The following is a 47177-nucleotide window of genomic DNA, read 5'->3' as shown; positions in this document are numbered from 1 at the left end:
CATCTTCTATTCCAAAACCCTTATCCAAACCTGAGGTTAAGTACATGAAACTATCAGACAAAAAACGATTACAAATATTAGATGCGGCACAAGATTTATTTTATCAATACGGACTAGACCAAACCAGTATGGATGCGGTGTCGAGTCATGCTGGGGTATCTAAGCGCACCGTCTATAATCATTTTTCCTCAAAAGAGGTACTGTTTCATGCGATTTTAGACCGCATGCTCGAAAAGGTCGCCAATGTCAGTGCTATAGAATTTGACAGTACTCGTCCGATACAAGCCCAATTAACCGACATTGCCACGCAAGAAGTGGCCTTACTTACTTCAAGCGAATTTTTAAAAATCGGTAAAATTGCCTTTATGCAAATGCTGCAACAGCCTGAACTGGCCAAATCACTCTCAGCTAATTCTATCGGCTGCATGACATATTTTAGTGAGTTTTTAATGCAAGCCTCTGCCGCTGGTGCACTCAAAATCACAGATGCTGACTACGCAGCAAAGCAGTTTGTGTATCAATTAAAGTCATTCACTTTTTATCCACTACTTTACGGCTTTGAAGAGGTCAGTGACATAGCAATGAACCGAGCAATTGAAGAAACGGTGATGATGTTCATTGCACGGTATCAGCCTTAAAAGTAATAAGTAAGCGCTAACTTTAGCCTCTAACAACTCGCTTTTTAATGAATTTTATTACCCGTTAACAACGTAATATAAGTAAAATAATAAGCTAGGCTCGATTTTATTTTTTGACAATAGTGTCAAAAAAGGCATTGATTGACCTGCCAGCAAAGTCAGTGGCAAGCCAAAATAAAAGCGTAATTCAGACCTCGGCTTTAAGCCTGAATTACTACTCAACATTCAATTAAAGTGTATAGCGTCGTTGCATACCAACAAGCAACAATCCAAGTAAATAAAACCAGCTTACCGTGCCGCCGCTACTGTCATTACTGTTACCCGTCGCATCCGTTGAAACTGGCTGAGTGGAAATAGTCACATTGACTTTTTTACTTGCCGTCACCCCTACTGCATCAGATACCATCACAACAAAGCTATCTGTACCTGCGGTGCTGGTGTTAGGTGCATATGTTACAACGCCCAGGCTATCAACATCGGCACTACCTAGCGTAGCTTGATCGGTAATTTCAAAGGTTAACTTATCACCATCGACATCTGCCACATCAAGTGCAACACGCTTAGTTTGGCCTAATCCAACTAACAGAGTGACAGGTTGGTCATTAAATAAAGGTGCATCATTGACGGGCTTTATATTGATTGTTAAGTTAAATTCACTCGCGCCACCGTGAGCATCCGTTACCAGTAGCTTTGCGGTATCGGTACCATTGGCGTTACCTGCTCCTACATAGCTTAAACTGGTATTGTCTTGAATTGTAACAGTACCCTTTGTTGGCTCATCAAGAATACTAAACGTGACACTATCGTTTTCATTATCTGATGGCGAAAGGGCGGTCATCGTTTGACCATCCTCATCTAAATTCAACGTCAAATCACCTTGCTTTGGTGCAAAATTTATGTAAGAGCGCTGTAAACGCCCTGCGCTATTCATAGGTACCGTAAACAAATCATTCTCAAAACCGGCGCCAATCCCATTGGTATTGATCTCTAAATTCTCATCAACCAGCGCTGGCTTTTCAGGTACCGAGATATCGAGTAAAGCACCGTGAGAGCCGATTGCAATCAAGTAATTGCCATCAATGTGTAATGTGGCATCACCTGTACTGCGACCCACTTCAACACTAGGTAATACAACGGGCTCAGCCGGGTTACTTATATTATAAGGCGTGATTGCAAAGCGCCCATTCTCAAGAACTACTGGAATATAAAGATAATTACCTTTAACAGCAACATTGCCATATATATTATTGTTACGCTTAATACGGGTGAGCTCAGTTACGTTTGATAAATCTGACGTATCATACACAATAACCTCACTAGGTAATCCCGTAGATACAAATAGTACATGCTCAGACGCGACCATTCCCAGAGTGTAAAAAGCGCTTATTAACTCTATTTCTATAGTCGAGATTATATTTTTTGACTCATCAATGAAGCTTAACTGACCATGCGCTGCAGCTGCATAGCCATTTTTAAGTTTAATAATCTGGCCATCTCTGCCTTGGCCACCCAAGCTGCCATGACGTGTGCCGACATTGATATTGTTTTTTAAATTTTCAACCAAATGAGACTCTAATTCAGCACTATGATTAATAACCACTTCATCATCCTCCCATACAACGCCTTTTAGGCTATATCCACCATCGTACGTTGCATTGAGCGACGCAGGGTCGGTATCGCCCACGCCCCAAAAATACATACGACCAAAGGCGGCGACCGCAAGTTCATTGCCCTGCATAGCAATGTCTCCTACAACACCTGATTGAGAGAAGTGATGTAAATTGGTTAACGTTGTGTTATCTTCAATTTTTAAAGAAGAAATGCCTTCAAAGCCCTGTGTAATAAATAATGTATCATCAGCAATGTGCATATCACGGTTGAATCCAGAATCTAATATTCTTGATGTGAACCTATGCGAAATCGTTTTGTCATGACCTATTTGAAAAATATCCACGTCTCCATAAGTGTCTAAACCAAAAATTAAGTTACCTTTTACTTCAAGGGCGCTATAATAAGAGCTACTTTCATGCTCAAAGATAACTTGTAACGCATTGCCTTTCAGTTGTGCAACCTGAAAGCCCCACATATGATCAGACAATAGCCACAAATCTCCAGACATTTTAGAAAGGTGATACCTCGACTTTGCGTTTTTAAGTGTCAGCTCGACAGCCGCTTGCAGTGAGCCATCATCTGCCAACGGCAGCTTATAAAGCCCTGCGGGGGTGTCATCTTGATTACTACTTGTAAGGTATAAGGCGTGATTGTCATAAGAGACACTGAAGCTATCAGAGTGATCTGGTTCATTGGGTCTTATATCAAAATTGACTGTGCTGTTGTGTTTTATTACGCCATTATCATCAATGTTAAAGTGGATTACTGACATTCCACCTTTGGGATCCACTGGACTCCAGTCACCACTCACAACATACAAATTACCGCGGTTACCGGAAACAAGCTGAGCCTGACTACTAAAACCATTAGCACTTAACTCATTAACAATAAAAAGGTTTCCATTTTTCAATGTTGCAGAAACGAGATGAATACCGAAGCTATTTCCAGCTAGCATCATCCAATACCCATTGACATAACTTAAGTCGAGAATACTCCGATAAGGGAAGTCTTCTTTTGGACTAATTAATGGCGTTTGACTGATAAGATCAAACCCTTTGTCGCCATACCGCAACACATCAATAGTCCCACTTTTATCGTCGCTACCTGCGCCTGCAAGCCCAGATACGAGCAACACACCATCGTGGTAAGCCATTTTATGGTAAGGATCTGAACCAAAAGCCTCTTTTAGTATTAATGAAGCCGCTTTTTCTTGTGCATTGCCCGCAAACGCGGTTAAAAATAGTGTGGTTATTAAGAACGTATTTCTCATTATTAAAGAAATACTTTTGTATATACTCATGAGTTTTCCATGTATTTATTATCATCGAATCCAATCAGGTATTTCCTAAATTACAACTCAGTAAAGTTTGTAGTCTGTTAGTCATGTATGTTACCTGTGGTAAGAGCGCGAAATTATAATCAATTGCTAACTTTGTTTCAATAATATCAACAAAAATTCAAAGTACGCTCTGATCTCAGATAATAAATATCGCATACCGAACCCGCCCAAAAAAGCAACCAGTAGCTAAAGTAATGCGCTCCTCTTATCAAATAAAAAGTGTCAAATGACCGGTTCAATTACATCTAAATGACTTGTAGCTCACACCAAAAATCTACATTATGTTGCCGCCCATTTGTAATTCTCACTTTAAAGCCATATGGCTGTGTAAAATAACTGTAAAATCACTTTAATCTGGACTATACCAGATTGTCATTTTTATTTATTAACTTGGTTATGCTCTTTTAATAACCAAGTTAATATTATGAACAAGACACTCAAAGCAAGCTTAGCCACTTTATTATTTGTACCGACGCTTCATGCACAACCTGCGTGTGATACGACCCAAAATCAATTTACCTTAATTAACTGGAACGCATGGGAGATGGGTAACAACACTCGCTACCCATTTTCAGCGGTTAGGCAAAATCTGCTTCAATACAATCCAGATGTGATCACACTGCAAGAAATTAAGCATTGCGGTAATGGCTTTTATTCTTTATTTCAACCTAACGTTGATTTTAATTATGCCAATATGTGGTGTGCACAAGCTCAAGCATATCCTGGTACTGGCGCAGGTTCGGCGGGAAGTTATGGTATTGGAATTGCCAGTCATTATTCGAGCCTTTCGGATAAAGTACTCCATGAGATTAATGGTAGAACCATATTAGGTGCAAAGTATCACATTAATGGTAAAGCAATTTGGGTATGGTCGGCGCACACCGCGTTTGTAACAAGCGAAACCGATAAAAAACGACTGCAAAACTTTAATACGATAAGCGCCGTAATTAATGACCATGTGTTACCCAACGAAGCCGTTATATTAACCGGTGATTTTAATGCTAATCTAGACGACCCTTGGGGAAGTAATGACCCTGAGCGAGGTGAAATGCAAGTTTTTTGGGACAATGGTTTTGAAGACCTGTGGCGCGAGCAATACCCTGATATCAACGATAGTTTGGGCTACACATACTACAACATAAGCAGAATTGACTACATTTTAGCGAGAAACCTGCCTGAGCATTGGCATATAGATGCCTTAGAGGTACTCAATAATGTGTGGTGCGATTTAGGCTTAAATAATGAAGGGAAATCGATAAGTTGTGGTGCGGATGGAAGCATAGATCACGACCCCATACTACTGCGATTTGATACCAGTGATCATGCAAACCAAAAAACACGTATCGCATTGCTAAAAAACACAGGAGCAGAACAAGGCACTGCACACTGGAGTGGTGATATAGAGTCGCTCAACAGCAACACATGTGATTCCGTACCCGCAGCACACGGCTCGAAGCTTTTCGCTGTCGGGGGAGTATGTACCAATGAAAGTGCGTTAGGCCACGCATCACAGCATGTTGATTTAAACGATTACGCTGCTGATATCCAGCGGGGTAATACAACCTTATACTGGGGTGGCCTGCTTCGCAATTATAATGGCACAGATGTGCCTAGCATGACTGTTTCATTTCATGATGCACAAGGCAACACCCTTGCCTCTCATCCAGCAAGAGGGTCACTGAGGTCGTCTTGGACTTTACAATCAAATAAAGCGTTAGTACCTGAAACCACCAGTTACGCGGTCATACATTTAACAGGGACTCGTCATGGCGGAACAGATAATGATAGCTATTTCGATGAAGTATTTTTAGACATTGAAGTGGCCAGTGGCTGTGAGTAACCTAGCCAGTTAAGCGTATCTTAGTCAGTTAAGCGTATCTTAGTCAGTAACGCATAAGAAATAAGCGCTTATAAATATTGAAACGATGAGCACATGCTATCAGTGATAACTATACTACGTGCCCGTGTTATTTTATATCTTGTGCGTTTTATTTCTACAACGCTCTATATCTATGTATGTAACCTCAGCTCTGGATAAGCGAATTTGCCCAATAAAGCTATTTTTCTCATTCTCGGCGTTGCTTTCATTTGTAATAGCCCGCTATTACTGCATAAAAGTGCCTTGATATTGAACAAAATATCATCATTGGATTGTAAGTAAGTTGGTTTACAAAATACTTCCTATTCCAAAACCCTTATCCAAACCTGAGGTTAAATAACCTCAGCTCTGGATAAGCAAATTTGCCCAATAAAGCTATTTTTCTCACTCTCGGCGTTGCTTTCATTTGTAATAGCCCGCTATTACTGCATAAAAGCGCCTTGATATTGAAAAAAATACCATCATTGGGTTGTACGTAAGTTGGTTTACAAAATATTTCCTATTCCAAAACCCTTATCCAAACCTGAGGTTATGTAAATTTAAAGTCTTAGGCGTTTAATTATAAGCGCCTAAACAAACAGAACTATCAACTCGGTTGATGCGCCTCATCTCTCACTATCGTTAATTTGTTCTGAAGGTTAACCCAACGCCATAACACTATCCAGAGTGCTATCACATCGTATTCTTTTACATTAAATAAGCTAAGCGGCCACTGTTCTCAAGACCAAAATACAGTCCTGCGCCGCCTCCTATAGCCCCAAAAATAAGGCCTAATAACCCTCCAATATACTGTACTCTTTGCTGGCTTTTAGTGGCCCCCGCACACAGCTTGTGGGTAATCTTGTTAAGATGCAATGTGCTCCAAACGAGCCAACCCACAATGACCATAAAACCCAATACAGGAATTAGCCAACCTTGTGTAAACCCGTAACCTAGGCTCATGACGCCAGCCCCGATACCAACTGCAATAAAATTATGATTTCTTATTTGTGTTACTGCTTGCCTATCGCGTTCATTATCTAACTTATTTGAAACTAAGCGGGAACTCCACCATATCGCAAACATCGCTGCTAGTGCGCCAATACCAGCCCCACCTAACATCATCAACAACTTACTGTACCAAGGTGTTGGCGCAGCAGCTGCACCAATCGACGCCGCAACAGGGGTTGATGATATGCTTATAGCACTAAGACTCGCCAGTTCTATTGGTGCATTGGCTAAAATAACACGGCCATAGTCGTTTAATATTTGCGACTTAATTTTTTCTCGTACTCGTTGTAAACGCTTTCTGACTGTTGCAGGTTCAAGGTCGAGCAAACGCGCTACGGCTTCACAACTTTGTTCTTCGCGATAATACAGTAAAGTAATCTCTCGGGATTCATCTGGAAGCTGCTCAACCAAATGCGCGATGAGTTGTCTCTGCTCTGCTTGCTGCAGTGTCATTTCTAAATCAGCCCCGTCACAGGCTAACTTTGCCAATAGCTTTGCGGCAGTCTCCACATCTAATTCAACATTTACTGTATTACGGCGTAAGCTATTCATGGCAGTATATCGCGTAATTTGACGAACCCAAGATAAAAAGCAGCTCGGTTCTTTAAGTTGATTTATATCTGACCATACCTTGATATACACCTTTTGCATCACATCTTTAGCTGCATCAATATCACGAACAATGCCTATTGCAATACACTCAACAACGTTGCGAGAGTATTTTATTAACAACGTAAAAGCATCAACATTACCCGTTTGTGCCCGTAATACCTGAGTGTTTAATTCGGTCTCTGTAAGCATGTCTGTCATCTATTTTCTCTTATTAAAGTAAGCTTACTAACAAGACACCACCCAAGCACACCGTGTGACCACAATACGCATATTTTTATTTCTATTCATTTACCCTCACTTTAAGCCCATACGTTTCAAGTCCCGTTTTTAGAACCTAAAAATTAAACCCTAATCACGTCAATGCACGACAAGGGTTTAAATTGCGTTCTTATCCCTTTATGGCTCACTGCCATCTTGTCCGGCCCACGTCCAAGATGGGTATAACGTGCCATTTACTGTGGCATTGTTTCCCACTAAAATAGACTGCGGTTTATTTACTTTGACCCAATTACTGGCTGTTGAATGCTCGAGTTCAAACACCACATTACCATACAAAAAATATGGCCCCGTGATAGACGAATTCCGATATGCCGCAAACAACGTTTGCCCCCCCATTTGCAACTGGCCCACTGAGCTTTCGCGATTCACATCAACCGCAGCCTTGCTCCAGATCATCAAAGAATCGATGTGTGTTTTATTATCTGCTAAAAAATAACCATTGCCCGACACTTGCACTGCTAAAAATCGGTTTGCCGTATTTGAACGTGCCATAGAGGTATCTAATACATCGACCATATTGTCTTCATTGTCGGCATCAAATTGTGCAACCGAACTGCCTGATATCGCAAAACCAGACTTTGAGAATTGTGCAATATACGCGGTACTATTATCAGTGATAACAAAAGGATAAAGTACATCGCTGGTAGAAGATTTAGCATTAGACGTGATATTTTGTAACGTAGCAACGCTGTTCTGAGTTACGGTTATGGCACGCGTATTACTGTCGACTTGAATATTGAAGTCTTTCAAAACAACAGTGCTGTTCGCAATTCTTAGTGCTTCTTGTGCCTCGACGCCCGTACCCAGTACAATCGAGCCACTTTGCTCTGCGTCGTTGCTAATTTCGATATTCCGTTGCGCAATAATAACGGGCCCAGAGCACGCGCCGCTCACTGTAAATCTGCGCGGCTGTATCGTCCAACGACTGTAAGATATGGCTTTATTCAGTGCTTGAGGGTCGGTGTTACAGTTTACGCGTGTTGCCCATTGCGGTGAATGAATTAACGCAGCGTCCTGCTGTTGAATTTCACGGTATTGATCATCATTGATGTTATTATGCGCGAGTGCGTGGTTAACAGCGAATAGGCTTGTTATCACCCCAACGCATATTATGATCCGCTTATGATTGGTCATTAAACTATCCTTTTTACATGTTATTGTTTCTTGTCGATTTTTCGTACAAGCTGCAAAGGCTCATCTCAGTCGTAAATAACTGAAAATAATATACGTTTGCAAATACAAACCATAATGTAACTAGGTAGTCGGCGCAATTGATTGTATAAAAAACAAACATGAAAAAACATCAGGTGTAAACCTATTGCCCATGTCAGGTATTAATTTAGTGAATAAAAAACTCTTCAACATCTTCTTTGATATCGGTGTACTCATCGTCACTGAGCTCTAGCGCAATCATCACATCATCTCTAAAGGCGTGCCAATCAGCACAAGAGCGAAAGCTTTTTGCTTCAAAAGCCAAGTTCTCAGCTAATTTCAACGCAGCAAACGTGGCTTTATCAACTTTGTCTTGATCACTATTTAAATAATCACAGTCATGATGGCGTAGAATCATTTGGCATATTGATTTAGGTAGGTGCCATGATGTTGCCAAGAAGTACCCCACAACCGTATGGTTTGTTGGATATACATGCTCTTCATACATCACCAATGTTTTTTCTGGCCGTTCGGCCGCTTTCGTTAGTAGCTGCGCATAATTATCGTATTTCATCGCCATTGCGGGAATGCCTGCATCATGAAATAAGCCAACTAACTGCAAGTTTTCGATGGGGATAGTCGGCTTAACTTGACGACCAATTAACATCGCTATTTGTGAAATATCAGATGCATTATCCCAAAATCGCTCTAATGAAATACTGCAATCATTTTGGCTAAACGCACTTTTTAGCAAATGCCCTGTCACCAACTGCGTTATACAATTTACACCCAAAAACATGACGGCCTGTTTAATATCAGTCACAGTTCTCGACATACCATAAGCAGGTGAATTAATGACTTTCAAAACGGCTGCTGACGTTGCAACATCTTCTAAAATAATTTTTGCGATTGTGCCAAGCTCGGGCTCATCTTGGTTTAATTCTACTTGTAACTTTTGCAATATTTCAGGCTTTGCAGGCAGGCTAAACCCTGAGCGTAAGTCGTCCAATACTTTGTCGTCAATATCAATCATAATACTTAACTACGAAAAAAGGATTTATTGAGTGTAGTTGAACAATAGCGAGCTGTCTTGGCAAAATCACCGTTAAAAATCGGTGCACGCACCGCCAGATATTGTCATTTTACTGACTCCGTATTTTTTATTTTTGAGCTGTGACCTTATCGCAATAAGTGTGTACCGAATACTTTTCAAGGTTTGCTTATTCACGAGCCACTTCGACAGTACACCATTTGGATTGGCATAAGCCACATACTCAATTCTAAGATCACTGCCTTGTTGAGAAAGCTGCCAAGTCGCTTTCACAGGTGCGACACGTATTGCTTTACTGTGTACTTGCCAAAGCTGCGTATCTTTTACTTGTAACTGATAATGCGTGGTGCTCACTTGGGTAAAGCATGAATGGGTGAGCATATCTCTATCTGAAATAGGCCATGGAGCACTGAAATATGTATGTACAATGCGCTCAGACGGTGTAGGGCTTGCAACCAAAGATACTTGCTGACTGGCACCAACCAATTAGGCACATTCTCTGTGTCATGCAGTAAATTAATAAAACGCCTAACGCTCGTATTTACATACAACGCAGACGCTTTAGCATGAATTAAACCTTTCCCTGCGGGCTTATGGTAGATGCTTAACTCCCCTTTCTCATACCACTTATACCATGACTCGGTATACCCTTGCGGTGATACAATACCGATTGCAACCCAAAACGGTAGCAATCGATATGGTGGGGCTATCGCCAATATGGCAACCCATTCACTGAAACGTCTCGACTTTGCTCCATCGCACTGACCAAGAAATCAGCTTTTTTCTCTAGCCAAGTTTGAATATCTCGTAATGCTTCGCTATCTTGCCCCCGACACAACTGCATCAAATATGACAGTGTGTCTAGTTCATAAATACCATAAACAATGTCAATCCAAGGCGTTCTAAATTCCTGGCGCAGTTCTTTATCATACAGTTTACCCAAACAATTGCCGCTCAATAACGTATTTTCCAACTGATGACGTAACCGTAAGTAATCCGTTTTTGTGAGTGCCTTGTTCTTGGGTAATAAAGCTCTTAAATCTTGCCAATCTTTATCGAAAAAACCTTTTGCCACTTCATGAACCGGTTGCTCAGCCGCATTAAGTGCCTTTTGGTCCCAATGTTGACGCCATTCTCTATCAACTAACCAACGGGTCAATGTTAAAATAAGACGGTTGTATCGCGCACAATGAAACAAGTCTTCAATATCTGTCGCTGTAGGCTGCACATCTTTTAAATCACTAATCACTTGAGATAACTCAGGTGCACTATTGATTTTTTTGTAATAGGCATGGCGTTTTGAAGTATAGGTTTTTAAATAAATTGCATTTTCTACCCACACCAGCTCATCAAGTAACCACTTAAACTCCCCCCGTAACTGTTCTGTTGTTTCTTTATCAACAATGTCAGAGAACAACCTAAATGTATGACGAATAAGTGTCACACCATCAATAATGCGTTTCAGTGTTTTTAAGCTTGGCTTGTTGAAATAACATTGTTCATGCTTTTGCACAAACTGAATACCATAATTAATTGAAGCAACGAGCGCCTGCTCTTGGGTGGCTCCAGGCTGCAATGGCACAAAGCCAATAAACTTATTTGGCTCAAGCGGCTTATTATCCGCTAATCGGTATCCTCTGGCCGCTTTAGAATAGAGCCCTAAACGCAACCCTGATAGATTGATTAAGTGATCGGCCAGTAAAAATAAATCATGACGAGTCCCTTCAACCAATTCAATCTCAAGCTCTGAAATTGGCTCTACTTGCCCTTGTGCAACCACTTCTCCTTTATCTAATACCACTTCAATTTTGCTGCCCTGCTCAGTTTCAATTAACCACGTTCTGCGGATGAAATTAGTACTGAAGATCGGGAATAAATTTTCGTTAATACTGCCCACTTGCATACCATGAGGCCAAATTATTGGATCAAAAGCCAGCAAGTCCGGTCGAACCGAATTCAGCGGTAAGTTATATTCAGGCCGTTGATGCAATCCCCCAACAACTTCTCCCGCCAACTTAATTGTTTGTTCACAGTCACTATCACAACAGCGGGTGCGCAGACCAATATCAAGTGCGCGCAATTCTCGGTTAGGCGTGTCGTAATATGCGTTTTTTAAATTCCGAGCGGGTTGGTTTTTGACGGTTTTTGCGAATTGAGTGATGAGTCCTGGTATAAGAGGAACTTCATTGTCTGAAAGTAAAAACTTCAGTTCTATTTCAGTGTCCATTAGGGCAAGTTATTACCTATATAATTATCGAACGCCCAAAATATACAATGCACCTACAGTTTGCAATCTTTTTACCATATGTTCTCGGAAGTTTTAGCTATCTCTTGCTATTGATCAGCTAAATCCATACTATTTGAAAAAATTAATAAATCTTGGGTCTAGGGATGTTAAAACGAATAATATTACCCAGTGTACTTGCGCTTATTTCCCACTTTTCAATTGCAGAAGAAGTTGAGCAAACACAATTAGCAGCAACGTCAGTGGCGGCAGTCGACAATACAACTGCAAACGCTGGATTTATCGTTGATAATCTATTTTTATATGCGCACTCTGGTCCGGGGAAAAACTATCGAATTCTTGGTTCTATAGATGCAGGAACTCAGATCCAAATTATTGCCGAACCGCAAAACGGTTACATTCAAATCATCGATGATAAAGGCCGTGAAGTGTGGGTTGAAGAAAAGTTTATATCCATGCAACCTGGATTAAAGCAGCAATTGAACAAAGCCAGCGAAACACTTAGCACAATGCAAAGCCAATTGGACGATGCACAAGCACAGCTGCCGCTATTACAACAAAGCAATGATAATCTAAATAGTGAAAATGCCTTACTACAAAAAAGTATTTCAGACTTACAAACGCAGTTAGCAACACAAAAACAAGAAAATGCGCTTAAAAAGCAAAGCGAGCAGCATACATTACTCGCTTATGGCGGTGGTATCGCTTTTGCTGGATTATTATTAGGGGTGATTTTAACAATCTTCTTATCGCGCCGTAAACGCTATGATGGATGGGCATAGCACCACAGTGATAATCAACGTTCGGGCCGATAGCGATCTCTCAGCCTGAACGTGATTCATGCTATATAATCGTATTATAAAATGGTCAAGCCACTGTCTGACTTAATATGTTCAATCACCATATAAGTATGGTTCGTACTCACGCCTGGTGTTTCTACAATTTTACCTAATACTTCTCGATATTGTGCCATATCCGCAACACGAATTGTGACAAGGTAATCAAAGCCACCAGCCACCATATCACAACTCACCACTTGCGGTATTTTAACAATATGTTCTCTAAATAGAGAAAACACCGCCTCTGTAGAGCTTTTTAACGTTATTTCTACATGTGCGACCAATGCTTGCCCTAGCTTCGCGGAGTTTAAACGCGCAGAGTAACCTTCTATATACCCTTCAGACTCAAGTTTTTTTACTCTGTCTAAACATGGGCTCGGGCTTAAGTTTACTTCTTTTGCCAAGTTAACATTAGATATTCGACCATTCCTTTGCAATACATCTAATATTGCTAAATCGATACGGTCTAATACACGAGTTCTAATCGAAGTTGTCATGCAGCATTTAATTCTGTTTCTGAGTGAGTTATCCCCTTAATTTACCGTATTTTCCCAAAATAAAACAGCATATACTGCTTATTCTCAGATAGAATGCCTGAAAAATTTGATACTAAACACAATGCATTTAGGCTAAATTTTAAACACGTTTTAAGTGTGATACTGTTTAGTCTCGCGCAATGCATTAATTAACTATGTTGTAATTAATTAGGCGCTGTTTGTGCCACTATGTAGTCTGACCCAACTTACCCCTGTCTGACTTGATATGTGTTAATTACGTGTGTTTTTGACTCCTTTTCTGAGGGTTCCTTATGCTTTACAACGGTGATTTAATTACTAACTGTCCTATTAGACAAAAAATCCGTGACTTCTATCGTATTGATGAAGAGCAAGTTATTGACCATATTTTGCCACTTGCTGAAGTAGGCGTGACGGCTCGAAGCCGTGCATGGGAACGCGCACGCCAAATTGTGGTAAACATTCGTAAAGACCAAGACGGTCAAAATGGCGTGGATGCACTATTAAATGAATTCTCACTTTCTTCAGAAGAAGGGGTGGTATTGATGTGTTTAGCCGAGGCGTTGCTGCGAGTACCTGATAAGGAAACTCAAGATAACCTCATTCGTGACAAATTAGCCAATGGTGATTGGAGTTCGCACCTAGGTAGTAGCGACTCTTTGTTTGTTAACGCATCTAGTTGGGGCTTGCTAGTTACCGGTAAAATGGTGAACTACACAGACAAAAATAAAGATCAACAGTTTGGTGTATTGAAAAAGACCATAGGCCGCTTAGGTGAACCAGTGATCCGTAAGTCTGTAAACTTTGCCATGAAAATCATGGGTAAGCAGTTCGTTATGGGGCAAAATATCGACGAAGCAATTGAACGTGCAGCTGAAAAAGAGCAAAAAGGCTATGTATATTCATACGATATGCTAGGCGAAGGCGCACGTACCATGGAGGATGCCCAGCGCTACTTTAATAGTTACATGAACGCGATTCACTCTATAGGTAAAGCAGCAAATGGCCGTGGCCCAATAAAAAGCCCCGGTATTTCAGTTAAGTTATCGGCAATACACCCGCGTTATGAATTCAGCCATCGTGAACGTGTACTTTCAGAAATCGTGCCAAAGCTAAAAGAGCTAGCATTAGCGGCTAAACACTATGATATTGGCTTTACTGTTGATGCAGAAGAAGCTGACCGACTAGACATCTCTTTAGATGTCATTGAAGCCGTTTTCTCTGATGATGAGCTTGGTGATTGGCAAGGGTTTGGTCTTGCTGTGCAAGCTTATCAAAAGCGTGCGATTTTCGTAGTTGAATGGTTAACAGACTTAGCCCGCCGTGTCGGCCGTAAACTCATGGTCCGTTTAGTCAAAGGCGCTTATTGGGATACAGAAATTAAAACCACACAACAAGATGGTTTAGATCACTTCCCTGTATTTACCCGTAAAGCAACAACAGATGTATCTTACAAAGCATGTGCCATTAAATTACTTGAAGCACGTGATGCGTTATTCCCACAGTTTGCAACACACAATGCTTACACGGCGGCAACTATCTTAGAAGTCGCCAAGGGTAATAACCAAGGCTTTGAATTCCAACGTCTGCATGGTATGGGCGAATCTTTATTCGATCAAATCGTAGAAAAAGACAACGTACAGTGTCGCGTGTATGCACCTGTTGGTCAACATGAAGACTTGTTAGCCTACCTCGTTCGACGTTTACTTGAAAATGGTGCGAATTCATCATTTGTAAATGCCATTGTTGACGTCACGAAACCTGTTGAGTCTTTATTACCTGACCCGGTTGAAACTCTGCAAAGCTTACGCAATAAATTTAATACCCAAATTACCTTACCAATTGAACTGTATGGTAATGAACGTGCCAATTCAAAAGGCATGGACTTAACTGACGTCAATGCTATTTCCCCCCTTAAAGACAATCTAGACAAGTGGTTCGAAGATAACCGGATCAATGAAGCAGATGTGAAAGAAGGCTTCCTAGCAGTACGTAACCCAGCAAATCATACTGAAGTCGTCGGTCAAGTGCCGCTTCATCAAAGTGATAAAATGCACTCGATGCTCGCAAACGCTGATAGTGCATTTGAAAGCTGGTCAGAAACACCGGTATCTGAACGTGCGGAGCTATTACGCCGCATTGCCGATATATTAGAGCGTCACCATGATGAGCTGGTGGCTATCTGTATTAAAGAAGCCGGAAAAATTACCCAAGACAGCATTGATGAAGTACGCGAAGCGGTCGACTTTTGCCGCTATTATGCAGCACGTGCAGAAGAGTTATCAGAAGATGAACGTTTTGAAGCGCGTGGCGTTATCTTATGTATTAGCCCTTGGAACTTCCCTCTGGCTATATTTCTAGGTCAAGTTGCCGCAGCCATAGTAACGGGTAATACCGTTATTGCGAAACCGGCAGAACAAACCAGTATGATTGCACTGCGTTGTATCGAGCTAATGCAAATTGTGGGTTTACCTGAACATGTTGTACAAGCGGTAATCGCGCGAGGCAGTGAAGTCGGTAAACACATAGTACCAGATGAGCGTATTCAAGCAGTGATGTTCACCGGTTCAACTGAAACAGGTACGTTAATCTCACAGATTCTTGCTGAACGGAATGACATTCAAGTGCCTCTTATAGCCGAAACCGGCGGTCAAAACTGTATGATCGTTGATTCAACGGCCTTACCAGAGCAAGTGGTTGATGATGTTATTTCATCGGGCTTCCAAAGTGCAGGTCAACGCTGTTCAGCACTACGGGTTTTATTCTTACAAGAAGATGTAGCCGATGGTATTATTAACATGCTAAAAGGCGCGCTACAAGAATTACACATCGGCGACCCTGCTCAACTAGATACTGATGTCGGCCCAGTTATTGACGAAAAAGCACTCAATACGCTTAGTGCACATGTTGAATACTTAAAAACCAATGGCAAGTTGTTGTTTGAATCGCCAATTCCTGATAATTCAGAAAATGGCGCTTATTTCTTTGCCCCTCGTTTATACGAAATTTCTGATTTATCCGTATTGAAACGTGAAGTATTTGGCCCTGTCGTGCACGTTATTCGTTATAAAGCCAGCGAACTAGACAATGTGATTGACCAAATCAATAACACCGGTTACGGCTTAACAATGGGCGTTCACTCTCGTATAGAAGAGCGTTGCCGCTATTTAGCTAAAATGTCTAGAGCAGGCAATGTTTACGTCAACCGTAATATGATTGGCGCGATTGTTGGAGTGCAACCTTTTGGTGGTCGAGGTTTGTCGGGGACTGGTCCTAAAGCGGGTGGCCCAAACTATTTGTATCGTTTGGTAAAAGAAAAAGCATCACCTGAAAACGTACAAATGACTAACTTAACCGCTGATGAGTTAGACACTCACAACTTTCCAGGTGCAACAGAGCAAGTCGATCGCTTGATGCGTAATTCAATGCGTGATGAAAAGATCTGGCGCGCAACGCCGTTAAACGACCGAGTTTCTGCTGTACGTCAATTGTTAGCCAAAATTGCCACCGTTGAAATTATTGACGACTTAGCAGACGATTTAGCAAAAACACTTGCTGATGCCCGTACTCAGTTGAATCGTTTAGAAAAACGTATGCGTACACATACGACCTTACCTGGACCAACAGGTGAGTCAAACACGCTTCATTTAGAAGCTCGTGGTTGTGTTGTATGTTACGCCGATAAAAGCACCTCATTTAACTTTTGGGCAATTTCTATTATTACTGCATTAGCTGCGGGTAATACAGTTATTACAGTTGCATCTGAGATTTTCTATGATGAAGCCCAAGCGTTTAGAGATAAATTTATCTCGACAGGCATCGCCGAAGGGGTATTCCAGGTTGCAAAACCGAATCAACTACATGCTGTTTTAACGCACCCCCACCTTGCGGGTGCAGTTGTTGCTGCGCGCTCATCACGTTTAGGGTACTTTAGTCAGCAATTGGCCGCGCGTAGTGGTGCCATTTTACCGGTTATCAGTGCTGAGTATTATGATACTTTGATCAGTCGTTTAGTTACGGAAAAAACCATCAGTATAGATACCACCGCATCAGGGGGTAACACTTCTCTAATGACGTTGGTTGAAGATGATGAATAAAGATTAATAATCTCAACGGGCATAAGCCAGCAGCTTATGCCCATTTCATTTTTAATCGCTCGCCAGTAAATTTCCCCCTCTTTAGTACTACCGCTTTTATTAATCTTTGCTAGTCTTATAAGTCTTACTTTATGTTTAGGGCTCAAGATGAAAATAATAAATATCAAGGACTTGAAACCTGGCATGTATGTCGCTGGTGTAATTAAGCAAACGGGTCACATAAAGATAAAAAGTCAAGGCTGGGTAAAAACGCAACAGAGCATTGACAAGTTAGTATCAACGGGTGTACTTGAAGTAGAAATAGACCCAGATAAAACCATCCAGAATGAACAACAACAAGCCCCTCCTCCCATTGCTGAGTCAATCCCTGAAACCGTATTTAATCCATGGCACAAATCCGCTAGTATCGAGTCGGAACTAACGCAAGCCACTAAACTGTATGATGAAGCCAAAACGCTGCAACAAAAAGCTTTTGTAGACTTACAATCGGGTGGGCCAATCAATATTTCCGCTTTTAAAGAAACAGCTCATGGATTGATTGATTCCGTATTTCGAAATCAAGATGCCCTAGCGTGTATTGCACGTATCCGAGAAAAAGACACCTATCTGCTAGAACATTCTATTAATGTCTCAATACTCATAAGTATTTTTGCCAAACATATGGGCATTGAACGCCCTATAATAGAGCAAATGGCGACGGGAGCGCTACTGCACGATATTGGTAAAGTACACATTCCAGATACTATTTTACAAAAACCATCTCAACTAACAAAAGATGAATTTGAAGTAATGAAAAGCCATGCTAAATATAGCTTTGACATCGTACTACAGGCTCAGCTGGGTAAAATCGCTACTGAAATAGCGGGTTATCATCATGAGCGGCTCGATGGGTCGGGATACCCATATGGATATAAAGCGGATGAGCTGTCTCAGTACGTCAAAATGGCAGCCATTGTAGATGTATATGATGCACTGACCGCTGAGCGAATTTACAAAGTCGGCATGACACCGGTCAAAGCATTCAAAATACTTAAAGAAGGCACCCCGCACCACTACGACACCGAGCTCCTAAATATATTCATTAATGCCATTGGGGTTTACCCAGTTGGCACGCTCGTCAAGCTCACTAGCCAAAGAGTCGGTATTGTTTGTGCCAGTAACCCTGAGTCACCTTTGAAGCCGACGGTTAAAGTATTCTATCACGCCAAACATATGCATTATGTTGAAGTGAAAGACATCGATCTATCTAACAAGCGAGTTGATGATAGTTTAGAGGCCGCGATAAAGCCGGAAGAATTTAACTTAGACTTGTTAAAGTTCTTCCGTCATTCAATGCTACCTTAACGCCAACATAACCCATACCACGGTATTAAAGCGGCCAATCTTGCATTGCTTTTAAGGTGAACTCATAACCATCAAAATCAAACAATGCCTGTTCAGGCGTGATTTCTAATAGCTGTAGTACACCTATACTATCCCCTTCATACAGATCGCGATTATTCAACTTTATCCAGCGCTTATCCGCTTCGGTGGCATAAATATGTGCCTGATATCGTAATCGTGGAATACTGTTTTGCAGCTCGATAGGTAAAAGCTCGATGGGCGTCGCCCTTGCAGAGTCTTTACTCGTTGCAATCACTTCGCTCTCTTGGCTGCCTTCAGTATCAGCAACCGCCTGAGCAAAGGCGTCTTTGAGCTCATCTGACACCTTATCTAACTCAGGATCATGATAACTCGCTTGCTCATTCAACGGCTTACCAAGTACGCGATATTGGCTCATATCGATACTTGATGCGTCATGCGTGTTCGGGGTTTGTGCTGCTATAACTGGTTGTCTGGTGTTTTGTTGGGCTAGGATATTGGGCTGCGTCAAACTTTGTAGCCCCGTATTACGTTGAACAAATTGCGGCTGAACGATATGTGCTTGATTAACCATTGCTTGTTGATTAGCGACTGGCACTAAGCGTTGTTCATATACCGCTTGACCAGATACATCAACACCAATTTGCACCGATGCCCATTGATACTGAACACTTGCCTGTATTGGCTTTACCACTGGGTTTACTACCGTTTGTGGTTGCGTTATCTGATTTTGATTTGCAGCTCGACTGACTATCGATTGCTCCACAGAAGTCGAATTAACTTGCGAATCACTTTTCGCCACACCTTCAACCGCTGGTTGTTGCACTTGTTGATTGCTTTTTTGCGTAACAACAGCGTTACTAATCAACTCAACTTGCGCTGGTGATTGCATAAACTTACCAGTTGCATATCCTGCGACAAGTGCACCACCAAACACTAAGACACCGCCTAATCCAAGAGAAAGCCGACGATAAAACTTCAATTGCTTCTCGTGTTGATAAGACAAATGCACCTGCTCTGAGGTTGCTGTGTGTTCTGATTGCTTTAAAGCATTGAATAAATATGACATTTAATTTCACTATACAATATATGACAGGCCAAAGCCTGAGATAAATAACAAGGCACACGTGGCTGTAACCTGCCATTGCAAGCTGATTTTTTGAGCCACTTCTTGCGGAACTAAATCAAGTGGCAATGCTTCTTGTGCAGCTTGTTGTGCAATCGTTTTATTAACGATCATCTTCTGGGCTGAAAAAGCGCCGAGTAAGCACCTATCTGCCAACAAATTTAATAATCTGGGTATTCCCGCCGTTGCTTTGTGCATAAAAGCAATTGCATCATGGTCAAATAACGAAGCCTCACAGCCCGCTTTATTCAAACGATGCTGAATATACGCAAAGACCTGTGCTTCAGTTAACGGCAATAAGTGGTAACGCGCCGTGATCCGCTGTGCTAACTGTCGTAACTCATTCCGCTGTAAAAGTTGTTGTAACTCGGGCTGGCCAACTAATACAATTTGCAATAACTTTTTATGATCTGTCTCTAAATTTGTCAGTAGCCGCAATTGCTCAAGGACTTCAGGCGCTAAATGTTGTGCTTCATCAATGATCAACATGGTATGACCACCCAGTTCATGATTACTGAGCAAGCGGGCTTTGATAATATCAGTTAAACGCTTTAGCGTTGCGTTATCAGCATCATATTCTATGTTTAACTCATCACATATACTGGCCAATAGTTCCATTTCAGACAAAGCTGGGTTCAAAATAAAAGCAACTTGAGTGCTGTCAGGTAATTGAGCGAGCATACTGCGTGTCACAGTCGTTTTACCAGTCCCTACCTCGCCTGTCAGTAATACAAAGCCACCAGCATCACCTAAACCGTATGTTAAGTGTGCGAGCGCTTCTTTATGTCTGTCACTCAAAAACAAGTATTCTGGATTTGGCGCAATTGAAAAGGGTTTTTCATTCAACCCAAAGTAGCGTAAATACACGATGCGTCTCTTTATTGTTATGATGCAGCCTATAATGGCAAAAAAAGCCAACAAGTTAAAACCTTGTTTCTAATTTTGTGAAATTAGTTTATTCCGTTAGACAAGATTTGAGGCCAAAATGAAAATATATTTAGTGGGCGGTGCTGTACGCGATGAATTGTTAGGTCGCCCTATTGTTGAAAGAGATTACGTTGTTGTCGGGGCAACGCCAGCAATAATGATCAAGCAGGGCTATAAACAAGTTGGCAAAGACTTTCCGGTCTTTTTACATCCCGAGACCCATGACGAATATGCGCTCGCGCGTACAGAGCGAAAAAGTGGTCAAGGTTATGGTGGATTTATCTGTGACTTTGAACAAAGTATTACACTCGAGCAAGATTTATTTAGACGAGACCTCACGGTTAATGCAATAGCAAAAGCAAATGATGGTCAATTAATAGACCCGTACCATGGCCAAGATGACTTGAATAACCGTATTTTACGTCACGTAGGACCCGCCTTCAGTGAAGATCCTTTACGTATTCTGCGTGTTGCACGCTTCGCAGCAAGGTATGATCACTTAGGTTTTACCATTGCAGATAGCACAATGACCATGATGGCAAACATGGTTAGTCGAGGTGAATTAAAAACACTGACGCAAGAACGTGTATGGCTAGAAATTGAAAAATGCTTAGCTGACGGTGCGATTGAACACTTTACCACGACTCTGGACCAGCTTGGAGCATTGGCAGATGTTCAACCATTATTGATCGGTTGGAACGTTCAAGAGCGCACTCAACTTAAAAAATTGCTCATGCGTTTACCTCACTCTCATCCACATTATAAAATAATTCAATTTTGTCTGTGGCTATACGATACACCCAGTGATAAATTAAAAGCCCTCGAGCAAACTCTAAAAATTCCTTCTCGCTATGCAGTCGCACTGAGAGACTTTTGTGAACATAAAGCATGTTTTATACCGTCAGTGAGCGCACAGCAGCTGTTAACCCTGTTTGATCGTATCGATTTATGGCGAAGACCTGAGCGGTTTGATTTATTACTCGAGATCATCGCTTTTTCACAGTATAACAATCCTTCTCTCATTGCGCTGATTAAAGAGGCAGCTGCCAACACTCGGGCTATTGACGTACAAGCCATTATTGCCGCCGGTTTCTGTGGGGCCCAAATTAAAACCCAATTAACACAACAACGTTTATCGACTCTAAAAAAAACCTTCAATTAATCATTACTATCAGGTGGGGAGTACCTCACCTGCATAAAAAAGTTCCCTTTTGATATAAAAAAAATCAACCGGCTAAAAAAACGTCGCCAAAATTAAACGTTCGCTAACATCATAACCACATAAAAGCTGCTTAATCATACTAAAACTTTGAATATTCTTTTCCATTTAGAAAAAGCCATTCACATAATCTGCAACATAAAAGTAAATACACACTCACCGTAAAGACTCCGTTACACAAAGCATCCCTCTACAAGCACCAAGAATAAAGGCAGAGTACAAAATGACAAACCATCGTAAACAGAAAATACAAATTAGAAACAAACATTACAACCACCAAACAGCCGCTTGTAACATTTAGATATGCTAAAAATGCGGCATAAATATAACCGCACTTATAAAAGTAAGGGCGGCCCTTAACAACAACTTAAAGAAAGGTCTTATGTTGAAGAAGTTAAATCTATTGACTGTCGGTATTAAAGCTGCGTTATTAACTAGCGCCGTATCAGGTTCAGCTGTCATGGCAAACGAAACTGGAGAAGTTAAAAAAGTTGAGCGTATTCAGGTTACTGGATCAAAAATAAAACGTTTTAACCTAACTTCCCCCACCCCTGTAACGGTTATTGGCGGTGTTGAACTCGAAAACCAAGGTATTACCAATGTAAACGATTTACTTGCGTCAATGCCACAAGCTTCGGTAGGCCTTTCTCCTGAAACAACCACAAACTTAATATTCTCATCAGGATTAAACACCACCGATCTACGCGGCCTAGGTTCTGAGCGTACATTAGTTTTAGTGAATGGTCGCCGTTATGTCCCAGGTTCTGTTGGAGGTACTGCTGTCGATTTAAACAACATTCCAACATCTATGATTGAGCGTATTGAAATTGCCACAGGTGGTGCAGCAGCTGTATACGGCGCTGATGCAGTTGCCGGTGTTGTTAATATCATTACTAAAAAATCAATGGACGGTATTGAGGTTGACGTATCAACCGTTCGACCTGAACAAAGTGGTGGAGAAGAAAACTTTTTCTCAATCACAGGTGGTGTGGAAGGAGACAAACTTTCATTCATCGCTTCATTGAATTACACAGAAAACAAAAGCTACACACAACTCAGTCGTGACTTTGTACGTACCCCAGTTAATAGCTATGGTAACCCTGCAAACACCAGTGGCACTGACGGCATTCCTGATCGCATCGTATTGGGCCACCCAACAGCATTGGCTTACTACTCAGAAGGGGGAGACTTCTTCACTCAAAGTGGCTTTGATGATAATGCTTTCAATAACCACCATTATACATTCGATGCAAATGGTAATGTTCGTGCATTTGACTACGGGCTAGGCCGCTTACCTAACCCTGGAGTTGGTAACGCTTCTCGCAGCTATTTACAAGGTGGAGATCAGCAAGGTGACGGCGTATTTGGTCACGGTTATAAAGAGTTTTTCCAGACGCCTCTTGAACGCATCATCGCGTCTGCTTACGGTACTTATCAACTAAATGATGAACACGCACTCACATTTGATTTTACCTATTCAAATACCGATGCAACAACTGAAGGTGGTCCAGCTTTCTTCCGCCACACAATTCGTCGTGACAATGCATATATGAAAGATGATATGGCTAAGTTACTCGATGATAATGGCTTAACCAAGGTGACATTACGCCAAGCAAATGAACACCTTTGGGGTAACCGTTCATATGGGCAAGAGCGTGAAGTTTTCCGTACCTCAATCGGTGCTGAAGGTTTTTTAAATGATGATTGGGGATACAGCACCTATGTTCAGTACGGCCGTATTGAGCAAGACACAATTTGGGAAGGTGAGGTTTTAACTCAAAACCAAATGAATGCAATCGATGCCGTTGAGTACAATGGTCAAATTGTATGCGCTGACCGCGATGCAAACGGTAATGTCGTTGGTGCCTTAGCTGGCTGTACCCCATTTAATACAATGGGTGCAACATCAGCCACTCCAGAACAATTAGACTACATAGGGACCACTGCAACCCGATTCGCCAAGCATGACCAAGTTGTGTTTGCTTTAACTGTTGATGGCACTTTATTTGAACTACCTGCTGGGTATGTTGCAGCAGCATTTACAGCAGAGCACCGTCGAGAATCTGTAACGACAACCCCGTCAGATAATATGGCCAAAGGGTTAATCTTCGGTAACTCTAGCTTACCTATGAGTGGCGAAATTGAAGTAGATGAACTCTCTGCAGAAATTTCAATCCCCCTTATTGAAGATAAGTTCTTAGTACAAGATTTAACACTTGAAACAGCGTATCGCTATATGGATTACTCTGTTACTGGTGGTGATGATGCATGGAAAGTCGCGTTAAACTGGGGCGTAAGCGATGAACTTCGCGTTCGTATTAACCGCTCTAAATCAGTTCGAGCACCAAGCTTAGGCGACTTATATACTCCTAATTCAAAAACATTTGATTCAGGCCGCGCCGATATTTGCCGTGCTGACAGCATTACAAAATCAGGCAGTGAATTTAAAGACAATGTAATTCGTAACTGTGCAGCTGACAATATGCCGGCGGGTTGGATGCCTACCGATGAATGGTTAGCGGGTGGAAGCTTACCTGGTTATATTCGCGGTAATGAGCACTTAAATAATGAAGTATCAAATGATCATACTATCGGTGTTATTTATACCCCTTCATTCGTTGAAGGTCTAGATTTCACATTAGACTACTGGGCATTTGAAATCGATGACGCGATTGAGTACTTTGATAGAGATACAGTGCAATATTGTTACGAGTCTAGCTCGCTAGATAATCCATTCTGTGAAAATGTGGTACGTAATGAACAAACGCGTGACATCGAGTATTTCATTGATAAACCAATTAATGCAGCTCAGTTTGCAAGAAAAGGATTTGATTTCGAATCAGCATACCGCACTGATATTCTAAATGGCTTTCTTTCACTTAAATTCACAGCAACGTATTTAACTGAAGCGACTGAAAATACAACGGGCCGCTCTGATGAGCTACGCGTTAAATTAGGTGAAATGAAGTCGCCACGCGTTAAAGCTCGCTTTACTGCTTCTTATGCACATGATGACTCTTCATACGTGTTAACCACTAACTATCGCCACTCAACGGTAGAAAGTAATACATGGACAATAGAAAACAACAATTATAATGATATCCCGTCATACACAACGTTCGACTTTATGTACAAAACATACTTGTTAGATGAGCTACAATTACGTGTAGGTGTTAACAACTTACTTGATAAAGCACCACCACGTAACCCATTTGCATTTGATGAGGGTGAGTTCTTTGATGTAAAAGGTCGCCGCCTTTCTTTAGGTGCTAAATACTCATTCTAATTGAGCTATAAGTATCTATACGCACGCGTCGATTGCTAATCGACGCGTTTTTCTCTCTACAATACATCCACAGTAACTCCTAACACCACTTTCCGACGCGTGCCCTAATCTACAAACTCGTTTTCATGTATCTTTACAGTAAGCAACCCACCTATCCTTTGCGAAAAGTTAGTCATTACCACAGACAAATATGGCAGAAGAAAAAACAGTAAGCACAAAAAAAGCGCCCTAAGCGCTTTTTTAAGTCAGATAAGACTTACAATAATAAATAAGCAAATAGTCCCATACCGAGTAAAAGTCGATATATCACAAATGGCATCATGCCCATACGCTCTATTACTTTCAAGAAAAAATAAATACATGCATAAGCTGACATAAACGACAATACAGAACCCAGTACAATAGCCTGCCAATCAATCAATTCATCTGCTGAAATCAACTTATAAATGTAATATGAGCCAGCTGCTGCTATCACGGGTATAGACATTAAAAAAGAAAAACGCGCAGCACTTTGTTTATTTAAACCAATTAATAAACCAACAGTCATGGTGATCCCTGAGCGAGAAGTACCAGGAAATACCATAGCGACCACCTGAGACAATCCGATAAGTAAAGCGCTCATCCAGTTGAGCTGATAAATCGTTTTAATTTGTTTTGCTTTTGCATCGGCATACCAAAGCAATAAACCAAATACGATCGTTGTCGTCGCAATGATATAGGCATTGCGTGAGTAGCTCTCAACAAAGTCTTTAAAAAAGTAACCGATGATCAGTGATGGGATTGTGGCAATTAAAATCCACCAGCCAAGCTGGCTGTCATCTGTTTTTCCCTGTTCTGAAAATGATTTAAACCAAGCGCTTAAAATTGCCACGACTTCTTTACGAAAGTATATAATAACGGCGATTAAAGTGCCGACATGTACCGCTACATCAAATGCAGTTCCTTGATCTTGCCAACCCAAAATCTGTGAAGGTAAAATTAAGTGTGCCGAGCTTGAAATGGGTAAAAACTCCGTTAAACCCTGAACTAAGGCAAGTACAATAATTTCGATAATACTCATAAATATTATAACTCCACTTTCCATAGTTTTTGCTGCGGATTATGATATTCCCGCCAAATTTCATCAATTGTTTTGGCCACCACCGGGTGATAAAAATCTGCGGCAACCTCATGCAATGGCTGTAGCACAAAAGCATTTTTTACAACTTCATCTCGCGGCAGTTGAGCAGGGCTCTCACAAATCACATCGTCATAAAACAATAGGTCTAAATCTAATGTCCGTGGGCTAAACTTTTTATCCTGATGCGTTCGGCCATTATCTAGTTCTATCTCTTTTAGTACTCGACACACATCCGCTAATGACATCGCTGTTTGTGCGCCCAGTACTGAGTTATAAAAATTACGACCTGCAAAACCTACCGCTTCACTTTCATAGACACTTGAATGAATACTATCAGGGAAATGAGTTAACAAGGCTTTTAGCCCTGCTGCTAAGTAATGCTCTTTGTTAACATTTGAGCCTAAGCTAATATAAATTTGTGCCATTGCTAATGTTTTACCCGTGTTATTTCTACACCCACGGTTTTTGCTGCAGGTACTGCCGCTGGTTTGCTAACTCGAAGCATCACTTGTGTCACATTAAACTCATTCAAAATAATCTCGGCTAATTGTTCAACTAAAGTCTCTAATAACTCTACTGGTTGGCCTGTTGTATGCACCGAAACACGTTCGCTCACCTTTGCATAATCCACCGCCAAATGTATATCATCTGACTGAGCTGCGGCCGAAATATCGGTCAACATCTCAATATCAAAGTATAAGCTTTGTTTACTTTCCTTCTCAAAGTCGTAAACTCCTATTATGGTTTCGACATGTAGTTGTGAGATATAAACCTTATCCATTACTGCTCCATTGGTACGTAGCTCAAACTTGAGAGTGTTTTCTCAAAAAAATCTATTACAACGGTCGATCATAGCCCAAAACTTAGTAAGACAAAATAAGGAAACGTGTGTTAGTTAGTTTAATCTGTATATGCGCCTATTTAATTGGCTCAATTTCATCCGCAGTTTTGGTATGTCAAGTATTTGGCTTGCCCGATCCTCGCTTTGCAGGTTCTAACAACCCCGGAGCTACCAATGTACTGAGGTTAGGAGGAAAAGTTCCCGCGGTACTCGTGCTTATCTTTGACATATTAAAGGGCACTATTCCTGTATGGGGGGCATATTTCCTACAAATCGAACCGGTTTGGCTAGGCGCGGTCGCTGTTGCTGCATGTTTAGGCCATATTTACCCCATCTTTTTTCATTTCAATGGTGGAAAGGCGGTCGCCACAGCTTTTGGTGCATTACTGCCTATTGGGTTGTCATTGGGAGGAATGCTCATTGCAACTTGGTTGTGTGTTTTATGGTTAACACGATACGCTTCATTAGCAGCAATTGTGACAGTCACCGCAGCACCGATATATACTTGGCTAATAAAACCAATTTATACCATTCCAGTCAGTTTTTTAACGGCCTTAATTATATTTCGACATCGTTCAAATATAGCTAGGCTCTTGAAAGGGCAAGAGCCTAAAATTGGCAAAAAAAAGTCTTAAAGTGGTTTTAAGCTATCAAGTGGCCAACGCGGTTGTGTTTTCATATCTAGAGGCGCATATTGCTTAGCCTTTAAACGCTGCATACCAGCAAAAGCAATCATCGCTCCATTATCTGTACAAAACTCGGTTCGTGGGTAATATACTTTGCCTTGCATGCCTTGCATCACACGCGCTAACTTACCTCTAAGCTCTGTATTTGCACTCACCCCCCCAGCAATTACCAAGCGTTTTATACCCGTCTGTTTTAATGCTCTTTTGCATTTTATCGCCAAAGTATCGATCACTGCCGTTTGAAAAGCATGGGCAATATCCGCTTTCGTTTGTACATCATCGCCTTCAGTTCGAATCGTGTTAGCTGCTGCCGTTTTTAAACCGCTAAAGCTAAAATCAAGTCCGGGCTTATCTGTCATAGGTCTGGGAAAGACAAACTTCTTTGCAACTCCCTGTTCAGCAAGTTTCGCCAAACGTGGCCCACCAGGATAATCCAATCCTAAAAGTTTAGCTGTCTTATCAAATGCTTCGCCTGCAGCATCATCAACCGATTCTCCAAGCACTTCATATTCACCAATTCCAGTGACTTTTACCATCATGGTATGGCCACCTGATACTAACAACGCAATAAATGGAAAATCAGGCTGCTCATCTTCAAGCATAGGCGCTAATAAATGCCCCTCCATATGATGCACAGCAACAGCTGGTAACCCCCAGCCAAACGCCAAAGAACGTCCTATTGATGTACCAACCAATAATGCGCCAACTAGACCTGGCCCTGCAGTATATGCCACACCATCTAAAGATTCAGGCCCACACCCAGCTTCTTTGAACGCAGCTTCAATCAAGGGAATCGTTTTTCTAACATGATCACGAGAAGCTAGCTCAGGTACCACACCACCATAATCAGCATGTACTTTAACCTGACTATATAACTGATGTGCAAGTAATCCTTGTTCATCATCATAAATAGCAATGCCAGTTTCATCACAGGATGATTCAATACCTAATATGCGCAATTTACCTCTCCCGCCTTACATTAAAAAATATGAAGATTTTACCTTGAGCTGGTTTTACTCAGCAAGAAAAACTAACGCCCACTTTAAATGGCGATACCAATATTCGTTTGCCCATCAGCAACAGCATGTTGCTTTAATGCTTTAACACTGTCACTTGTGATGCGCCCCATCTGTTCAACAAAGTCAATAAGCCCAGCTAACACGTCTATTTCATATTGCATTATTTCATGTTCACGTACTAGTGTATTGTCCGGTTCAATGCCTTCATTTTCCAATACAAATTCAACATAACGTGCAACCGTAGCTTGCGATATTTTCGCAATATCAATGAATTCTTGATCATCTTTGGCCATTAGCCCATGGATCAGTCCTAATAACGCCGTCGCTGTATCAATTGCGGGGTAAGTCCCAAACATATCGAATTGCGATAACTCAGGGACATTCGGTTCTATTTTGTCTACTTGTTTTTCAAGGTTGATTTTACTTTTGGGTAACACGATAATTTCCCAACAGACATTCAACGCACTCTTCATTATTGCCGCATCACCAAACTCTGTTGCTTCACTAAACAACGTATAATTAGGTAACATACGTTCAATAATTGCAGCCGACAACACTGCTTTTTGAAGGTAATTTAAGTCTCTGATACGTTGAAAGTTATTTGCTTTACTCATGTTCTTTCCCACATTGCCAGCAATATTGAAAAGCTGGACCATTTATCTCATTGCATTGCACACAGTACCAATCATCATGCTTCTGCGTTTGTGCGTAGTTTAACAAAATTTGCTCCGCATCGCGTAGCTTTATCTCGTACACATAAACACTTAATTTAGCCTGTTCATTAGGTATCTCTCCTATTGCGCCTTGCAACGCACTTCCTCCTAAATGAGATTGTATTTTGGCTTGCGTTAATAAGCCTTGAATAATATGTGCTTCAATCATATTGTCCGTTGTAAAAGCACACCTCCACTTGAAGCTATTATCTGTCATACTTACTTACCTGTTTAAAACTATCAGTTCGAGGCTTTATGACACTCACGACCCCAGGTTTACTCTTCCCCGCAATATCATTACTGCTGCTAGCGTACACTAATCGATTTCTTGTTCTTGCGCAGCTTATACGTGAACTTAATGCACGAGAAGGCGATACATTACGCCCTCTAGTTAGAGCCCAAATTGATAATCTAAGAAAACGCATTAAACTCATTCGGTTCATGCAAGTTTGGGGGGTGATTGCATTTTTGTTATGTACTCTGTCTATGTTTGCATTATTCATTGATGTCGCACTAACTGGCATTGTTTTGTTTGGAGCAAGTCTTTGTTGCTTAACACTTTCGCTCATTATCTCTTTATATGAAATTCATATCTCTTGTGATGCTATAGAAATAGAATTGCAAAATATCGAAAAAAAGCCATCTTCGTAATTAAGCATAGCCCTTTTTCTACGACTATACTCATTAATGAAAGTAGTCTTAAAAGGGCCTGCGAGTGAATAGTTTTCTTTTTTCCAATGAAACACTAGATGAACCAAGTAACCAAGAGCAAAGGAGCGGGTTTTGGGATATTCTCGTTGTCGATGACGAAGAGGACATACATCAAGTAACAAAACTGGTGCTGTCTGATTTTAAGTTTGAAGATAAAGCCCTGCGTTTTCATCATGCATATTCGGCACAGCAAGCCATGGAGATACTCCAAGGAGAAGATGATATTTCAGTTGGTTTAATCGACGTTGTAATGGAAAGTAATCATGCTGGCCTTGATCTAATCAAGTACATTCGCAACGATATTGCTAATCATGATATTAGATTGATATTGAGAACAGGCCAACCAGGTGAGGCACCAGAAGAATCTGTCATTCGAGATTATGATATTAATGATTACAAAAACAAAACGGAATTAACCGCCGTTAAACTAAAAACTCTGCTTTATTCAGCACTACGCTCCCACCGTGATATTCAAACAATTGAAAGGCATAAGCTTGGTCTAGAGCGTATAATCAACGCATCTTCTTCTTTTTTACAATGTGACAGTGTCAGAGATTTTGCATCAACGATTCTAGCTCATGTGTCTGATGTGTTGGGACTCCAAGACAATGATATTTACTGCGCTGCTGCCGTCAATAACCAAAAGCAATCTGCTACAAAGTTTAAATTACTTGCAGCGTCTGGAGAAGGAGTTGAACCAAACTCAGATGTGATCCCTGAAAGTGTTAAAAACCTATTTATTGAATCTCACAATCGTAAGACATCCTGTAAAACACATCATGAATATATTGGTTATTTTCCATCTCGATGCGGTGGGGAAACAATGCTATATGTGAGCAAAGAGTCTGCTTTACAGCATACTGACTTTCAGTTACTTGAATTCTTTTCAAACAATATTGCTTTAGCATATGACAACTTAAAGTTAAGAGAAACGGTAAAAGAGTCACAAAAAGAACTATCGTATATTTTAGGTGAAGCCGTTGAAAAACGTTCAAAAGAAACTGGTTCACACGTAAGACGAGTAGCACACTATAGTATGCTACTCGCCCAACTTTATGGGTTAGGTGATTACCATTCTGAGATTATTAAGCTGGCTTCCCCACTACATGATATTGGAAAAATTAGTATTCCAGACAATATTTTAAATAAACCAGCGAAGCTCACCGCAGATGAGTGGCAAATAATGAAAACTCATGCTGAAATTGGACACGAAATTTTACAAAATTCTGCCAATGAAATTTTACAATGTGGTGCTACAATTGCTCATCAGCATCACGAAAAATGGGATGGTAGTGGTTACCCTCAAGGTTTAATTGGCGAAAATATTAACATTGTTGGTAGAATTACCGCACTGGCAGACGTATTTGATGCATTAGGTAGTAACAGATGTTACAAAGCAGCCTGGCCTTTGGAAAAGGTATTAGCGTTAATACAATCTGAAAAAGCAAAACAGTTTGATCCTAAGCTTGTTGATTTATTCATGCAAAATATTGACCAGTTTATTGCGATAAGAGATAGTTATCCTGATTGATTTTTGTAAGCAAAATGTAAAAATTTCACTTTAGTTTTCTCTATATTTGTATTAGTATTAGGGAAAATCACACAAATTCTGTGTATTGATGAAATTAAAAGGAATTTCGAATGAGATTTGAACAACTTGAACAGTTTGTTGCGCTCGGTAGTCTTCGTCACTTTAGGCAAGCTGCGGAACAAACACGGATCAGTACTTCGGCACTGACTCGTAGCATCCAAACTTTAGAAGATGAAATTGGCTGTGAATTAGTTAAACGCTCGACTCGCTCTGTGAAATTAACTGAGCAAGGTGAGTTATTTCTAAATTACTGTAAAGCCACACTTTCTGAGTTAGAACTAACTAAGAAAACAATTAAACAGAGTTTATTTGGCCGAGATCAACAAAAGCTAGTTGTTGGTTATACGAATAAAGCGAGTGCGATTGTTCCCATGTCTTGCGGTAAATTTTTAGCTGATTACCCTAATGTTAAAGTAGAAATGCAGCTGCAAGACGAAAATGAGTTAACAAGGAAATTACAATTAGGGGAAATTGATATTAGTGTTTATCTGCAAAGCGCTAGTAACGTAATGAGCGATATACACCTGCCTGATCAGCTTATTTTGTTTGTCGCAAAACATCACCCGTTGGCATCTAAAGATAGTTTGAGGCGTTCGGAATTGTCAGAATACCCGATGTATGGCTGTTTCTCTCAGCTCAAACAAGTTCAAACTATGCTAAATGAAGCGGTTGAAGGCTTAAATAAGTCGACTAGTATGAAAATTGGCAATATAGACCAAGTCATCGAAGGTCTAAAAAGCTCAAACCACTTTGCAATAGCAAGTATTGAGCATTCTAAAACAATTGCACAAGATCCTAATTTAGTATTACTTAAAACTAATAAGGATGTGGACCACGAACAGCTAGTGGTTCAAACGAATCATCACGTAAGTGGAGATAGTCATATTAAGCACTTACTAGAGCTAATAGAACAAACCGCTCAGGCTCAATCTTGCACTACGCAATAATGGCATTGTAATGAACACAAGAGAGCTACATCAGCTCTTGTTGTGTTCATTAATAATATAGATGCATAAATGAAAGGATATCTCAAAATAACCTGAGTAGCATAAAACAACAACTCAAAGTAGGATATTACACTGCCATAGAAATGGCGAGACCAACAAAAATTGCCATGCCTACATAATTATTATTCAAAAACGACTTAAAACATGCAGTACGGTCACGCCCCGTGATTTTTCTTTGCTGATTAACAAGCAAGACGCCCGCCAAGAACAAACCGACCCAATACGCCAAACTCAGCGCTTGTGTATAACCAACATATACCATGATGGCGACATAACAACTATTTAACATTGCGATCCAATGCCTGTCTAACGAACCAAATAGAATAGCTGTTGATTTAACACCTATTTTAACATCGTCATCTCTATCAACCATGGCATACATTGTATCGTAAGCTACTGTCCACACTAAATTAGCAATAAATAGTAACCAAGCTAGCGTCGGTACGACACCGTTAGTCGCCATAAAAGCCATTGGGATTGAGAAGCTATAGGCCGCACCTAATACAACTTGTGGTAAATGCGTGAATCGTTTCATAAACGGGTAACAAGAAGCCAGTGCTAGCGCAACCAGAGACAATGCAACGGTCTTAAGATTCAACTGTATTACCAGTAAAAATGCAATAAATATCAGACCCGCAAATAGAGTAAGCGCCTCCCCCGCTTTTATGGCCTTCCTCGCTAACGGCCGACCTGAAGTTCTTTGCACAGCGCCATCTACTTTTCGGTCCGCAAAATCATTAATAACACAGCCCGCACTGCGCATTACAAACACCCCTAAAGTAAATATAATAAGCAATGGCCACTGTGGTATGCCATTATTTGCCATCCAAAGTGCACACAGTGTTGGCCATAACAATAATAATGTACCAATGGGTTTATCTAACCGCATTAGTTGCTTATATTCCGGTATATTTTTTACTTTGAGTACATTGAATTGCATCTTATTCTCCCGGTAAAAAGATTTCACATACCATTACTTGCGCGTCACTTTTAGTAAATACTCTACGTCGCGCATAAAGTTGCTCTGCCGCCTCATTATGCACTCTTGATAAGGTAGAAAATGTACTTCCACTTTGAAAAGTACAGACATCTAACTGAGACCGTAGCCAGCTATCATCGCAAAAAAGTACTTCACCCAACGGCGTTTCACCTAACCCACTTACGCCCACCTGATAAGCTGCTTGAGTTATCCAGCTTTGTGCATACACTTTCGGCATATCGTCACAATACAATAACACTTCACGACACAATACCTTCTGCACGTCACCGTTAAATATCGCAATATGACTCTTTGTTGCAGGTACCCACTTTTCAGAAAGCACCTTGACACGAAATTGCTGACATTGCTGTTTTAGTAATGAAGTCAACGAACCTTGATCAAATAGCAAGTTTGCGATTGAGGGCGGCACACATTGTAATTCAGCAGCACTTTGCCAAAAATAATCTATGGAAAAAGGATATTCAAACACAATAAATCTTAGCCTAATATACGACGGGCGATATCATACCACTGAGCGCTGAAGCAACAAAGAGAGTTAGTTTTTTAGAGTGATATTTACCACATATCTGTAAATTTCTCTTAAATAAGTATACACTTACACCTCGAAAATAGATTAATTGAACTTCTGGGATTTTAAATCGTTATGAAGATGTATGCTTGTTTCGTTTTTGTGTTCACACTCCTACTTAGCCCAATCAGTGCTAAAGCAGAGTCCACTGTGGGATACTTTGGCTTCGAGCCGGACATAATAACCAATTATATTGGCCAATCAAACAAAAAGCTGGGTTATGTGAGGGTGACCGTCGACCTTATGCTAAACGACGTATCAAATATTGCGATTGTTGAACATCACACACCATTATTGCGAGACGCTATTGTTCAAATATTAAGTAAAGAACCAGAAGAAACTATAAAATCACTCACTGGCCGGGAAGAGATTCGTATGCGTTGCGCTGAAAAGTTAAAAGGCCTGCTGAATGATGAAACAGGGCAAGAAATTGTCAGAGAAGTTTTATTTACTAAATATCTTTATCATTAGTAACTTCATTTTTATTTATATTAAAGAGTATTGCTAATAACATTCCCGTTAACATGCCAAACAAATATGCCCAGTTAGCCATATTAACAAACAATAGTTCTGTAAACCCAAGTGCCATCCAAATAAGCATAAAGCCCACTACAGGCTTTTCGATCAACGCAGCTTGAGAGGGGTTACGTTGGCTATATATCCATGCGTAGCCTAGCAAAGCATAGACAACACCACTTAATCCACCAAAATTCTGATCAACAAACAAATATTGTGCCCAGTTACTTATTATTGCACTCGCTATAGAAATAGAGACTACTTGCAAAGGTCCAACGCGGTTAATCAGCTTATCACCCAGATGCAGCCACCAACCCAAGTTAAATACAAGGTGCACTATACCCATGTGAATTAAGGCAGGAGAAAGCCAAGTCATTGGTGAACAAGGATCAAACTGAAGAAGCTGAAAAACAAAGTGAGTATCAAAAATATGAAAGCTAATAAAAATAGCAATGCAAACTACAAAGACGGATTTTAAACAACAATGTAATTGATGAAAACGTTTAATGAGGTTAAGTGAGCCCCCCTTGTACATGAATTGTGTATCAGTGTCACCTGTATGCCACGATGCTGTGAGGTATTTTTCATCATACGGGTTATCAATAAAGTCTTGCCACAAAGCTTGCGCTTGCTCATTTTGGGCCTTTGGCACCCAAACTTGAACGTACCGACCATCATGGCTTTCTAAAACAACAGCAACCCCCTGGCTTTTAAAGTAATCGGCCGCGCCTTGTACCGCTCGAGGGTTATCTGAACTACCTATTAGAATCATTTTTTAACAATATCTGGGAGATCGGCGGCCCACTGAGTAAAACCACCATCCATGCTATAAACATCTTCAAACCCTTGCTCTACCAAATAGTTGGCAGCTCCTTGAGAGCTCACGCCGTGATAACATACAACAATAATTGGCTGCTCAAATTCTTTCTCTTGCATAAAGTGGCCAATATTTGCGTTAGACAAATGCTCTGATCCTGGTATATGGCCATTCTCATAACTATTTGAGTCCCGAATATCTGCCACAATGACATCATCACGTTTAAGCATTTCGTGGGTTTGCGCAACTGAAATATTTTTAAATGACATACATTACTTCTCTAAACTTAAAAAGACGACCAAAGCCGTCTATAACTCATGGTATGACGTACATCACGTCCAATTTAAAATAACTTTCCCAGACTGACCAGATATCATCGTATCGAAGCCTGTTTGGAATTCATCAATATGAAATTGATGTGTAATAATTGGATTTAAATCTAAGCCAGACTGGATCAGACTGGCCATTTTATACCATGTCTCAAACATTTCTCGGCCATAAATCCCTTTAATTACAAGCCCTTTAAAAATAACTTGATTCCAGTCTACTGCCATATCTGAAGGTGGAATACCCAGCATCGCGATTTTTCCACCATGATTCATATTATTGAGCATGCTGTTAAATGCGATAGGCACACCTGACATTTCTAAGCCAATATCAAATCCTTCTGTCATACCCAGTTCTGACATAACATCTTCTAGCTTTTCTGTGGCGACATTGACTGCTCGGGTTGCGCCCATTTTCCTTGCCAGCTCCAGACGATATTCATTTACATCCGTAATGACCACATGACGAGCACCCACATGCTTAGCAACTGCCGCAGCCATTATCCCAATTGGTCCAGCTCCTGTAATTAATACATCTTCACCCACTAAATCAAACGATAATGCGGTGTGTACTGCATTACCAAATGGGTCGAAAATCGCAGCCAATTCATCCGAAATATTATCAGGGATTTTAAATGCGTTGAAAGCAGGGATCACCAAATACTCAGCAAAAGACCCTTCTCGGTTTACTCCGACGCCCGTTGTATTACGACATAGATGTACTCTACCTGCACGGCAATTACGACAGTGCCCACACGTAATATGCCCTTCACCCGATACGCGGTCACCAACTTGGAAACCACGAACCTCTTGACCCATCTCCACAACTTCGCCAACATACTCATGGCCAACAACCATTGGCGTTGGAATAGTATTTTGAGCCCACTCATCCCATTTATAAATGTGAACATCCGTACCACATATCGCAGTTTTACGGATTTTTATTAATAGGTCGTTATGGCCAACTTCTGGTTTCGGCGCATCTGTCATCCAGATCCCAGGTTCAGCCTTCAATTTCGATAACGCTTTCATACTTTTCACTCGTTAAAGAGGAAGCATTCGCCTCCCCAATAGGTTTAAATAACGTCCAATTCTTTACCAATACGAATAAACGCATTAATTGCGGTGTCTAGCTGCTCTTTAGTATGCGCGGCTGATATTTGCGTACGAATACGTGCCTGACCTTTCGGCACAACTGGGAATGAGAATCCAGTGACATAAATACCCTCATTAAGCAATTTATCGGCCATCGCTGCAGCTATTTTCGCATCCCCCAACATCACAGGGATTATTGCATGATCCTTACCCGCACACGTGAAACCAGCCGCTTCCATTTTCTCACGAAAATAGGCTGCATTGCTCCAAAGTGTATCGCGTAACGCTTTACCATCTTTGAGCATATCTAATACTGCGATAGACGCTGTAACAATCGATGGCGCGAGTGAGTTTGAAAACAAATATGGGCGTGAACGCTGACGTAACCAATCAACCATTTCTTTCTTACCCGCTGTATAACCACCAGAAGCGCCACCAAGTGCCTTCCCTAGTGTTCCGGTTATAATATCAACTCGGTCTAATACTCCGCAATACTCTGGCGTACCACGGCCATTTTCGCCAACAAAACCTACCGCATGTGAATCATCAACCATCACTAACGCGTCATATTTATCCGCTAGGTCACACACCGCCGCTAAATTACAAATAACCCCATCCATTGAGAAAACACCATCTGTTGCAATCAACTTTGTTTTTGCACCAGCCTCGGTAGCTGCAATTAATTGCTCTTCTAGCGCCGCCATATCATTATTAGCATAACGGAAACGTTTTGCTTTACACAAACGAACACCGTCAATAATCGATGCGTGATTAAGTGCATCAGAGATAATTGCGTCCTCTGGACCTAGAATTGTTTCAAACAGTCCTGCATTCGCATCAAAACACGAAGAATACAAAATGGTGTCTTCTGTTTGCAAAAACTCACTGATTTTAGCTTCTAGTGTTTTGTGAATATCTTGTGTTCCACAAATAAAACGCACTGATGCTACACCAAAACCATGGGCATCTAGGCCTTGTTTTGCCGCTTCGATTAGGCTTGAGCTATTTGCTAGGCCCAAGTAGTTGTTCGCACAAAAATTAATGACTGAATCACCTGATGATACAGCTATTTCAGCTTGTTGAGAGGATGTGATCACTCGTTCATTTTTGTATAAACCTTCAGCTTTAACTTCTTCAAGTTGCTGCTCTAACTGGCTATAAAAGGCCGATGCTCTCATTTAGAGTCTCCATTGGTTGCACGGGTTACCCATAATGAATCAACTTGGTGTTTGCTTAATTCACTACAGCTAATATCAAATAGGGATGTATTGTAAAAGTTTCAGAGCGTAATTGCACGAAGTGTGATTATCGTCCACCGCTCAGTAAAGTAAATATTTATGAGATGGAAGACAGAATACTGGGCACTTTATTCAATGATGAACATACAAAGTCAGCTGTTTCCATGGTTGCTTTATCAAATGCTTGACCTGACTCAACCAATATGGCAGTTTTTACTCCAGCGCTGCGAGCAGCTTGTATATCAGAGACTTTATCCCCCACCATAACACTGTTTTCAACCTTAATATCAAACTCATTAATCGCCTGCATCAGCATACCTGCCCGAGGTTTTCTGCATTGACAATCAACCAAGTACTCTGGTTCAGCTTTACTGGGATGATGTGGACAAAAATACACTTTACTGATTGCCACATCACGCTTAGCAAATTCCTCACACATCCACTGGCTTAATACATTAAATTGAGCTTCGGTATAATAACCGCGACCAATCCCTGATTGATTAGTCACAACAACAATAATATAGCCTTGCGCAATGAAATACTGACATGCCTCAAAGACCCCTTCAATAAATTGAAAATCTTCTCTTTTATGTACATACGCATGATCAACATTAATAACACCATCACGATCTAAAAAAATAGCTTTTTGACTCATAACACCCTTATAACCTTTCAGTATTTACAACATGGTCAAACATGGTAACAACCTGTTCAGTGCTGATCTGTGACATTAAGTCAGCGCCTTTAACTCTTGTACCCCATGGCAGTTGCTTCGCAGTTTTCTTTTTTTGCTTAAATAAATTGTTGTGGTAAACCTCAACAACATAGTCTAAATATAAATAAGGCCCAGTACGTTGTGGATTCGAATGTGCGTATAACCCAATCACTGGTGTCTGAACTGTCACCGCCATATGAGCAGGTCCAGTATCTGGCGCCAAAACTAGTTTTGCTTGCTTCAAAACACACAATAATTGCTTTAACTGCGTTTTTCCGACTAAATTAAGAATAGGGCAACATGCTTGGCTGACTATTTTATCTGCCAAAGTCTGCTCTAATGTCGTTGGACCACCAGTGAGTACCACACTAAACCCTTGCTTGTGTGCATGTTCAGCAACTTTCGCGTAACGCTCAGGTAACCAATTTCTTTCTTCTTTACTTGCCGCTGGTGCGATCACAAAAACTTTATCTAACTCGCATAAAAGCTGACTTGCCACACTTTCATCCGCCACCGAGTAAGGCATTTCCCAGCTCGGGATACCGCATTTTGCACCAATTGCTCGAGCAAAGTTCTGAAAGCCCTCTAAAACATGAGGCTCGCTTTGTGCTTGTATTCGTTTATTAATAAATAAGCTGTGTAGCTCTTTGCTACGATGTTTATCAAAGCCAATTTTCTTCTTAGCTGGAATGCACCTGGCTACCAAATTAGCCCGTAGGGCAACTTGCATATGCAGCAATACATCAAATTTTCGGCCTTTAAAACACGCTTTCAACTGGTTATACGCGGCTTTCCCTTGCTTCTTATCAAAAACAACAAACTCGATACCTGGCAAGCCCGATAACAACATGGCTTCAACCTTTCCTATTACCCAAGTAATTTTTGCATGTGGGTGAGCCGCTTGAATGTCTTGAACTGCGGAGACTGCATGGCAAACGTCACCGATAGCCGATAATCTTAAAATACAAATTGAATTATATTGATCTGTCACACTTTTCCCGCAAGATAAACCTCATTTAGAATCCGATCTTAAATTATTCACCTCGCTTTGCAAGTTTATAGCGAGGTAAAAACGCGATACACTACCTCCATCTAAGTTTACTTTACCGCTGATATGCACATTAATGATACAAAACAGGGGTATATATTAAGCCCTAAATACGTTGAGCCCTCTTTCCCTTCTAAATACTTTGATGCGAGTTATTGGCAACAAAAAAACGCGATTGTAGGCACCAAAGAAGGGCGCGCTACCGCTTGGTTTTTTAAGCATAACGACACCGTTAATGTGCTCAAACATTATTGGCGAGGTGGTATCATAGGCAAAATATTATCTGACCAATATATTTATACGGGGTTAAAAAATTCTCGTGTTTATCGCGAATTTTTACTTATGTGTGAACTACAAAAACGTGGTTTAGCCGTTCCTCAACCAATCGCAGCCAGAGTAACAAAATCTCTATTCATATATCGTGGAGATTTAATTACTTCTGCCATACCTGGAGCTATTAGTTTATGCGAGTTGCTACAGAGACAACCGCTTACAGATAAAAAACTTAGTGATGTTGCTTTAACAATCGCTGAGTTTCATAACGCAGGGGTTTACCATGCAGATTTGAATATCAACAATATCCTCTTTGATGATAAGGGAAAGGTGTATCTTATCGATTTTGATCGCGGTGAATTAAGAAAACCAGCTTTAGACTGGCAGAACAGTAATATAAAACGGTTACAGCGCTCTCTACACAAAGAGGCCGGCAAATGGCCGACCTTCTATTTCACTCCTGATAACTGGGTATCGTTTCACACCCATTATATGGATGCCAGACATCCATAAACTCTTATTGAGTTGACTGCGCTTTCTTAATAATATTTGATGTAGAGCAACCATTTAAGAAGTCAAGCACCTCAACTTTTCCTCCGGTACTCAGCACATGATCGGCACCAGCGATTTCAGATACCTTATAATCACCACCTTTGACCAAAACATCAGGGCTGAGTCGTGCAATCAGTTCTGCTGGCGTATCTCCTTGTGTTTCACTGCCAAAAGGGATTACCCAATCAACCGAAGCCAATGCAGATAGTACCATAGCCCGCTCATCTAAAGGGTTTATTGGCCTATCGGAACCTTTAAGACGTGATATAGACTCGTCATTATTCAAACCGACAACTAGCCTATCACCCATAGCTTTAGCTTGTGCCAAATATTTTACATGTCCCGCATGTAATATATCAAAACACCCATTGGTAAACACAATACGCTCACCATTTTTTTGTGCGAGTGCAATATGTTGATGCACATCATCATAAGGAGTTTGATAGTGCTCGCCATTCTCAATTAAGTACTGCCCTAGCTTGCGACTTAACTCTTCCGGCGTTACAGTGGCAGCTCCGAGTTTACTCACTGCAATGCCTGCAGCAATATTTGCAACTTCCACTGCATCTTTCGCAATCATACCGGCCCCCAACATCGTTGTCAGGGTTGCAATTACTGTATCACCGGCACCCGTTACATCACTCACTTCTCTTACTTGAGCTGAGAAATGATGTTTTTCTGAAGCACTAATCAATGACATGCCTTGTTCTGAACGAGTTAGCAACATTGCTTCAATGCCTGCTTCTTGTAGTAGCTTACGAGCGCTCTCAGTTAATGTCTCTTCAGAATCAACAATGCCCCCTGCTAGTTTAAACTCATTAAGATTGGGTGTAATGAAGTCTGCACCGCGATATATAGCAAAATCAGATGACTTAGGGTCAACAAGCACGGTTTTTCCTGCGGATTTTGCAACGGCTATCATTTCTTGAATAGCCGACAGCGCCCCCTTATTATAATCTGAAAATAAAATATAATCATATTCATCAATGACTTCTTTAAGTTTACTCAACAGAAAGCGACTATGTGTATTTGTAAATGTCTCTTCTAAGTCTAACCTTACAACTTGTTGGTGCCGGCTTATGACTCGCATTTTAGCGATCGTTGGTAGCCCATCAATGCTCACTAACTGAGAATGTATATTTTCAAATTGCAAAATACGCTCTAGAGTTTGACCATTGTCATCCTTACCTATCAACCCGAGCAATCCCACTTTTCCATCTAAATGTGCCACATTCTTAGCAACGTTTGCAGCGCCCCCTGCTTTGTCTTCTAGGCGGCTCACTTTAACAACGGGTACCGGTGCTTCAGGGGAAATCCTACCGGTATCTCCTAGCCAATAACGATCAAGCATGACATCCCCAACGACTAGAACACGCGCTTCATTCAGATGTTGTAAGTTGGCTAAATTCATTGTTGCAACTCCGCAACCAACATATCCACAGCTTCACATAACCAATGACCAATAAACATATGAGCTTCTTGAATACGCGCTGTTTCATCATTACGAATTATAATTGGTAACTTCGCAATGCTTTTTACTTCACCACCATCTCGCCCCGTCAATGCCACAGTGAACGCACCTAACTCATTGGCTGCTGCCAGCGCCAAATTAATATTGGCGCTCGTACCGGATGTTGTTAAACCAATCACTAAATCTTCTTTTTTACACAAAGCTTGAACTTGACGCTCAAATACCGTATCGAAGTGGTAGTCATTGCTATGCGCAGTTAAAATAGATGTATCTGTGGTTAGCGCTATGGATGCCAACGGCCCCCGCTCCAGCTTATATCGAACGACAAATTCGGCAGCCAAATGTTGCGCGTCTGCCGCACTACCACCGTTGCCGAACCAAATAACTTTACCACCTCGGGCTAAAGCGCTTTGGCATGCATTCAATAGTTGCATCACTTCTTGATGATAATCAGCCATTGTATTGAAAACATCTTGATGACGTTGCAAAGAAGCTAAATAACTTTGTTCAACATGTTGATTTTTCGACATATCAGTTCCTAAATCACCGCTATTGGGCTTAATTCTGTAAATAATATCCGTGAGCTACCAGTATACATTGACTGATAACCAAGTATAGCTCTGTCCAAATACATCCTTACCCACAGCCAAAGTAGTCTCAACCTGCTTTTTGGCAATGCTACGACTATTGCTAATTTGCAACTCTTGACCCACTTCATAATTCTCCCCCAGTTGACCAAGCTCATTTAAATAACCACTTTTATTTTCAATTCTAGTGTATTTCGCTCGCCACAAAGAAGTGAAGGATTCACTATAAGTAACATCAATAACATGAGCTTGAGATGGTGCGGCATCGCCAAACTTTCGTTGATCACCAATAAAACTCCCCATGACAGCTCCACCAATTGAATTCCCGTAAGTTGGGTATATTTGATTGACATACCAAAGGCTGTGCTGATTTGAATACTCATAACGCAACGTACTTTGAGCTGTTAATTTTGGAAGATAAAAACCAAGGTTGGTCGCGGTGTTACCAAATTGGTAGTTTTTGTGGCCTTTAGTATCCTCTCCTCCATATTCTATATACCACTCAACTGGCAATACTGTCGTTGTCCGTAATGTACTTGTAAAAGTTACCCATTGGTCTCCTAATTCTGCATCCCTACTACCAGTAAGACCCGAATTATCATTTCCTGCTGGGTCAAAATAAGCTTTTAATACATCCTTAACATTAACTTCGCGAGGTCCACCTCCGAATTGCATCATTCGATTTAAGCCAATTTTCCAACCATCTATCGGCTCTAGGCTAAAGTGTGTGCCAGCCAGCTTCGGTCTGCCACTATGGAGTTTTCCTTCGTATAAGATGCCATTTTCTACATGTTCCGACTCAGCGTAAAACAGCTCAAAGTCAAAGTTCCACCAGTTTTTTAGAGGTGCAATTAACCCAATAGATACAGAAGGTAGCGGTTTTGCATTATTAGAGTAGACTTGTGCAAAGCTTTTAAACGGTGAGAACCAATGTTCTTTATATCCTAAATTGAGCTGAAAAGTCTCACCGCCTAACGCGTAAAAGGTATTATACGGGATCAAATCTCCTGCTTCGACTCGGTAATCAATGCCGACTTGTAATAGCGAACTTTCACTACCTCGCCAAATACCTTCCAGTGACAGTTCCGCATATTCACTAGAGGTATTACTTCTCTCATTAGCTAATTTAACTTCTTCTCCAGAATCAACTCTCAATTTGACACCCTGACGGGTAATGTCATCTTTACTTGAGTAGGGCTTCAAACGCTTCTGAATAACATTATATAATGCTCTATCAAGATTATAGAGTTTTCGCAGCGCAGAATGTATTTCGCTTAAACGATATGGTTTTGCCATTGGTGTACCATGTGTTAAAGCAAACATCTGGTCAATTTGATACTCTAAAATGACATCTTTCCCAATTGGTAAATATGCCGTTGGTGCTGAAAATGTATAGGTAGAGAGGAAAAATAATATACCAGCAAAGAAATACGTACTTTTAGACTTCATCTTTTATCAGTGTTTTTTGAAATATACCTATATGGTAACAAAGTTATTTTGTGGGAGCACGACTCTAAAGTGTGTAAATTTGTTATTAGATTTTAATTCTTACACAATTCACAGTAAAATGAGTTTTTATATTTACCATATGTGACTCATGATACGCCTTTTATACAGCTGCTTCCTTTATATACTCAGCCCATTTATAGTCATTTATCTATACCTAATAAGAGGGCATAAAACTCCTACTTATCGGCTGTTTTTTTTAGAGCGCTTTGCTCTTTCTTTGAAGTCTTTACCAAGAAATGCCGTCATTTTCCATTGCGCATCAGTAGGTGAGGTGCTCGCAGCGACGCCATTAATAAAAGCATATATAAAACGCCACCCGAACGACTACATTGTAATTACCTGCAACACGCCTACTGGTCGCCAACAAGCTACTGATAGCCTTGGGCAACATGCAAATATTTGTTATTTGCCATTTGATTTTTGGCATTGTAGTAAACGCTTTATCAAAACCTTACAACCAAAACTACTGATCATATTAGAAACTGAACTTTGGCTAAACCTATTAGCACAAGCTAACAAACAAGCATGCCCGACTGTTATTATCAATGCGCGTTTGTCTGAGAAATCGCTGAAAGGCTATCAAAGAGTCTCTCCCCTCGCCAAACGACTTATGAAAAGCATAGATCACTTAGCATGCCATAATGAGGAAGATGCAAAGCGTTTTATTACTCTGGGCCTAGCTAGGCAGAAAGTAACCGTAACAGGGTCAATAAAGTTTGACATCCAAATAGATTCTGATGTTCAGTTAAATGCTAACGCCTTAAAAGCACAGCTTGCGGACAGACCTGTATGGGTTGCAGGTTCAACTCACCCAAAAGAACATGAAAAAGTACTTTTTGCCCATCAACAATTATTAAAGAAAAACCCAAATGCTTTGTTAATTATTGCACCGCGACACCCAGAACAGTTTCAATTTGTTGCAGACATACTCAATCAACAAGCATTCTCTTTTACTAAACGTAGTGAGGCTTTAGAGCCTACAAAACAGGTTTTGCTGGCCGATACTTTGGGTGAGCTAAAAATGCTCTATGGCTGTGCAGATATTGCTTACATAGGTGGTAGTCTTATTGAAAGAGGTGGGCATAACCCGCTTGAAGCAGCGGCTTTTGCCGTTGGTGTACTTACAGGACCTTCAACTTACAACTTTTCTCACATTTACCCAGACCTACTCTCCAACAAAGGTGCACTACAAATTGATCATGAACAACAGCTTAGTGAAGTTTTAATTAAGCTATTCGATGATTTCGATACTCGAACGTTGCTGGGTAAAAATGCACATGCATGCCTACAGAAAAATCAGGGCGCAATTCCTAAATCTCTTGATTTATTAACTTCATTACGCACATCAGAGGAATTAACATGACCACACCTATTAATGTCATGCAGAACTGGGTTATCTCTGTTATCGTTAAATTCAACTTTTGCCCATTTGCAAGACAAGAAGTTGAGCAGAATAAAATTCACTACCAACCATCGAGCAGTATAAGTCATGATGATGCTGTCATGGATATGCTTGAGCAATGCGTTCAATTAACACAAAATCCAAAAAGAGAAACAACCTTGTTATTTTTTACACAAGGGTTTCAAAACTTTGATGATTTCTTGAATCTAGTCGATTTAGCGAATGCTATGTTATGTGTGCAAGGTTATGAGGGTACTTATCAAATAGCTAACTTCCACCCTAATTATGTATTTGCAGACAGCGAAGATAATGACCCAGCAAACTATACTAATAGGGCTCCCTACCCAACTTTGCACCTAATTCGAGAACTCAGTATGGAACAGGCACTTGATAATTACGATGATCCGGAAAGTATTCCTGAAAACAATATAAAACTCACACGCAGAAAAGGAAAAATCTTCTGGCAGAACTTGCTCGCCGATTGCCATAATAAAAATGTAGACGAGTGACCGTATAGGCTACTTATTACTGCTTGTAGTACAAGGTAATTTGCTTGTACTATCGATTCCCTGTTAAAAAATACTCATGTTTATTGACTTGCTATTCCTGCGATGCTCACTAATTGTAGTGGTCAACTAATTCCGGACAGTAAATAAACTATAGCCTAGCTATAGTAACTGCCATTTCATTGATATGTCTTTCGAGGCGTTCCTCGAATTCAATAGTAAAACCAATCATCGCCTAACGCCAATTTTGAATCGGCATCATCCATTTCTTGCCGTCATATTTTATCGCAAGATAAAGCATTTTTCTCGCTGAATTATCGCTAGGAAATATTTTACGCTTTTTGATTACACTATTGATCGATTCAATCGCGTTGGTTGTGCAGATAGCCCTGCGGATATCTTCAGGGTAGTTAAACAGCGCATTCAGATTTTGCGAATATTGGCTGTCCCAGATGTTGCTGAAGCGCTCCAGTTCAAGTAAGGCTTCGTCCTCTGTAACTGAACGATAAACATGCTTTAAGTCAGCGGTGACTGCTTTGTAATCTTTCCACAAGACATATTTCAACGAATTGCGAACCATATGTACAATACTCAGCTGGATGTTAGTTTGAGGAAAACGGTATTGATAGTATCAGGGAATCCTTTAAGGTCATCAGAAGATGTCTTCCATAACACGCTGTTGAAGTCCTGTCAGAACGT

General features: G+C 40.8%; 41 protein-coding genes and 1 pseudogene. 15 read left to right on the top strand and 27 right to left on the bottom strand.

The window, feature by feature from the left end:
• Positions 1-638, top strand: a 638-nt coding sequence (locus tag J8L98_RS22480; RefSeq protein WP_348771924.1) for a TetR/AcrR family transcriptional regulator, incomplete at its 5' end; no start/stop codon positions are given.
• Positions 639-867: 229 nt separating this feature from the next.
• On the opposite strand, the gene J8L98_RS22475 is transcribed toward J8L98_RS22480, so the two are convergent.
• Positions 868-3549 carry an Ig-like domain-containing protein gene (locus tag J8L98_RS22475; protein WP_210998305.1) on the bottom strand — a complete coding sequence of 894 codons (2682 nt, stop codon included), beginning with the start codon at positions 3547-3549 and terminating at the stop codon, positions 868-870.
• A 463-nt stretch (positions 3550-4012) separates the two neighbouring features.
• On the opposite strand from J8L98_RS22475, the gene J8L98_RS22470 reads away from it, so the two are divergent.
• On the top strand, positions 4013-5428 hold the full coding sequence (locus J8L98_RS22470) for an endonuclease/exonuclease/phosphatase family protein (protein WP_210998304.1): 1416 nt from the start codon (positions 4013-4015) through the stop codon (positions 5426-5428).
• A gap of 726 nt (positions 5429-6154) precedes the next feature.
• On the opposite strand, the gene J8L98_RS22465 is transcribed toward J8L98_RS22470, so the two are convergent.
• The 5 genes from J8L98_RS22465 to J8L98_RS22445 form a co-directional block, all read right to left on the bottom strand.
• Positions 6155-7267 carry a sigma-70 family RNA polymerase sigma factor gene (locus J8L98_RS22465; RefSeq protein WP_210998303.1) on the bottom strand — a complete coding sequence of 371 codons (1113 nt, stop codon included), beginning with the start codon at positions 7265-7267 and terminating at the stop codon, positions 6155-6157.
• A 198-nt stretch (positions 7268-7465) separates the two neighbouring features.
• Positions 7466-8482 carry a hypothetical protein gene (locus J8L98_RS22460; protein ID WP_210998302.1) on the bottom strand — a complete coding sequence of 339 codons (1017 nt, stop codon included), beginning with the start codon at positions 8480-8482 and terminating at the stop codon, positions 7466-7468.
• Between the two features lie 205 nt (positions 8483-8687).
• The gene (locus J8L98_RS22455; protein WP_192506589.1) at positions 8688-9533 is read right to left on the bottom strand and encodes an HDOD domain-containing protein; all 846 of its coding nucleotides are present in this window, start codon (positions 9531-9533) and stop codon (positions 8688-8690) included.
• Positions 9534-9605: 72 nt separating this feature from the next.
• Entirely contained in the window at positions 9606-10037 is a 432-nt protein-coding gene (locus J8L98_RS22450) for a hypothetical protein (RefSeq protein ID WP_210998301.1), read from the bottom strand.
• Positions 10038-10257: 220 nt separating this feature from the next.
• Positions 10258-11778 (bottom strand): CYTH and CHAD domain-containing protein, encoded by a 1521-nt coding sequence (locus tag J8L98_RS22445; protein ID WP_192506586.1) that lies wholly within the window; start codon positions 11776-11778, stop codon positions 10258-10260.
• A gap of 164 nt (positions 11779-11942) precedes the next feature.
• Here J8L98_RS22445 and J8L98_RS22440 point away from each other — a divergent pair, with 164 nt between their 5' ends.
• Positions 11943-12578, top strand: a complete 636-nt coding sequence (locus J8L98_RS22440; protein WP_210998300.1) for a TIGR04211 family SH3 domain-containing protein — start codon at positions 11943-11945, stop codon at positions 12576-12578.
• A 74-nt stretch (positions 12579-12652) separates the two neighbouring features.
• On the opposite strand, the gene J8L98_RS22435 is transcribed toward J8L98_RS22440, so the two are convergent.
• Positions 12653-13132, bottom strand: a complete 480-nt coding sequence (locus tag J8L98_RS22435; RefSeq protein WP_192506584.1) for a winged helix-turn-helix transcriptional regulator — start codon at positions 13130-13132, stop codon at positions 12653-12655.
• Between the two features lie 311 nt (positions 13133-13443).
• On the opposite strand from J8L98_RS22435, the gene putA reads away from it, so the two are divergent.
• The gene (putA, locus tag J8L98_RS22430) at positions 13444-17247 is read left to right on the top strand and encodes a bifunctional proline dehydrogenase/L-glutamate gamma-semialdehyde dehydrogenase PutA (RefSeq protein ID WP_210998299.1); all 3804 of its coding nucleotides are present in this window, start codon (positions 13444-13446) and stop codon (positions 17245-17247) included.
• A 147-nt stretch (positions 17248-17394) separates the two neighbouring features.
• Complete coding sequence (locus J8L98_RS22425) at positions 17395-18591, top strand: HD-GYP domain-containing protein (RefSeq protein WP_210998298.1); 1197 nt, start codon at positions 17395-17397, stop codon at positions 18589-18591.
• Between the two features lie 25 nt (positions 18592-18616).
• Here J8L98_RS22425 and J8L98_RS22420 read toward each other — a convergent pair whose 3' ends face one another.
• A complete protein-coding gene (locus J8L98_RS22420; protein ID WP_210998297.1) occupies positions 18617-19678 on the bottom strand; it encodes a general secretion pathway protein GspB in 1062 nt (353 codons plus the stop codon).
• 9 nt (positions 19679-19687) lie between these two features.
• Positions 19688-20602 (bottom strand): AAA family ATPase, encoded by a 915-nt coding sequence (locus J8L98_RS22415; RefSeq protein WP_210998296.1) that lies wholly within the window; start codon positions 20600-20602, stop codon positions 19688-19690.
• A 118-nt stretch (positions 20603-20720) separates the two neighbouring features.
• Here J8L98_RS22415 and J8L98_RS22410 point away from each other — a divergent pair, with 118 nt between their 5' ends.
• Together J8L98_RS22410 and J8L98_RS22405 are read left to right on the top strand one after the other, a co-directional pair.
• Positions 20721-21824 carry a tRNA nucleotidyltransferase gene (locus J8L98_RS22410; protein WP_210998295.1) on the top strand — a complete coding sequence of 368 codons (1104 nt, stop codon included), beginning with the start codon at positions 20721-20723 and terminating at the stop codon, positions 21822-21824.
• Between the two features lie 439 nt (positions 21825-22263).
• Positions 22264-25167: a TonB-dependent receptor gene (locus J8L98_RS22405; RefSeq protein WP_210998294.1), complete on the top strand. Its 2904-nt coding sequence runs from the start codon at positions 22264-22266 to the stop codon at positions 25165-25167.
• Positions 25168-25423: 256 nt separating this feature from the next.
• On the opposite strand, the gene J8L98_RS22400 is transcribed toward J8L98_RS22405, so the two are convergent.
• From J8L98_RS22400 to folB, 3 genes are read right to left on the bottom strand one after another with little or no spacing between them, the layout of a single operon-like run.
• Entirely contained in the window at positions 25424-26227 is an 804-nt protein-coding gene (locus J8L98_RS22400) for an undecaprenyl-diphosphate phosphatase (protein ID WP_210998293.1), read from the bottom strand.
• Positions 26228-26232: 5 nt separating this feature from the next.
• Positions 26233-26712 (bottom strand): 2-amino-4-hydroxy-6-hydroxymethyldihydropteridine diphosphokinase, encoded by a 480-nt coding sequence (folK, locus tag J8L98_RS22395; protein ID WP_192506576.1) that lies wholly within the window; start codon positions 26710-26712, stop codon positions 26233-26235.
• 2 nt (positions 26713-26714) lie between these two features.
• A complete protein-coding gene (gene folB / locus J8L98_RS22390; protein ID WP_210998292.1) occupies positions 26715-27068 on the bottom strand; it encodes a dihydroneopterin aldolase in 354 nt (117 codons plus the stop codon).
• A gap of 107 nt (positions 27069-27175) precedes the next feature.
• On the opposite strand from folB, the gene plsY reads away from it, so the two are divergent.
• On the top strand, positions 27176-27763 hold the full coding sequence (plsY, locus tag J8L98_RS22385; RefSeq protein ID WP_192506574.1) for a glycerol-3-phosphate 1-O-acyltransferase PlsY: 588 nt from the start codon (positions 27176-27178) through the stop codon (positions 27761-27763).
• Here plsY and tsaD read toward each other — a convergent pair.
• The 3 genes from tsaD to J8L98_RS22370 form a co-directional block, all read right to left on the bottom strand.
• Positions 27760-28773, bottom strand: a complete 1014-nt coding sequence (gene tsaD / locus J8L98_RS22380) for a tRNA (adenosine(37)-N6)-threonylcarbamoyltransferase complex transferase subunit TsaD (protein ID WP_192506573.1) — start codon at positions 28771-28773, stop codon at positions 27760-27762. The two genes, plsY and tsaD, sit on opposite strands and share 4 nt — an antisense overlap.
• An 83-nt stretch (positions 28774-28856) precedes the next feature.
• On the bottom strand, positions 28857-29447 hold the full coding sequence (locus J8L98_RS22375) for a YjaG family protein (RefSeq protein ID WP_192506572.1): 591 nt from the start codon (positions 29445-29447) through the stop codon (positions 28857-28859).
• Entirely contained in the window at positions 29440-29763 is a 324-nt protein-coding gene (locus J8L98_RS22370) for a DUF2007 domain-containing protein (RefSeq protein WP_210998291.1), read from the bottom strand. The genes J8L98_RS22375 and J8L98_RS22370 overlap by 8 nt, the downstream gene beginning before the upstream one ends.
• A gap of 38 nt (positions 29764-29801) precedes the next feature.
• Between J8L98_RS22370 and J8L98_RS22365 the strand changes: the two genes are divergently transcribed.
• From J8L98_RS22365 to J8L98_RS22355, 3 genes are all read left to right on the top strand, one after another.
• Positions 29802-30197: a DUF2721 domain-containing protein gene (locus tag J8L98_RS22365; RefSeq protein WP_192506570.1), complete on the top strand. Its 396-nt coding sequence runs from the start codon at positions 29802-29804 to the stop codon at positions 30195-30197.
• Positions 30198-30261: 64 nt separating this feature from the next.
• Positions 30262-31788, top strand: coding sequence for a DUF3369 domain-containing protein (locus J8L98_RS22360; protein WP_192506569.1), 1527 nt, complete (start codon positions 30262-30264; stop codon positions 31786-31788).
• Positions 31789-31898: 110 nt separating this feature from the next.
• Positions 31899-32795: a LysR family transcriptional regulator gene (locus J8L98_RS22355; RefSeq protein ID WP_192506568.1), complete on the top strand. Its 897-nt coding sequence runs from the start codon at positions 31899-31901 to the stop codon at positions 32793-32795.
• A gap of 127 nt (positions 32796-32922) precedes the next feature.
• Here the strand turns inward: J8L98_RS22355 and ubiA are convergent, their stop codons facing one another.
• Together ubiA and J8L98_RS22345 are read right to left on the bottom strand one after the other, a co-directional pair.
• Positions 32923-33795: a 4-hydroxybenzoate octaprenyltransferase gene (gene ubiA, locus J8L98_RS22350; protein WP_210998290.1), complete on the bottom strand. Its 873-nt coding sequence runs from the start codon at positions 33793-33795 to the stop codon at positions 32923-32925.
• 1 nt (position 33796) lies between these two features.
• Positions 33797-34324 carry a chorismate lyase gene (locus J8L98_RS22345; protein ID WP_192506566.1) on the bottom strand — a complete coding sequence of 176 codons (528 nt, stop codon included), beginning with the start codon at positions 34322-34324 and terminating at the stop codon, positions 33797-33799.
• A gap of 174 nt (positions 34325-34498) precedes the next feature.
• Here J8L98_RS22345 and J8L98_RS22340 point away from each other — a divergent pair, with 174 nt between their 5' ends.
• The gene (locus J8L98_RS22340) at positions 34499-34894 is read left to right on the top strand and encodes a flagellar basal body-associated protein FliL (RefSeq protein ID WP_210998289.1); all 396 of its coding nucleotides are present in this window, start codon (positions 34499-34501) and stop codon (positions 34892-34894) included.
• Here J8L98_RS22340 and glpG read toward each other — a convergent pair.
• The 6 genes from glpG to J8L98_RS22310 form a co-directional block, all read right to left on the bottom strand.
• Positions 34875-35711 carry a rhomboid family intramembrane serine protease GlpG gene (gene glpG / locus J8L98_RS22335; RefSeq protein ID WP_210998288.1) on the bottom strand — a complete coding sequence of 279 codons (837 nt, stop codon included), beginning with the start codon at positions 35709-35711 and terminating at the stop codon, positions 34875-34877. The two genes, J8L98_RS22340 and glpG, sit on opposite strands and share 20 nt — an antisense overlap.
• Entirely contained in the window at positions 35708-36025 is a 318-nt protein-coding gene (gene glpE, locus J8L98_RS22330; protein WP_210998287.1) for a thiosulfate sulfurtransferase GlpE, read from the bottom strand. Before glpE ends, glpG begins: the two co-directional genes overlap by 4 nt.
• A 63-nt stretch (positions 36026-36088) precedes the next feature.
• Positions 36089-37114, bottom strand: a complete 1026-nt coding sequence (gene tdh, locus J8L98_RS22325) for an L-threonine 3-dehydrogenase (protein WP_192506563.1) — start codon at positions 37112-37114, stop codon at positions 36089-36091.
• Positions 37115-37158: 44 nt separating this feature from the next.
• Positions 37159-38355, bottom strand: coding sequence for a glycine C-acetyltransferase (locus tag J8L98_RS22320; protein WP_210998286.1), 1197 nt, complete (start codon positions 38353-38355; stop codon positions 37159-37161).
• A gap of 157 nt (positions 38356-38512) precedes the next feature.
• Positions 38513-39070, bottom strand: coding sequence for a D-glycero-beta-D-manno-heptose 1,7-bisphosphate 7-phosphatase (gene gmhB, locus J8L98_RS22315; protein ID WP_210998285.1), 558 nt, complete (start codon positions 39068-39070; stop codon positions 38513-38515).
• A 7-nt stretch (positions 39071-39077) separates the two neighbouring features.
• On the bottom strand, positions 39078-40121 hold the full coding sequence (locus J8L98_RS22310) for a glycosyltransferase family 9 protein (RefSeq protein WP_210998284.1): 1044 nt from the start codon (positions 40119-40121) through the stop codon (positions 39078-39080).
• Between the two features lie 123 nt (positions 40122-40244).
• Between J8L98_RS22310 and J8L98_RS22305 the strand changes: the two genes are divergently transcribed.
• Positions 40245-40964 carry a 3-deoxy-D-manno-octulosonic acid kinase gene (locus J8L98_RS22305; protein WP_210998283.1) on the top strand — a complete coding sequence of 240 codons (720 nt, stop codon included), beginning with the start codon at positions 40245-40247 and terminating at the stop codon, positions 40962-40964.
• Between the two features lie 4 nt (positions 40965-40968).
• Here the strand turns inward: J8L98_RS22305 and hldE are convergent, their stop codons facing one another.
• The 3 genes from hldE to J8L98_RS22290 are packed head-to-tail and all read right to left on the bottom strand — an operon-like array spanning position 40969 to position 44510.
• Complete coding sequence (gene hldE, locus J8L98_RS22300; protein ID WP_210998282.1) at positions 40969-42414, bottom strand: bifunctional D-glycero-beta-D-manno-heptose-7-phosphate kinase/D-glycero-beta-D-manno-heptose 1-phosphate adenylyltransferase HldE; 1446 nt, start codon at positions 42412-42414, stop codon at positions 40969-40971.
• On the bottom strand, positions 42411-43004 hold the full coding sequence (locus J8L98_RS22295) for an SIS domain-containing protein (protein ID WP_210998281.1): 594 nt from the start codon (positions 43002-43004) through the stop codon (positions 42411-42413). The genes hldE and J8L98_RS22295 overlap by 4 nt, the downstream gene beginning before the upstream one ends.
• Before the next feature lie 54 nt (positions 43005-43058).
• Entirely contained in the window at positions 43059-44510 is a 1452-nt protein-coding gene (locus J8L98_RS22290; RefSeq protein WP_210998280.1) for a capsule assembly Wzi family protein, read from the bottom strand.
• Positions 44511-44658: 148 nt separating this feature from the next.
• Between J8L98_RS22290 and waaA the strand changes: the two genes are divergently transcribed.
• Positions 44659-45933: a lipid IV(A) 3-deoxy-D-manno-octulosonic acid transferase gene (gene waaA / locus J8L98_RS22285; RefSeq protein WP_210998279.1), complete on the top strand. Its 1275-nt coding sequence runs from the start codon at positions 44659-44661 to the stop codon at positions 45931-45933.
• Entirely contained in the window at positions 45930-46481 is a 552-nt protein-coding gene (locus tag J8L98_RS22280; protein ID WP_210998278.1) for a DUF1415 domain-containing protein, read from the top strand. The genes waaA and J8L98_RS22280 overlap by 4 nt, the downstream gene beginning before the upstream one ends.
• Positions 46482-46713: 232 nt before the next feature.
• Here the strand turns inward: J8L98_RS22280 and J8L98_RS22275 are convergent.
• Positions 46714-47177: pseudogene (locus tag J8L98_RS22275) on the bottom strand (transposase); the annotation flags it as partial.

This window comes from Pseudoalteromonas sp. MMG013, from assembly GCF_018100885.1.
GTDB lineage: Bacteria > Pseudomonadota > Gammaproteobacteria > Enterobacterales > Alteromonadaceae > Pseudoalteromonas > Pseudoalteromonas aurantia.
The sequence above is the reverse complement of the archived record's forward strand: the minus strand, read 5'-3'. Positions and strand labels throughout refer to the sequence as shown.

What these genes read in the sequence shown, in the direction of transcription:
- folB (WP_210998292.1), bottom strand. Translation starts at nt 27,068, where the DNA reads ATGGATAAGGTTTATATCTCACAACTACATGTCGAAACCATAATAGGA.
- J8L98_RS22425 (WP_210998298.1), top strand. Translation starts at nt 17,395, where the DNA reads ATGAAAATAATAAATATCAAGGACTTGAAACCTGGCATGTATGTCGCT.
- J8L98_RS22305 (WP_210998283.1), top strand. Translation starts at nt 40,245, where the DNA reads ATGCACATTAATGATACAAAACAGGGGTATATATTAAGCCCTAAATAC.
- J8L98_RS22280 (WP_210998278.1), top strand. Translation starts at nt 45,930, where the DNA reads ATGACCACACCTATTAATGTCATGCAGAACTGGGTTATCTCTGTTATC.
- J8L98_RS22420 (WP_210998297.1), bottom strand. Translation starts at nt 19,678, where the DNA reads ATGTCATATTTATTCAATGCTTTAAAGCAATCAGAACACACAGCAACC.
- gmhB (WP_210998285.1), bottom strand. Translation starts at nt 39,070, where the DNA reads ATGAGTCAAAAAGCTATTTTTTTAGATCGTGATGGTGTTATTAATGTT.
- J8L98_RS22370 (WP_210998291.1), bottom strand. Translation starts at nt 29,763, where the DNA reads ATGACAGATAATAGCTTCAAGTGGAGGTGTGCTTTTACAACGGACAAT.
- J8L98_RS22465 (WP_210998303.1), bottom strand. Translation starts at nt 7,267, where the DNA reads ATGACAGACATGCTTACAGAGACCGAATTAAACACTCAGGTATTACGG.
- J8L98_RS22355 (WP_192506568.1), top strand. Translation starts at nt 31,899, where the DNA reads ATGAGATTTGAACAACTTGAACAGTTTGTTGCGCTCGGTAGTCTTCGT.
- tdh (WP_192506563.1), bottom strand. Translation starts at nt 37,114, where the DNA reads ATGAAAGCGTTATCGAAATTGAAGGCTGAACCTGGGATCTGGATGACA.
- hldE (WP_210998282.1), bottom strand. Translation starts at nt 42,414, where the DNA reads ATGAATTTAGCCAACTTACAACATCTGAATGAAGCGCGTGTTCTAGTC.
- J8L98_RS22470 (WP_210998304.1), top strand. Translation starts at nt 4,013, where the DNA reads ATGAACAAGACACTCAAAGCAAGCTTAGCCACTTTATTATTTGTACCG.
- J8L98_RS22440 (WP_210998300.1), top strand. Translation starts at nt 11,943, where the DNA reads ATGTTAAAACGAATAATATTACCCAGTGTACTTGCGCTTATTTCCCAC.
- J8L98_RS22295 (WP_210998281.1), bottom strand. Translation starts at nt 43,004, where the DNA reads ATGTCGAAAAATCAACATGTTGAACAAAGTTATTTAGCTTCTTTGCAA.
- J8L98_RS22445 (WP_192506586.1), bottom strand. Translation starts at nt 11,778, where the DNA reads ATGGACACTGAAATAGAACTGAAGTTTTTACTTTCAGACAATGAAGTT.
- J8L98_RS22365 (WP_192506570.1), top strand. Translation starts at nt 29,802, where the DNA reads ATGACACTCACGACCCCAGGTTTACTCTTCCCCGCAATATCATTACTG.
- J8L98_RS22400 (WP_210998293.1), bottom strand. Translation starts at nt 26,227, where the DNA reads ATGAGTATTATCGAAATTATTGTACTTGCCTTAGTTCAGGGTTTAACG.
- J8L98_RS22290 (WP_210998280.1), bottom strand. Translation starts at nt 44,510, where the DNA reads ATGAAGTCTAAAAGTACGTATTTCTTTGCTGGTATATTATTTTTCCTC.
- J8L98_RS22340 (WP_210998289.1), top strand. Translation starts at nt 34,499, where the DNA reads ATGAAGATGTATGCTTGTTTCGTTTTTGTGTTCACACTCCTACTTAGC.
- J8L98_RS22320 (WP_210998286.1), bottom strand. Translation starts at nt 38,355, where the DNA reads ATGAGAGCATCGGCCTTTTATAGCCAGTTAGAGCAGCAACTTGAAGAA.
- J8L98_RS22410 (WP_210998295.1), top strand. Translation starts at nt 20,721, where the DNA reads ATGAAAATATATTTAGTGGGCGGTGCTGTACGCGATGAATTGTTAGGT.
- folK (WP_192506576.1), bottom strand. Translation starts at nt 26,712, where the DNA reads ATGGCACAAATTTATATTAGCTTAGGCTCAAATGTTAACAAAGAGCAT.
- J8L98_RS22460 (WP_210998302.1), bottom strand. Translation starts at nt 8,482, where the DNA reads ATGACCAATCATAAGCGGATCATAATATGCGTTGGGGTGATAACAAGC.
- putA (WP_210998299.1), top strand. Translation starts at nt 13,444, where the DNA reads ATGCTTTACAACGGTGATTTAATTACTAACTGTCCTATTAGACAAAAA.
- glpG (WP_210998288.1), bottom strand. Translation starts at nt 35,711, where the DNA reads ATGATTCTAATAGGTAGTTCAGATAACCCTCGAGCGGTACAAGGCGCG.
- J8L98_RS22435 (WP_192506584.1), bottom strand. Translation starts at nt 13,132, where the DNA reads ATGACAACTTCGATTAGAACTCGTGTATTAGACCGTATCGATTTAGCA.
- ubiA (WP_210998290.1), bottom strand. Translation starts at nt 33,795, where the DNA reads ATGCAATTCAATGTACTCAAAGTAAAAAATATACCGGAATATAAGCAA.
- J8L98_RS22455 (WP_192506589.1), bottom strand. Translation starts at nt 9,533, where the DNA reads ATGATTGATATTGACGACAAAGTATTGGACGACTTACGCTCAGGGTTT.
- J8L98_RS22405 (WP_210998294.1), top strand. Translation starts at nt 22,264, where the DNA reads ATGTTGAAGAAGTTAAATCTATTGACTGTCGGTATTAAAGCTGCGTTA.
- glpE (WP_210998287.1), bottom strand. Translation starts at nt 36,025, where the DNA reads ATGTCATTTAAAAATATTTCAGTTGCGCAAACCCACGAAATGCTTAAA.
- J8L98_RS22475 (WP_210998305.1), bottom strand. Translation starts at nt 3,549, where the DNA reads ATGAGTATATACAAAAGTATTTCTTTAATAATGAGAAATACGTTCTTA.
- J8L98_RS22375 (WP_192506572.1), bottom strand. Translation starts at nt 29,447, where the DNA reads ATGAGTAAAGCAAATAACTTTCAACGTATCAGAGACTTAAATTACCTT.
- waaA (WP_210998279.1), top strand. Translation starts at nt 44,659, where the DNA reads ATGATACGCCTTTTATACAGCTGCTTCCTTTATATACTCAGCCCATTT.